This is a genomic window from Staphylococcus equorum (genome assembly GCF_029531845.1).
Taxonomy (GTDB): Bacteria; Bacillota; Bacilli; order Staphylococcales; family Staphylococcaceae; genus Staphylococcus; species Staphylococcus equorum_C.
This window is the reverse complement of record NZ_JAMBPV010000008.1, coordinates 57,672-115,342: the sequence shown is the minus strand read 5'-3', so window position 1 is coordinate 115,342 and position 57,671 is coordinate 57,672. Positions and strand designations below refer to the sequence as shown.

Sequence of the window (57,671 nt, the reverse complement as noted above, 5' to 3'; positions counted from 1 at the left end):
TAAAAAAATCTCAACCAATATTGGCTGAGATTTTTTAATGCTTTATTCATATTGTAATTTGTTTTTCTTGAAGTTGTTTCAACAGTTCAGCATAATTATTAATTGCTGTTTGATGTTTTAATCTTTCATTATTTTTTACATTGTTAAGTGGTTTATCTACAATTTTCATCATACCATTTGCAAATTCTGGAATATTATTAGGTTCAATAAGATATCCATTTTTACCATGTTCAATAATTTCTCTCGGACCATATTGAACATCATATGAAATGGCAGGGCATCCAACTGCAATGCTTTCCATAATTGTTAAACCAAATCCTTCAAAGCTACTCGTTAATAATGATGCTCTCGAAGCTTTAAATTCAGCTAATGGATTAGATGTATAGTCACTAATCTCAACATACTCATTTAAATTATATTCCTCTATTTGGTTTTTAAGCATTTTTAATTGTCCCGCTTCATCCTTACCATATAATACGAGTTTGCTCGTGTAACCTGCTTCACGAAATAACTTATATGCTTTAATAAGATGGTCCAATTGTTTTCCTACACCAAACCTGCCAATATAGATAAATTGATCTTTAAAGTTTGATGGTTCACGGGAAGGCTCTGCAACTTCAATAAAGTGGGGTATTACAGCAAAACGGTCATCTTCAATAGAGTATAAATTTTGTATATCTGTTTTTTGATGAGCCGTTAACACTAAATATTTAGTAACACGTTCAGAATGTGTAAGCGCGTATTTATATGCTTTTTTCACATTATTTCCATCTATATGTGAGCTATGAAATACCAATACATTTTTAGTGTGATTTGTTTGTTTTAATAATGGTATATCTAAAAGTCTTGCATCATTAAAGACAATATCTCCATCTTTAAAACGATTTTGGAAATAATATTGAAATAGCTGTTTTTCATTTTCAAATGCTTTAAAATGTTTACCCTCTTTATATAATTGAACTAATAATAGTGTTGTGTTCTCATCATCAGCAAAAAACTTTTCACAGTATTTATTACCTTCTCTATCGTAGAATTTTTCGGCAATTTTCCCATAATTTTTAGTAGAAAAATAAATTTTCTTATGTAAATGACCAAAATTATTATACTGATGCCTCTCAACCCTTTTTTTACAATAAGGAGTCATAAAATCTTCGAATTCTAAAATATTACTTCCTGGTCTAAACTTTCTATATAAAAAATATGTATCACCATCATAATAACGGACAACATCCCTATTGTTTTTTCTGATTTCACTTCTTAATCCTTCAATATCTCGTTCAACTTCCTGATATTCTATTGTGACACTATTAGAGTGTGGATTATATAATAACTTAAAATCAGATAGCCAATCATAAATATTTTCCACTCTGATTTGAGCATTTAATTTATTATTTTCCACAAATGATTTAATAACGTCATAATAGTTAGGATTATAATTTGTCGTTAATATTGTGTTTGTTTCATTTAAATCATTATGCATTAATTGAATTCTATTTAATAACGCTTTCGTTCTTCCACCGTGAACTGGTGGCAATGTTGACGTAACTGTATAAAGCACTTATAACTCTCCCCCGATATAATAAGTTGTAATAATAATAGTGTACCATATAAAATACACTTTTTTATATGAATATAAATATTTATTTTACAAACCAAAATTTCGTACAATTGTGTAGCCCATTGGTGAATCTACCATTAAATCACTAAAGGTTAAATTAAAAAATTACGGGAAGATAATGATTAAGAAGGTGAAATGATGTTAGATAGAGAAGAAGTTTTTAATTATGTAAATCGTAAGTATGATGTAAAACCAGATTATCCTTGGAAAACTTATTCGAATTTTGCAGCCTTAAGACATAAAACTAACAAAAAATGGTTTGCTTTAGTGATGAATATTTCTCAAGACAAATTAGGATTAAATGGCTCTGATGAAATAGATGTATTAAATTTGAAAATCAGACAAGAATTTATTGGTCCTTTAAGAAAAAAAGAAGGGTTTTACAAAGCCTATCACATGGATAAGTCCAATTGGATAAGTGTCAATTTAAATGAGATTAACTCTATAAACCACATTAAAGATTTAATAGCAGAAAGTTATGAGTTAACAAATTAATTTTGTTCAGTTTCACTGGTCATTTTTAACAAAACTTCATACTAAAGTGAGGTTAAAAAACAGGTGCGCATCATTTATTAAAAGATGCGCACCTGTTTTTTAAAATCATTTAATATTACTGTTCTTCTGCTTCTTTTTGATTCGTACGTTTTTGTAATAATATTGCTGCCGCTGCTAAGATTAAGACTAAAACGGCAATACCGATAAGTCCAAGATATTTAGCGATATTACCAAAGACGATACCTACGACTAAGAAATCTGTATCTGAGAATGTCGTTGCTGCGCCACCAAGTTCTCCTAGGAATGGTAAGAACAGTAGTGGTAAAAATGTAATTAACAAACCATTTAACGCTGAACCTGCTACTGCACCTCTAATACCACCACGTGCGTTACCGAAAACACCAGCCGTTGCCCCAAGGAAGAAGTGGGCTACTACGCCTGGAAGTATAACTACACCACCAAATAAGAATAAGACGAACATGCCTAAGACCCCGACAATAAAGCTGACAAAGAAGCCAATTAATACAGCGTTTTGTGCATAAGGGAAGACTATAGGACAGTCTAATGCTGGTTTGGTATTCGGCACTAATTTTTCAGAAATACCTTTAAATGCTGGCACGATTTCAGCTAATATTAAGCGTACACCCGTTAATATGATAAATACACCAGCTGCAAAAGTAACCCCTTGAATTAGTGAGAATACAATAAAATTTTGACCGTCACTAATTTCTGTATGTACGAAGTTTGGCCCCGCAAATAATGCCGCCACAAAATATAATAATGTCATTGTTAGTGAAATACTGATTGTACTCTCTCTTAAAAAACTTAAGCCTTTAGGGAAATTTATTTCTTCAGTTGATTTAGATTTCCCTTTAAATAACTTTCCAACCTCTCCAGCTGCCCAATAACTGATAGTACCAAAGTGTCCTAAAGCGACTTGATTAGTCCCAGTTATTTTCTTCATCGTCGGTTGTGCTAACGCTGGCAATATAGCCATAATTAGACCTAAAATAATAGATCCCGTGATTACTGTCAATGTCCCAGTGATATTACCTACTGACAATAATATGGCTAAAAATGCTGCCATATAAAATGTATGATGACCTGTTAAAAAGATGTATTTCAAATTCGTAATACGTGCGATAATAATATTAACAATCATCCCAAGCACCATAATTAACGCTGCTGTTGTCCCATATTGCTCTAAAGCAATTGAAATAATTGCTTCATTATTAGGTACGACACCTTGCACGCCAAAAGCGTGTTGGAATATTTTCCCAAACGGTTCTAATGATTGCGTTACAACATTCGCCCCTGCGCTTAACACTAGAAATCCAAGTATCGTTTTAATCGTACCGGATGTGATGTCAGTGGCTGATTTTTTCTGCATAATTAGTCCTATTAATGCGATTAAAGCAACTAATATAGCAGGTTGACTCAAAATATCAACGATAAAATCTAGTATAGGTTTCATAACATTGCCCCCCTTACTTATAATTTATAAAATGTTCAAATCACTCAATTTTTCGTTCAATTTATTTTGTAATTCTTCCTTATCTAGAATGTTATCTAAAACAATAACGTCTCCTAAGTGCTTCGTATTTTCTTCTAAATCTCTACCGCAAATAAATAAATCTGCCATATCAGGACTCGCAGACATTACATCACTGTGTTCAACTTTAACGTCTGATGGTGCATTCAAATTTTTCAAAGCTTCCTGTGCGTTCATTTCCACCATAAAACTACTTCCTAAACCATGACCACATACAACTAAAATTTTCATTTTCATCATTCTCCTTTAAATACATTTATTATTTCATCAATTTCTGTTGCTACTAATAATTTATTAACTGTGTTTGTATCCCCTAAGATTGTTGCTAAATTTCTTAAAATTTCTAAATGGCCCTCGTTATCAACAGCGCTTAATACAAACACGAGAGACGCATGATGTCCGTTTTCAGAAAAGTTAATATGATGATTTAATTTCAATAAACTTAATCCTATTTTTTTGACATCATCACTCGGTCTAGCATGCGCTATTGCGATTTCAGGCGCTATTACAATATAGGGGCCTAATTCTTCTACGCTATAAATCATCTTTTCAATGTATTGTTGTTTAAAGTACCCTTGCTCTAGCAGAGGTTTAGAGGCAATGCTGATTGCATGTTTCCAATCATCTACTCGATCTTGTATCTGTACTTTATCCGATGATAAAATTTCCGAACTCATGTATATCCCCCTTTTTAATGTTGACTTACATCACGAATACATGACATGATATCTGCTAAGTTACCAGAAAATAGTGTCGCTCTCATTTCTTCCTCCATGATGAGCTCGCTAAACTGTCGCAAAGCATTTAAATGTATCTGTGGCTGCTCTGTAGCTAACGTAATAATGATATGCACTGGATCATATTGCTGATGATTAAAGGTCACCCCCGTTTGAAAATGAGCTAAACTGAAGCCTACAGGTTGTTTAACATGTTTATGATTTGCATGAATCAATGCAATATGAGGACTAATCACCATATAAGGACCAAATGCATCTAATTGTTCAATAATGTCATCAGCATAGGCTTCATCTACAATTTGGTCATTTACAAGCGGTGATACACATTGTCTAATTGCGTCATTTCTTAAAAGTGGTGGTTGCTGTGTTAAAATGCGAGACTGTGGTAATACTTCTTGCAAAGTTGGTCCCAATCCTTTGACATCATTTATATATCGTTCTCTTGAACGGTTAATAATTTCATTCAATTGCTTTCGATCGTCTTTATTTAAAAATGGTGAAACCCTAATTATTGGTACACTTGCTTGTTCAAAAGGCACGGTAGAAATGATGTAATCAATACCTTCATGTTTTAACATTACTTCATCTATTTCATATATAGAATAAGCATCTACAATTTCTAATTCTGGGTAAATATGATCCATCCTACTTTTTAATAATTGAGAGGTTCCGATACCTGATCCACAAAGTAACACGACTTTAATGGCATTCGTTGTCACCGCTGAAATCCGTTCAATCACAGAAGCAAAGTGAAGCGTGATATACGATAATTCATCATCAGTAAAGTTGATTTGATAATTTTCTTCAATGCCCCATACATGTCTTTTGATGCCCTCTATAATATGATGATACTGTGCATGAATCTCCTGGTTTAAAGGATTCGCATGCGTCATATCAAACTTCAATCGATGAATTGCTGGTCTCAAATGTACGATCAAACCATTTGTTAATTTGTTATCAGACATTAAATCTAATCCTAACTCGCCACTCATACGTTCAATCAATTGTTCTGTTAATATCTCTAAGTCGTCTATTTCTTGATTGAGTTCATTTACCTCTGACGTTTTAGCACCTAATAAATGTAAAGTGATAAAAGCTGACTCACTTTTTGGAAATTCAATCTGAAAAACATCTTCTAATTTTTCTTTAATTTTAAGTGCAATATGAAATTGCTCTGTCTCAGAAAGTTTTTCATATTCTTTATCAGGTATGTCAAAGGCGAAATGTTCATTTGTACGATGAAGGGCAATCAAAATGTGATAAATCAATCCATCAATTGCGCTTTGAACTAACTGATACTTCGTATCTAATAATATAGAAGTTACTGTTAAACGAATTTGTTCTAACTCTTTATTCGAAAAAAGTTGATGTCCCATGTGATGGGTATGCGTTTGAAAATATTCATGTACACGTATGGCATAAGCTTTACGATACGCATTTTCCTCCCCCTGAATCACAAACCCTTTGTTTTTCTTGTACTCAAGATGCAAATCGTTTTCTTCTAACCAAGATTGAACACTTTTTAAATCTTCCACAATCGTACGACGTGTTACTGAAACCAAAGTTGCTAATACTTGGGATGATGTAGGTTCAATCGATTCAAACAACTTCAAAGTGATATACAATATGCGTTCTTTCTTTGAATAATGCATCGACGTCCCTGTATATTTAGGCTCTAATATTGCCAACTGAGGAGCTGTTGTTGTAATCTTTATCCCATCATATTTATTCCGATGAATCGTTAAATCTAACTTGCCTTCCATAGTTTCAATGTATTCAAGATCATATTGAATTGTTCTTTCAGATACATTGAACTGCGTTGCTAAATTATGAATTTGAACAAAGACTTCACGTTCAAGTAAGTATGTTAATATATGATGTTGTCTCTTACTTAACACATCAGCAACCTCCTTACATTTATATTGTAACCGCTTTCCCATAAGTATAGATGTGTAATCTAATTCGTCTTACAATACGAAAAGTTGCACACCTAAATAAAAAATACTATTCCTAAATTATAAAATGCTTTAATCAAATTTGATAGCTTTTTGTTTATATTTTCAAAGTAAAAAAGATGTAAAAGTAATTAAACTTTTACATCTTTTGTTAATGTTTATCCAAAACCATACCAATTCATACAATTATTCATTATTTTTCACTACTTTATATAAATCTATCATTTCCTGGGCAATATCCTTAAAAGTGATAGCTGTCATTAAATGATCTTGACTATGCACTGTTAAAAGCGTCAGATTTATATTTTCACCTTGTGCTTCCTTCGTTAACATATTCGTTTGTACATGATGCGCTTCAAGCAAAGCATCTTCAGCTTGTTTTAGTTTCGTTTCTGCTTCATCAAACGCGCTTTTTTTAGCTGCAAATATAGCTTCCATCGCGCTACTTTTAGCATCGCCACTATAAGCAATGAGCGACATTGCAAATTCTAAACTCTTCTCTTCTTCAGACATCGTCCCACCCCTATTCGCTCATTAAACGTTCAGCTGCGCTTAATACGTTTGCACCATTCATTGTCCCGTAATCCGTCATTTCAATGACTTCTACTGGTATATTTTTTTCTGCGCCTTTTTTAGTATATTCATCTTTTTTAAAACGCACTTGTGGACCTAATAACAAAACATCTACTTGAGCCTCTTCAATTTTCTGATCCGCTTCTGTCGTTGAAACTGCAAATATTTCACGGTCTAAATCTTGTTTTTTAGATTCTTTTTGCATTTTCTGAACTAACATACTTGTACTCATTCCAGCTGCACAGACAAGCATTATTGTTTTTTCTGCCATATTAATCCCTCCATTTTATATCTATCATACCCTATCTGTTAATTGATCTCGCTATCATTGATAATGTGTGGCGTTGTCCACGTATCGCTTTACTTAATTCAAAAATATTTTCTACAGGAGCTAAACCGCCATATCCTGCGTCACCGATATGTTGAATATCCACGCCACATATCTTATTTCGAATTGCAAAGTCTCTAATCGTGCTGGCATCAGAACTCTCTTGGCTTGTACCTATTGCTGACATGACTAAGCCACCATGATGATGGACTGCTTTCACTATGTCTTTTAATTGTGCTTCATCAAACCCTGGCACTGTACCAATAGATGGTACTAAAATAATATCAGCACCTGCATCAATAAATTTTTCAACATATGCTTTTGTAATCACAGGTTCATCTACACCTGCACTGTGCATTTTGCCAGCTATAATCAATCCTGAGAAATTTGCTCTTGTCTCAGCAATTGCACCGACAATTTTTTCATTAGATACGCCAGTACCTGGGTTCCCTGTCATGCAAATAAAATTTACACCTAATTTTTCTAAAGCTTTTACTGTTTTAGAACTTGCTTGGCGTCCTTTAGCAATATTTAGTTTTTCTTCTGCCATGCTCGCTTGGTCATCTACTGGTTCTAAATTGACGCCTATAGGTCTTGCAACAAGACGTCTTAATTCTTTGATGACGTGTTTTTTCTCATCTATATTCTCTACTTTAGGATTGAACGCATCTAATCCATTCAATAAAATCAAATCTGCCCCGAAGGCACGTGAAAGTTCTGCATTTGTTATGTCTGGTATGACTGGTGTGCGCGTAACAACATTCTCTGCTAAAACTACGCGACCGTCACTTGCTTTAATACTTTGTTTTAATTCTTCCGCCGTCATCTTCACTATTTCTGAAGCATTAGCACTTAATAATCTCTTAACCATATGATCCACTCCTCTATTTGGGTTCTTCCGTTTCTTTTATTTCATTCGCTTCTTGATCTTCTAAATACAAATTATATTTCTCCATCGTTCTATAAAATGGATAATAAAGTAAAATATCGACAATGATACATACAATTTGAACCAACGAGCCACTATAATGCCCCGTCGCTAAAAATCCACTGATGATGGGTGGTATCGTCCACGGCATTGCCGTACCATTTGTAAGGTGTACGAGACCACTCGACATTGCGAAATAAGTTATCGTCGCATTAATCATTGGAGCTAACACAAATGGAATAATTAATCTCACATTAAGTACAACAGGTAAGCCAAATAGCGTTGGTTCATTAATATTAAATATCCCTGGCATGAGTGTAAGTGGCGCCATCGTTTTTGTGATTTTACTGGAACGTTTTTTAAAAGCTAATATCGCAATCACGATGACTAACCCTATCGTTGAGCCACCGCCACCCATAAATACAAAGTTATCAATGAATGGTTGCGTTATGATGTGAGGTAAGTCTCCGTGAGGATTGGCTTGGTATGCAAGACGGTTTTCATCAATATTTTTCAACCAAATTGGTTGCATGACTGCGTTTACTACGTTTGCACCATGGATACCGACGAACCAAAATGCACTATTAAGGCCAACTAAGATAATCGTACCGATTAAGCTGCCTCCCATCAAACTCAGCGGTACGCCTAATGTATTAACAATCAATTCATGAATGTTTCCAAACGGTAAATTATCTAATGCTATATATACAGAAAGCCATAATATGATAATAGCTGCACCAGGTATCAATGCACTAAAGCTCTGTGCTACTGCTGGTGGCACTTGATCTGGCATTTTAATTCTAATATTTCTATTGATAAACCACTGAAAAATTAACCCTGAAATAATACCGATAATAAGTGCTACAAATAAACCCTGACTTCCCATATATATTTGAGGTATTGCTTCTTCAGGTACTTTATCTCCAGTCATTACATTCGGCGTGACAACTAAAAATGCAGACATCGAAATAATACCGGCTGAAACACCATCTGTGTTGTATTGCCGAGCAATACTATGGGCGACCCCAAAACTGGCGACTAGCCCCATTAATCCGAATGTACCATTTACTGCTTTCATCAAATATGGTTGAATCCCTTGTGCTTCTAACCATTCTATCCATCCCGGAATTGCAATACCACTGATTACTAAAAACAATGAACCAATGATTATCAAAGGCATTGCAACAATAATTCCATCCCTCATTGAAATCAAAATTTTATTGGATCCCAATTTAGAAGCAACTGGTAACAAATGTTTTTCTAATGTGTCATTAAATTTACTCACATCAACACCCCATCATAGACTTGATTTTGAAAACGCTTTCAATCTTTTAATTAATTATAATTTATAATCAATTATGTGTCAATATAGTTGCAACTTTTTATTTTTTTTATAATAATAAGAGTATTAAGAAACTATGGTGATAAAAATGAAAGCAAACATGACAAATAAACAACGGATTATACGTGGTCAAATTTTAAATGAAATATACGTACGCGGCCCTATTTCAAGAGTTGATATAGCACGAAACACAGGCATCACGCCAGCAACAACCACTGCAGTAACCGCAGAATTAATCCAAGATAATATCATTAAATCTACGGATACTGAAGTTGATAATTGCAGTATCAACACTAAAAAAACGTCAGGCCGTAAAAAAATATTACTTACAATTTATAATAAATACAATTACTATGTTGGTATTGAATTAGCCAGAGATTTTGTAACGTTATGTTTAACTGACAATCTTGGTAATATCGTTGACCAGAAACTAATCGATATTACTGCAACACAATTTCTAAAAAAAATTACGCCAAACTTTATATTGGAAGAACTTAATCATTTCTTAGAAGAATATGCAGCTTATGATATTCAAGCAATTGGCATTGCTTTACCAGGCCATTTTGATGAAACCTCTCAACAAATTGCCTCAAATAGTGATTGGTCCGGGTTTGATTTGAAACATTTACTTTCTCGTATTAGCCTGCCTGTATTTTTAGAAAATAATGTACACTGTATGAGTCTATATGAACATTTACTTACATCAGAAAATGATGGAGAAAATTTCATTTTCTTTCATGCTGTAAAAGGGATTTTTTCATCTAGTATGTATCGTGGTAATTTGTATGGCGTTTCTAACTTTTCTGTAGGGGAAGTCGGGCATACTATTATCCATCCAGACGGCGAACGCTGTGAATGTGGTCGTAGAGGATGTTTACAAAACTATTTAGGTGGCATGAATATTATAAATAAAGCTAAAGTCATTTATAGAAGTGCTCAAAGCACCTATCTCACAAGTTTAGTAGCAGATTCAAATGATATAACCTTAGATACTGTTATAGAAGCGTATCGTTTAGGCGATAGTGGCATCGTACAAATTATTAAAGATGCCATGCGTGCAGTTGCAATTACGCTCAACAATTTAACCATGTTAGTCGATACCAATAAAATTTATTTACATGGTCCATTATTTAACAATGACATTACGGATGTAATTTTAAAAGAATATTTGAGTTACCAAAACTTATACGGTGGGTTGGGCGAAATCGATTTTCAAATGAAGGTATATCATCCCATTAACGGTGCTAAAGGTGCCTGTGCCCTTGCTATTCACCAACATTTAATTTGGTCAGAGTTATAAAAATTTTAAAGTTCATAGTATATATAAACAGGGAAATTCGTTTTAAATAACGTATTTCCCTTTTATTACGCTTTTTTACTCACTCAAAAGTTTCGTATTGATCATTAATATTCTTATTATTACAACTTCTGAAATTAATTTTCATTATTGTTAAATTACACAATAATTACATATTTTACATTACCATTAGACACCTTACTCTAAACCTTTTCTAACTATTCTACCTAAAATTAATCTTTCTATTCAATTGTCACAACTTTTGCAACTTTTATTTGTAAGCGTTTACAAATGTAATATTACATGCTAAGATTTTACCAAATTAAACAAATGTTTTATTTTAAACTTAAGTTTAATTTGCAGAAAAAGGAGGTTACTTTTATGAATAACAATGAACGGGAAGTCCTTAAACGTATTCAAGAGAACCCTTTTATCTCTCAACAGGAATTAGCTCTGTCTATTGGATTGTCCAGACCAGCTGTAGCAAACATCATTTCGGGTTTAATTCGTAAAGAGTATGTATTAGGCAAAGCTTACGTGCTAAATGAAGACTATCCAATCGTTTGCATTGGTGCTGCCAATTTGGACAGGAAGTTTTACGTTCATACTGAATTGCAATTGGAAACTTCAAATCCTGTCACTTCTACAAGATCTATAGGTGGTGTTGCACGTAATATCGCTGAGAATTTAGGACGTATGGGTGAGACTGTCGCTTTCTTATCAACTAGTGGTAATGACAGTGAGTGGGATATGATTCATAAATTATCTAGCCCATTTATGAATTTAGATCATGTACAACAAGTTGAAAATGCAAATACAGGCTCATATACTGCCTTAATTGATAACGAAGGCAATATGACATATGGCTTAGCAGATATGGAAGTTTATGATTACATCACCCCCGAATTTTTGATAAAAAGAACCCACTTATTAATTAAAGCAAAATGTATCATTGTAGATTTAAACCTCAGTAAAAACGCTATTGATTTTCTATGTGCATACTCAGAAAAACATAATATTAAATTAGTTATTATACCTGTGTCATCACCAAAGATGAAAAACATGCCCGATTCTTTACACGCTATCGACTGGCTCATTATTAATCGTGACGAAACAGAAAACTACTTAAAAATGAAAATCAACAACACAAACGATTTAAAAACCGCAGCCAAAAGATGGAATGATTCAGGTGTTTCAAATGTCATTGTTACTAATGGGGTTAATGAACTCATATATAGAAATTCCAATCAAGAAATTATCAAACCGATTATGCCCTCAGACAAAGTTTTAGATGTAACTGGTGCAGGAGATTCTTTCTCTAGTGCAGTCGTATTTAGTTGGCTCAATGATTTAGACATAGACAGCATACTTGCAGCTGGCATGATTAACGCCCGCAAAACAATCGAAACGAACTATACTGTTCGCCAAAATTTAGATAAAAAACAATTATTTAGAGACTTGGAGGAATATAAAAATGGAAAAATACATTGAATTTTCAAAAGAAGTACAACAAGGTAAAGCAAATAACAAACCTATAGTAGCACTGGAATCAACGATTATTTCACACGGCATGCCCTATCCACAAAACGTAGAAACGGCTAAAAAAGTAGAACAAATTATAAGAGATAATGGCGCTATCCCTGCAACCATTGCCTTAATGAACGGCAAAATTAAAATTGGATTAGAAGCAGAAGAACTTAACTTACTCGCCAACAGTGACAATGTCGCTAAAGTATCTCGTCGTGATTTAGCAGAAATAACTGCAACTAAACGAATGGGCGCAACTACTGTAGCGTCCACAATGATATGTGCTGAATTAGCTGACATCCAGTTCTTCGTTACTGGAGGTATTGGAGGAGTCCATAGAGGTGTTGAACATACCATGGATATTTCAGCAGATCTAGAAGAACTCGGCCAAACAAATGTCACAGTGATTTGTGCTGGCGCAAAATCTATATTAGATTTACCAAAAACAATGGAATATCTCGAAACTAAAGGGGTTCCTGTAATTGGATATCAAACAGAAGAATTACCTGCATTCTTCACACGAGAAAGTGGCATTAAATTAAATAGTTCTGCGGACACACCCGAAGCAATTGCACATATTTGCAAGAAAAAATGTGACTTAGGCTTGTCTGGTGGTATTGTAATTGCCAATCCTGTACCTAAGCAATACGAATTAGCAAAATCTTATATCGATGAAATAATTGAAAACGCCGTAACAGAAGCAGAAGTACAAGGTATAAGTGGAAAAGATTCCACACCTTTTCTCTTAGGTAAAATCGTTGAAAAGTCTGACGGTAAGAGTTTAGAAACAAATATAAAACTTGTTGAAAACAATGCTGTTGTAGGAGCAAAAATTGCAGTTGCTTTCACTCAAATGTAGGTGATATATATGTCAATTTTATTTACCTTTACTGGTGTTTTATTTGCTTTATTCATTGCTTTTCTATTTAGTTTCAACAGAAAAGCAATAGATTTTAAAAAACCTGCTATTATGTTAAGCATTCAAATCGTTATTGTATTATTCATGATGAACACAACTATAGGCTTGACCATATTAACAACTTTAGGTTCTTTCTTCGAAGGCCTTATCAATATTAGTAATTCAGGAATAAACTTTGTGTTTGGTGATTTACAAAATAAAAATGGTTCCACATTCTTCTTAAACGTCTTGCTACCATTAGTATTTATATCTGTACTAATTGGTATATTAAATTACTTCAAGATTCTTCCTTTTATCATTAAATATGTTGGGATAGTTATTAATAAAATAACGCACATGGGACGCCTTGAAAGTTACTTTGCAATTTCGACATCCATGCTCGGTCAGCCAGAAGTATTTTTAACAATTAAAGATATGATACCCAAACTATCCCGCGCAAAATTATATACGATTGCGACCTCTGCTATGAGTGCTGTCAGTATGGCGATGCTTGGTTCATATATGCAAATGATCGAACCAAAATATGTTGTAACTGCAGTAATGCTTAATATATTTAGTGCCTTAGTCGTAGCAAGTATTATCAATCCATATGAATCTAACAGCCAAGACGTAGAATTAACAAATTCACTTAATAAGGATGGCTCAAGTCATACTAGTAAACAATCATCCTCTCAACAAGCTAAAGTTCCTTTTTTTCAAATGATTGGTGATAGTGCAATAGATGGTTTTAAGATTGCGATTACTGTTGCGATTATGCTATTAGCTTTCATTTCTTTAATGGAAGCTATTACTATACTATTTGATCTTGTAGGTCTCAATTTCAAACAACTTATTGGTTATGTATTTGCTCCAATTGCTTTTATTATTGGTGTACCATGGCATGAAGCTGTCCAAGCTGGTTCTATCATGGCTACAAAATTAATAACTAATGAATTTGTTGCAATGCTCGATTTCCAAAAATTAGCAGGAGATTTGACGACACGCACTCAAGGTATTATTTCAGTTTATTTAATCAGTTTTGCTAACTTTGGTACTGTAGGGATTATCGTTGGCGCAATCAAAGGAATTAGCGGTGATCAAGGAAATAAAGTCGCATCATTCGCACTTCGCTTATTACTTGGTGCTACACTTGCGTCTATCATTTCTGCATCTATCATTGGGTTGGTTTTATAAACATTTTGATAATATTTAACTATGAGCATTTCACATATCACTACTCTATATTAAAGTAATATTTAATATTTTTTCATTTATCAAACATTGCATGTGGCAAGCAATGTTCGGTAAGTATACACATTGTATTTTTACAAACAAAATATTACCTATTTATACTAATTCTAGTCATGTTGCAAATTTAAAATTTTAAATCAACAAAGCCACAATCGCCTTGGTTGTGGCTTTTTTTATGATTATATTAACTTTTAAACAATTTTACTAACTCATCCTTATATATTTCAAAAATAAAACATCTTTTAAATATAACTTCTTTATAATTTTGCATAATTTAATAAATATTGAATATTAACCAGACTTAATATAATATGATATCAAGGATCTAGTGTCAAGGGGTGTAATTAATGAATTTTAAAAAAATAATTGCATGTACATTATTATCAACACTAATATTTACCGGTGTAACTAACTTCAATATAGGTACTTATAAATTTAGTCAACATCAAGTTCAAGCTGCTGCAATAGATAAATATCCCAGACCAATAAAAAGACAACAAGCAAATTATCACTGGAAAAATAATTGTACTTGGTATGTACATAAATAGAAGAAACCAAACAAAAAGGTATCTTCCTTCCAGCTTTACCCATGCAAAAAATTGGTTGTGGGAAGCTAGAAGAGCCGGTTTTGCTACTGGAAAGAAACCTCTAACTGGAGCAATATTGCAGACTTCTAAAGGGGGTGGCGGTTACGGACACGTAGCTTTTGTTGAACAAGTTTATAGAAACGGGAGTATTAAGATATCAGAGTATAATTACAATGTACGATTAGGCTATGGTACTAGAGTTTTAACTAAAGCTCAGGCTGCACAGTACAATTATATTTATTAATTTCTAAAAAATCCACTGGATCCTGGAGACCTGGACTGCTTATCCAGGTTTCTTATTATTTAAGAAATAGGTGAAAAAATGAACTTCGTAGAATTAACAGCAAAAGAATTCACTGATTTTATTAATCAAAATTTTGTACATTATACCCAGTCTTATTCTCATTTTCATTATAGAAATAAGAATAAGAACGATGTACATTTAGTAGGCGTTAAAGAAGATGATAAAGTGATAGCAGCTTGCCTATTAACAAAAGCTAGAGCATTTAGGTTTTTTAAATATTTTTATTCTCACAGAGGTCCAGTTTTAGATTATAGTAATCAAGTATTAACTAAATTCTTTTTCGAAAAATTAAAAGTATATTTAAAAAGCAAAAATGCATTATTCGCATTAATAGATCCGTATATTTTAGAAAACATTAGAGACTCCGATGGAAAAATAATTGAGCACTATGATAATGAAACTCTTAAAAAGACATTATCAAAATTAGGTTATGCTCATCAAGGTTATAGTGTTGGTTACTCTACTTCTAGCCAAATTAGATGGTTATCTGTTTTGAATTTAAAAGATAAAGGCGAAAATACCATATTAAAAGAAATGGGTTATCAGACACGTCGTAACATTAAGAAAACTTTTGAAATGGGCGTAGAAGTTAAAACATTGGATATTTCAGAGACCGATGTATTCTTTGAGCTCTTTCAAATGGCAGAAGAAAAACATAATTTTAAATTTAGAGATAAAGCGTATTTTGAGGAAATGCAAAAAATCTATGCTAATCATTCCATGTTAAAACTCGCGTATATCAATTTAGAAACTTATAAGCAACAATTACATGAGAAAAACACCAACCTTCTTTTAGAAATTAAGAATTTAGAAAATAAATTAAAAGAAAACGCTAATTCTAAAAAAACTAAAACAAAATTAAACCAGTTAACACAACAACAAAAAAGTTATGAAAGAAAAATTAATGAGACTATTGAATTAATTTCAACAGAAGGACACATATTAAATTTAGCTGCTGCGTTTTATATATACACGAAAGATGAAGTTTATTACCTATCTAGTGGATCTAACCCTAAATACAACCAATTTATGGGGTCTTATCGTTTACAGTGGGATATGATTAAATTCGCCATAGATAATGCTATTCCAAGATATAATTTTTATGGAATTACAGGAGACTTTAGTGAAACTTCTGAAGACTATGGTGTACAGCAATTTAAAAAAGGATTTAATGCGCATGTAGAAGAATATATTGGAGATTTTATAATTCCAATCAGAAAATTTTTATATAAACTATATTTATTGAATAAGAATAGATAGGTTAAGTAAGTTAGATTCAGATATATTCAAAACCGAATGCTGTAAAGGTATGTGGTTTTGAATATATTTTTGTTTAAAGTGATTTTTGTTCATTCATTTCATCATTTAATACATCTTGAAAATGGTAGTGATTTGGGCCAACTCTTGCGGAAAAGCACGTGTCAAAAACTACAGATTGAGGCTGTGACCTCGGAAAATCTGCACAAAAAATGCTAACAAAGTAGAAATCTTTGTCAGCATTCTGAACCAATACAAAAGTGTGTCGGGTTTTGTTTATTTAATTTAACACTGCGTCATCGACGATAATTTCTACATTCGGATGTTGGTGTAATATTGAAGCAGGAAGTGATTCTGACACTTTACCATCCATTAATTGTTGGATTGCTTTTTGTTTATTACTTCCAAACGCTATCAGAATGATGCGCTTTGCACTCATGATAGATGCTAAGCCCATTGAAATAGCTTGTTTAGGTACATCTTCAATATTATCAAAGTGTTGACTGTTAGCTTTGATTGTTGAATCCGTTAAATCTACTACGCGTGTTTCACTTTCAAATGATGAAAATGGCTCATTAAATCCAATATGTCCGTTTTCACCGATACCTAAAATTTGGACATCTGCTGGCCCTGCATCTTGTATACATTGCTCATAAGCTATACATTCTTTTTCTACATCTTCTGCATCACCTTTAGGTAAATAGATATTGTCTTCGTTCCAAGTGCTATTATGATTGAATAAATTCTCTTTCATGTAAGCATGGTAACTTTGTTCGTGATCTGCCGCTAACCCAATATACTCATCTAAATTAAATGTCACCACATCGCTTAATTTTGTGTGATTAACATTAATTAATTCCGCTAAGTATTTATAGATATCAATCATTGTACTTCCCGTAGCAAGACCTAACACAGCATTAGGTTGCGACTTTATTTGTTTTAAAAGCTCTATAGCAACATATTGACTCGCCGTTGTGCGATCTTTCAAATTTATAACGTTCATATTTCTACCCCATTCTTTCTAATATCACTATATATTTTCATAATTAACATTTAATAACCTATATTACATAATTATCTATTTTTTATCAAATTAATATAAAATGAATCATACATACAATACCATTATACGCTTATTTATGACTGTTCACTATCTAATAGTTCTTCTACTTCATTTTTAATCGTAGTGACATGGGGGCCATAAACAATTTGAACACCGTTGCCCTTCTGAATCACACCTCTTGCTTCAGTCGACTCTAATACTTTTCTATCAACATCTTTATCAGTCTTTAAGGTAACTCTTAATCTTGTTGCACAACAATCAACCACATCAATATTCTCTCTACCACCAAGACCTTGAATAATCGTTTTAGCACGCTCAGTTGCTTCTACTGTTTCAGCCGCTTCTCCTTCTTCACGTCCAGGTGTTTTGAAATTAAATTTCGTTATGCAAAATCTGAATATAATATAATAGAGTATAAACCAAACGATACCTATTGGAATTACCCATAAGAAATTCGTCTTAGCGTTGCCTTGCAATATACCAAATAATAGATAATCAATGAAGCCACCACTAAACGTTTGGCCAATCGTAATATTAAATATATCTGCGAGCATAAATGCTAAACCATCTAAAAAGGCATGTATTACATAAAGTACCGGCGCCACAAATAAGAAACTGAATTCTAATGGTTCTGTAATCCCTGTTAAAAATGATGTTAATGCGGCAGATAACATTAATCCGCCAACGATTTTTTTACGTTCTGGTTTTGCAGTATGGTAAATTGCCAATGCAGCACCACATAAGCCAAACATCATTGTAATAAACCTACCTGACATATATCTCGATACACCTGAATAATATTTAGTGACATCAGGATCGCCTAATTGAGCAAAAAAGATATTTTGTGTACCTTGTACAATATGCCCTTTCACTTCTAAAGTGCCACCTAAGGCTGTTTGCCAGAATGGTAAGTAAAAAATATGATGTAAACCAAATGGTCCCAAAAGTCTTAAAATAAAACCAAAGAAAAATGTACCAATAACTCCTGTCTTATCTACGAGTCCTCCAACACCAAATATCCATCCTTGAACAGTTGGCCAAATAAAGAACATTACGACTCCTAATATAATAGCGCCTAATGCAGTGATAATAGGCACAAAACGCGAACCTCCAAAGAAACCTAAATAAGTTGGCAAGGATATTTTGTGGAACTTATTATGTAAAAGCGCTGTCATTACACCTGTTATAATACCGCCAAATACCCCAGTTTCGACCGTTTGTATTCCAAGGACTGTACTTTGACCTTCTTTTGCTAAATTGCCGTCTGCTAATGTATCTGTAATAATTAACAAACCGTTCATTGAAGCATTCATAATGAGGAACCCTAACATGGCAGCTAAACCTGCTGTCCCCTTATCACTTTTGGCTAAGCCAATCGCAACACCTACTGCAAAAATAACAGGTAAATTTTGAAAAACAATATTACCTGCAGATGACATCAATATAAATATATTTTGTAATAGTTCTATATCTAATAACGGATATGCTTTAATTGTATTGGGATTACTTAATGCGCCACCAATACCTAATAATAAACCGGCCGCTGGTAAAATCGCTATAGGTAACATAAAGGACTTTCCAAATTGTTGTGCTTTCTCAAACAGCTTACTCATAATTGATTAACCTCCTAATTACCATAAATATACAAGCAAAGAAAATAATAATCAATATAATTATTCATTATGAAAAATATTTTCATAATGATCTAACCTTTTTATGTAAGCCCTTTATTATAAATCACGTTTAATTCACTTAAATATGTAATTTCTTTATTCATTTAATAATTTGTTAGACCCTTTAGGTCTCTTTTACAAACATATAGGCATATTAAAAGTTTCACGACTGTGTTTTACATCGATTATTATGGTAATTAGCACTACCCCAATACTACAAGTCTGAGGGCTGTGTCCTAGTCAAGTCAGTATGAATTTGAAATGTATATTATAGCTTAGACTGTGAAGTCGGAAGCCGTGCACAAAAAAATGAGAGCAGGTCAGAAATCAAAATTTGAAATTTGATTTCGTATTCCTGCTCCCACGAGTCTTATCCTTTTAAAATATATCGCCTAGTGTCACTGCCATAATTGCTTTTATAGAATGTAATCTATTTTCAGCTTGATCAAATATCACAGCGTGCTCACCTTGGAATACGTCGTCTGTGATTTCCATTTCAGACAAACCATATTTTTCATAAATTTGTTGTCCTACTTCAGTGTTTAAATCATGAAATGCTGGCAAACAATGTAAGACGATTGCATCGGGATTCATTGTATTCAGTAACATCGATTCATTTACTTGATAAGGTAATAATTCATTAATACGTGTTTCTAAAACAGATTGATCTTCACCCATTGATAACCATACATCTGTATAGATCGCATCTGTTTGATAAATTGCTTGATTCACGTCGTCAGTAATTAAAATTTCACTCTGAGATTGTGCAGCATAATCCTTAGCTAACTTTTGAATTGCTTCATCAGGTTGCAAAGATTTGGGTGCAGCAATATGTACGTTAACGCCTAATATAGCTCCAGTAATAAGTAAATCATGGGCTACATTGTTTCTAGCATCGCCTACATAAGTTAATGTTTTGCCTTCTAAAGTTCCCCAATTTTCTTTTAACGTAAAGAAATCCGCAATCATTTGTGTTGGATGCCACTCATTCGTCAAGCCATTCCAAACAGGTACATTGGCATTTTTAGCTAAAGATTCTACATCTTTTTGATGATAGCCTCTAAACTCAATACCGTCATACATACTCCCTAATACTTTTGCAGTGTCCGCTGTAGATTCTTTCACACCTAAGTGAATATCTCCTTGGCCGAAATACTCTGGATAAGCGCCCAAATCATACGCGGCTACACTAAATGCCGAACGTGTTCTTGTAGAGGGTTTTTCAAAGAGTAACGCTAAATTCTTCCCTTTTAAATAAGGGTGAGGGATCCCACGTTTTTTCTTTTCTTTTAACTCTCCAGTAAAATCTATCAATGTATTCAATTCTTCTGCTGAAAAATCGCATGTTTTCAAAAAGTGCTCCCCTTTAAAAACTTGTAACTTGTTTAAAGCTGTTGTGTTCAACCCCATTTTCATCACTCCAATATTTTTATAAGATTTATATACATAATATACGCAATTTTCAGATAAAACAAGCATAAATATACTTAATTGTGTATATTGTTGAATTTTATTTTAAAATACCCTCTTATGTTTTTTGATGAACAGCCCTAATTCAAACTGATGAATTTAACATTTATACAATTTATAAAAGCATTTATGCAATCAGTATTTTTAATAAACAACACTTGTGAAATTTATTTTTTGAGTCATGTATTAATATACATTGCACTACTTTTTTTAACTACAATGACGCTGAAATGCTTAATTGACAGAGGTGAGTTGTTCTGTTTAGTGAAATTGTAGCTGTAATTAAACAAATCGTTGCTAAATTTTTTTCTGGCGGCTTCCAATAAAAATAGAGTATTATTTCCAACCCACCTCAAAACGATTGCATAATCATCTTTTTAAAATAAGAGAGTCCCATTCTAATTTCCAAACTAGAATGGGACTCCTTTAACGATTAATATTTATTTTTTAAATACATGCTTTTTTACGATTATGTTGCTTCTTTCTTACTAAGTTTTGCACGTTCTTCAGGTGTTTTTAAGAAACGTGTCATAATTGCACTTGCTACATATAATCCAAAGATTAAGTACATCATTCCTTTTACACCAATACTATCGTAGAATAACGCTACTAATCCAGGTCCAGCAAATACACATAATCCTGCACCTAAGTTTAATATAGCCATCGCTGGTCCTTTATCGCCATCACCTACAAGAGAAGGTACAAGCGCAGAAATTGGAACGAATCCTGCTAGACACATGCCCCATAAAAATCCTACAGTACCTATGACAAATACATTACCTGTAAACAATTCTGGTACAAAATATAATCCTAACGTAAACACAGCACAACCAATGCCGCCGATGTATGAGATTGTATTTTTCCAACCAATCTTGTCACTCAATGCACCGAATATTAAATTAAATATAATATTCGCGATAAAAATTGTCCCCCAAATATTGAGCCAAGTCGTTGTTGCAATACCCTTAGATGCCAAATATATCGGCAAGAACAATGGGAATGCATATTGTGCTGCTTGATTAATAATTCTTACGATACATGCCACTGCGACACGTGGTTCTCTTTTTAATATCGTAATTCCAGCGCCCATTTCTTTTATATGCTCTTTAACGCCATGCCCTTTATCTTCTATTTCAAATTGATCTCTGTTTACGAACACAGCTAAAAACGTTCCAATTAGTACCCACACAATGGCTGTCCATAAAGTGAACACATGACCAAACCATTGAATTGCGAATGAAGAATAGAATGAACCAAGTACACTTAAACCACCTGTAAATACAAACCAGAACCAACCTACTGCAGCACCTAATCGTTTTTGAGGTGAGCGGTAAGCGACCCACACTAAAAATGAATAAGCAAACAACGGATAACCAAATCCTCGAATGGCATAAGAAGGAATCATGAGTTCATAATTCATTGTAGGTATTGCAAATCCTACGAATATAATATGACCAACAATATATAATCCTGTCCCTAACAACATAACTTTGCGCGGCCCGATAATTTCAACCAAGACGCCCGAGAACCATGATCCAATTGCAATCGTCACACCATAACAAGTCGTTAAAATTGCAGTTTGTTGAACGGTTAAACCATGATCATGAAGATAAGGACTAATCCAAGCAAGTTCTAATCCATCACCCATCATAAAGATCAATACGCCAATGTACCCCCATAATAATGTTGGTGGCATACCCATTTTCGATAATTTTTTATTCATATTTAATACACCCCTATGTCATTAAATTGATAACTTATGGCTACTTATACAATTGCAAAACATACTAAAAAGCTAAGTGATAAAATAAATTTTAATTGTTGTCTTTCATGGTCATTAAATCAGAAAACGCTTTCATATATTGTCTTTATATTATTGTATTTTTTCTAATAATGCAAATTTATTTTTGTTTTATTTCGTTTTCTTTCGATTGATGATTATTATAGTTACTTTTGGTATAATCAGACCTTCTATAGTACTCTATTAAATAAGCACAGCTATTTTTTTGATATGTTTAATAATTTATTTAAGTTATATATTATTTACAGAAGATTGATTTTTATTTTGAAAACGTTTACAATAATTATGATTTAATCATCATATGACTAGATGATATTAATTTTGTAAGTTAGGGGTTAAAATATATGCTGTTATTAATTGCTTTAAGTGCAGTAATTGTACCGTTTATCTTTTTAGTACTGCTTCGTATGTCAGCTTTAAAAGGTATGATAATCAGTGCAATTGTTGTTACATTATTGGGAATATTTGTTTGGGGTATGAAAGGTAATGTCGTAATTGCTTCATTGTTACAAGGTACACATAAAACGTTTACGATTCTATATATCTTATTCGGTGCACTTGTATTACTTAATACATTACGACAAACTGGGGCTGTAAATCGTATTAATGCAGGCTTCCAGAAAATATCTGGAGATATGCGTGTCCAAGTGATTATCGTCGCATTCTTATTTGGGTCACTAATTGAAGGTGCATCTGGTTTTGGTACACCTGCAATGGTTACAGCGCCATTAATGGTAGCTTTAGGTTTCAGACCAATGATTGCTGTAGTATCTGCTTTAATCGCAGATAGTGTTGCCGTATCATTCGGTGCGGTTGGTACGCCTGTTCTTGTAGGATTGAGTACATTGAAAGATGCTGACAGTGCATTCTTCCAATCTACTGCTGAACGCATCACTACATTAGACTTATTAAGTGGTGTTTTCATTCCAATTATTGTAATCATTACGTTAGTTGTTTTCTTTGGTAAGAAAAATAAATTAAAATCTATACTTGAAATGTTACCGTGGCTCGCTTTAATTGGTATTGTCTACGCTGGGTCAGCATTTGCTTATGCATTTTTATTTGGCGCAGAGTTCGTTGCAATTTTAGGCTCATTAACTGGTCTTATAGTAGCAGTTATAACTGCAAGTAAAGGTTGGTTATTGCCTAAGACTGAGTGGAAAGATGGATTAGATGATTCATACGAAGCTGATGAATCTGAACACTCAATGAGTTTACTTACTGCTTGGGCACCGTATTTAATGGTGGTTGTCTTATTACTACTAACACGAACAGTACCATTTATTAAAGATTTCACAACAAGTGTTTTAGATTTAACTTGGACTAATATAATGAATTTTGAAGAGATTTCATCAGATTGGGAAGTATTATATTCACCAGGAACTATCTTAATACTATCCGCAATATTCGCGATACTCATTCAGAAAAAACCATTTAAAGATCTGACTAAAGCTAGTGCAGAATCCTTAAGTACAATTAAAATAACTGGTATTACGCTTATTGCGACACTAGCAATGGTCCACGTATTCATTAACTCTGGTATCAATGCTAATGATTTAATTAGTATGCCTGAATACATAGCTAATGCTATGTCACAATACTTAGGTCCAGTTTGGTTATTTGTTGCTCCGTTCCTAGGCGCCTTAGGTTCCTTTATTACAGGAAGCGCAACAGTATCAACACTTACGTTCTCACCAATTCAAATGAACATTGCAAACGCAATTGGTGCTGATCCATTTACTGTATTAGCCGCACAAGTTATTGGTGGCGCTGCAGGTAATATGATTTGTGTTCATAACGTTGTTGCAGTGTGTGCCGTGGTAAATATGCCAGGTGAAGAAGGTGGCGTAATTAGAAAAACACTAGCGCCTGCCCTCCTATATTGTGCACTCGCTGGTATTAGTGCATATATCTTCACACTCTTTTTCTTCTAATTGAGTTGAAAGTTAATAAATAAATAAAACAGACTAAGCGCTTTGATTAGCATTTAGTCTGTTTTTATATGTTCTTTTTTAATACAGCAAATTCCATAAATTTATTCACTGATAAAACTTATAATTTTATCATCACTTTAGATGATAATCTTGAATTTCCAGCAATTTCAAACGCTTCTTTAAAGTCTTCAATACTATAAGTCTGTGTGACCACACTCCCTATTTTTTCATTTTCATCTAAAACTTTTAATGCGTCTTCTATCTCACTATTAAACCTATAGCAGCCTCGATATGTTACTTGTTTTACATTGATTGTTCCTAAATTAATAGAAGCTTTTTCATTTTCTATATTACCTACCTGAATGATTGTCCCTCCAATATTAACTGCTTTAAAACCTGTTGTTATAGCTGGCGCTGCACCTGAACATTCTAATACCACATCATAATAATCTTCTGGTACATCTTTATCTTTTATGTTCAGTGTATCAATCTCACCTAAGTCTTTAGCACGTTCCAGAGGTTCATTCAACATATCTGTAATCGTTACACTTTCTGCTCCTATAGTATAAGCTGCGCCTGCTGCAAGCAAACCAATGGGGCCTGCTCCAGAAACAAGTACTTTTTTTCCTTTAACACCACCGGCCAAGTTAATTGCATGCATCCCCACACTTAGTGGTTCAGCTAATGCACCACTCTTTAAAGATACATTTTGAGGTAATGCTAAGATTTGCGCTTTATCTACTAGCATTTTTTCAACCATGGCACCTTGTTTATGTGGTAAATATCTTGCTGACCTTAAGTATGAACCATTTGGCCAAACCTCTGGATTATGAGGCAAGCGATCTATTTTCTCACCGTAAGTTGCTGGATGCACAGTTATTTTAGTACCTTCAGGCAATATTTGTCCGTTGTGCTTCATATCTTCAAGTAAGATACCACTTAATTCATGACCAGGTATTAATGGTTCACGTATCACCGCTGCTCCACTTATACCTTCAGATAAATAATGTAAATCCGAACCACAGATACCTACATATTTCACTTCGATTAACACTTTATCTTGATTAGCACTTTCATTAATTGCATCAATATCACGTAAGACAATATCCTCTTTACCATTAATATATACAGCTTTCATTTATTACATACCCCTCTCCTGTTAAATAATCATATTTAAAATTAAAACAAACCCTAATCCACAGACAGATATAGCTGTTTCCAATAACGACCAAGTTAAAAATGTTTCCTTTATCGTTAAACCAAAGTACTCTTTAAAAATCCAAAAGCCAGTGTCATTAACATGTGAAAAAATAATACTACCTGCACCAATAGCTAAAGTTACTAAAGCTAAGTTAGCGTCTGTTGCTTGTAGTAGTGGTAAGACGATTCCTGTAGTTGAGATAGCAGCAACTGTTGCTGAACCTTGCGCAATACGTAGTAATGATGAAACAATCCATGCTAAGAGTATTGGAGACATACTTGAACCAACAAACATGCGCTCAATTGTCTTCCCAACACCGCCATCGATTAATATTTCTTTAAATGAACCACCTGCACCTAAGATAAGTAACATCATCCCTATAGGAATAATTCCAGATTTTGCACTTTCCATAATTTGATTCATATTTCTATTTCGACGTACACCCATTGAATATATTGCAAAGAGTAACGATATTAGCATTGCAATTGGTGCATTACCGATAAAATAAGTAATACTTTCAAACTGATTTGTCGCACTATCTTGGTGTCCTGTAACCATTTGGACAATAGTCGCAAACAACATCAAAATAACAGGTAATAATGCAGTAAATACACTAATGCCAAATCCTGGACGATACTTTTCTTCAATCGATACCTGTGAAATTATATTTGTCATATCCACTTTTTTAGTGAAGGCGCTTGGTGATAATTTAGGTAATATTTGTACAAGTAAACCACCAACAATAGCAACTGTAGGTATAGCTATAATCATGCCATAAAGTAACACTTGCCCTAAATTTGCATTTAATTCTTTTGCTATGACAACCGGCCCTGGATGCGGTGGTAAGAAGCCATGTGTCACTGATAATGCAATGGCCATTGGTATACCAATTTTCATATGAGATACGCCTAAACGCTTAGAAATTGTGAACGCTAATGGTATTAATAATACAAGACCTACCTCAAAAAATAATGCAATACCAATAATAAATGACGCTAAAATCATCGCCCATTTGATATATCTCTCTCCAAATTTATCTATAAGTGTATCCGCAATTCTATTTGCTCCGCCTCCGTCAGCAAGAAGCTTACCTAAAATTGCACCTAAACCGAATATAATTGCTACACTTCCTAAAGTGCTGCCCATACCCGTTTCAACTGTTTCAACTATTTCATTTAATGGCATACCTAAGATAATACCTGTGAAAATAGATGTCACAATTAAAGATATAAATGCATTAATCTTAAATTTAATAATTAAAATTAATAGTACAATGACGCCTAATACAACACTGATTAATGGCCAAAATTCCCCGAACACACCAACACGCCCCTTTTATTATTCAAAACATATTTACTTAAAAAATATAAATTTTTGAGTAAATATGTTTATTCCACATTATGAAATGGTATATCATATAAAGGAATTACTTGTTAGTATAAGGCTAGAATGAAAGCGTTGTCAATTAGAGGAGGAAGATTATGTCAAATGTCCAGTCTATCGATCGTGCATTAAATTTATTAGAATTAATATCTAAACGCAGCCCGGTTTCACTTAATGAACTAGTTGAACTAAGCGACTTATCAAAAACAACAGTACACCGATTAGTAAAATCTCTCGTTGATAACCATTATGTAAAACAAAATTCTTTAACACACCAATATGAATTAACTTACAAATTATTTCAATTAGGTTATTCAAGTATTCAAAAAATCGATTACTTAAACATTGCTAAAAGTTTAATTAGTAAATTATCTATAGAGGTATCCGAAACATGTCATTTAGTTCTCGAAGATAGCTATGAAATTTTATATATCGAAAAATTTATACCTAACAACACTGTCTATGCTATGTCCTCAAAAATAGGTCAACGAGCACCAATGTATTCTACTGCTGTGGGGAAAGCTATTTTATCTACTTATAGTGATGAAGCTATTCGAGCTGTGTGGGATAGTTCTACTATTGAAAGTTATACTGAACAAACCATTACAAATTTTGAAGTTCTTATGAAAGAAATAGAATCTATTCGTGATCAAGGCTATGCGGAAGATAATGAAGAAAATGAAAAAGGAATTTTTTGTGTTGGTACTTACTTTGTTAACTTTAAAAATGAAGTTCAAGGTGCAATAAGCTTATCTTTTTCAACGTCCCAACTAAATAAAAAAGCATTTTTTATTGATAAGTTAAAATCAACTGCTAATGATATTTCAAGGCATCTAGGATTTTCAATAGATTAAAGTGTATTTTTACTTTACAACTTCTTTATATTATCATACTCCTTAATATTTTGATAAAGTACAATTAACTTATTAATTAAATTTATTTGCTAAGCTAAACAATGGGATTGGATGGGGATCTACAAATGAAATTTAAAAATGTTACGTTATTAACCTCTGAGTTGGAAGAAACTTTACAGTTTTATGAAGAAACATTAGAGTGTCCTGTTCAAGTGATTGATCAAGATTCTTTTATTGTTCAAATTGGGGAAACTCAATTATATTTTCAAAAATCTAAAGAAATTGATCAACCGTTTTACCACTTCGCAATAGATATTCCTTACAATCATTTTTACGATATGAAACAACACTATCAAAACATTTTATTTTTATTGATGGAAGATGGACAACATACAACTTATTTTGAATCTTTCGTTGCACATTCGCTTTATTTTAATGATCCTTCAGGTAATATTGTCGAACTAATTGCACGGGTATCTAATATGGCAGATGAGCCTGAATTCTCAAGAATTAGTGAAGTTGGTTTTGTATGTAATGAGACAGATGAAGTATATCAAGCTTTAACCAACCATCATCTTACAACACATGAAGGGCGTTCATTTTCTTCAGACGGTTTAAATTTCATGTGTGATTCAGATGATGAGAATTATATTTTATTAACGCCTGAAAATAAAAAATGGATCTTTTCTGATAAAGAATCTACTGCATTCCCGATAGCTATTGAAACACAAGACTTCAAATTAGCTTATAGTGACAAACATCAATGGTCTTTAGTATCTTTATAAATTTATACATAAAAACAACGGTGCCGTTATCTCTTTAAAAACCAAAACTCAGCATCGTTATTTTTATGATTTATCTTTTATTCGGTTTTAACCATATAAAATTGCTAAGCGCAATTAATAAATCCACAGTTAAAATTACAGTCCATAATTTAATAACATTATAAAGTGCTGTAACGTCACCCGATTGACCTACTATTAAAATAATTATCCACAATAACACTGTACCTATAACATAAGCTAGAGCATGCATGAGCCAATCAAAAAAATATTTTTTCGCATAAGTAATTCCTGTTTTTTTAACTGGCAATTCACCTATTTTTAAAATATAATACTTAAATCTAACATCTGCCCATTGAATCATACGCTTACCAAATACAATAGAGGCTCCAATATAAACTGCAGCTATACCGTGTGGCAATGTCGCTTTTGCTCCATTCAATAAATCAATACTCATTGTAATAATTAAAGTTAAATCTATTAACGGAGTTAATGCAAAGAAAAACAATCCAAGTTTATTCAGACGTAAAATGTATCGAGATATAAGTCCAAGCGCAATTACTAACCAAAACAGTATTTCTGCTGCTATCAATATATATACAACCCAATTCATCTCATCCCCCCTTTAACCAAGATTTCACTTCATTTTCTATTAATTTAATAATGTCTTCATCAGGTATTTGTTTTGGATTTAATAATTTATGTAGTGCTAATCCATCTAATAAAGCATGTGTTTTTACTATCGTTAAATATTTATTTAATGATTCATCAAATAATCCCCGTTGTTCCAAATATTCCACAGAAACTTTTACTAATGTCCTAATTTCATCGTCCATAGAATCTTTCCCTGTTTCATGTAATTCGTATTGAAAAGCCATCCATACTTCCATATCCGCATAACGTTCTTTGTCTAATGGCATTACTTTTAATAAACCTTGTATTACTTTTTCTACTGTAGATAAATCTTCATTGTCGTATACACCTTCTATCCTTAGTGTTACCTTTCTATAAACTTTTGATGCGACTGCTTCTAGCAAATTACGATGATTTGGAAAATAATAACGAATTTGCCCTGGTGTCATTTTTGCTAACTTAGCAATATTTCTGACAGTAGCTCCCTTAGCACCATCATTTACAATAGATTGCCAAGCATATTGAACAATTTGACTTTTCTTTTTTTCATGATTCACGATTTTAGGAATGACAAATAACCACCTTTTTAATACGATTGTATTAAAAAATTTTTAAAGAATAAGAGGTATTTACCTCATTATTGATATCTTACCATATTTTAACACATGTGTATTAAAATGATATATTTTTAAGGCGTATCTTATTAAACATAGATACGCCTTAGTTTTCTAGTCTTTATTTGTGTTGCTACATTAACATTATTCTCTTACTTGTGATTTGTCACTGACAAACTTTTTTAAAGTTTTATCTAATCCATCTTTTGCTTCTTGATCATAATCATATGTCCCGTCTTCATTAGAGGTGATATGTTTATCTAAAATAAATCTACCTTTATGAATTGTGTCTGCACCTAATTCTTTAATCACTGGATCTAAACTATATTGAATCGCTAATACATGCGCAAAAGTCCCACCTAATGCTAATGGCAATACTGTCTTACCTGTAAAAGCACCTCTTGGCAATAAATCTAAATACGTTTTAACAATGCCTGAATAGGCTGCTTTAAATACAGGAGATACGATAATAATACCATCTGCATTTTCTATTTTTTGGTGCGTTTCATTAATAGACGCATTAGAAAAATCCGCTGTGATCAACGCTTCTGCATCTAATTGATGGACGTGTACAACATCTGTATCAATACCTTCATCTTCCAGGTATTTTTCAGCATACTCTACAATACCTGTTAAACGAGATTGTAATTTATTTCCACCTGCAATGATTGCTACGCTTGCCATCGTTAACATCCTCCTTTATTTATTCAAACTGCTATACATGCTCAGACACGTGACAGGAGCTCATTTTCCAAAAATAAAACATGTTATTTTTGGGGACTTTGTCTCTATCAAATTTAAATTTCTGCTGTACTTTAACTATGTTGTTTATTTAATTGCGGTTTGTATTGTGAACCTGGATGTGTAGCACTTAAATACTTTTCACCTTTACCGAATAAATTTTCTCTGAGAGTTGTATTTTCTTCATCATATTCTTTACGATAAACGCCACGTTCTTGTAATATTGGAACGACTTTTTCTATGAAATCTTCATATGAATTTGGTATCGTTCCATACGCAATATTAAATCCATCTACATCAGCAACTTCAACCCAATGCTCTATTTCATCAGCAATTTGTGTAGGTGTACCGACAAAGCGAACTGAACCAATACCTAAGCCATGATGTTTGATAGCCTCTTTTAGTGTCCATTTACGTGTTGGATCTTTCGCATAAATATCTAGTAAGCTTTGAATCGCATCTGTTTCAATATCTTCTATATATTGATCTGGATCAAATTGAGAAAAGTCTATACCTGTGTGTCCGCTTAATAAAGCAGCAGTTCCTTCATAAGTAATATGTTGGATTAATTCTTGATGTAATTGTTCTGCTTCTTCTACCGTATCACCAATAACGGGAACAATCATAGTAAATACCTTTAAATCTTCTTTATTTCTGCCTTGTTGTGTTGCTCTATAACGAATGTCATTTACATCATTAGCCAAACCTTGAAGTGAGTGGTTCACGACAAAGATTGCTTCTGCATGCTTACCTGCAAAGTTACGTCCTTTTTCGGAAGCACCTGCTTGAAATAACACAGGTGTACGTTGTGGAGATGGCTCTACAATATGTGGCCCAGGGACATTAAAGAAACGCCCTCTGTGATTAATTAAATGTACTTTATCAGGATCTGCATACGTGTTGGTAGCTTTATCTTTTACAACTGCGTCATCTTCCCAACTGCTTTCCCATAATTTATACGTTACATCTAAAAATTCATCTGCACGATCGTACCTTGTTTCTTTAGGCATACGTTCTGTTAACCCTAAATTTTCCGCTTCACTTCCTAGATAAGATGTCACAACGTTCCAGCCTATACGGCCATGCGTTAAATGATCTAATGTAGAAAATTTTCTCGCAATATCATACGGTTGAAAATAAGTCGTAGATACAGTTGGTGCAAATCCTACGTGTTCTGTCGCTTGCGCCATAGCAGATATCACTAATAAAGGATCATGATCTGGTACTTGAACGGCATGTTGTACAGCTGTTTTATAATCATTGCCATATTCACTATATGTTCCTAATACATCAGCGATAAATAATGAATCAAACTTCCCTTTTTCAAAAAGCTTCGCAAGTTTCACCCAGTAATCTATGGTGCCATGTTGCGCACCTTCATGTTTGTCGTGTTTCCAAAGACCAATCGCATGTGGTGCTGGTGAATTCTGAATAAAGCCATTGAAATGTATTTGTTTTTTTCCCATTCATATTACCTCCTATGAGTTTAAATAACGATTATTCTTATAATTTATGGTTGTGGAATTATTTTTCGTTTATATTGTGAATTTTATATAAATTAGATATATTTAATCGGGTATTTGTTAAAAATTATTTTTCAATCGTACTCAAATCTCCAGCTGGTAAATCTAATTCCCACGCTTTTAAGACACGTCGCATAATTTTGCCAAAACTTGTTTTCGGTAATTTATCCATAAAGTCAATTTCTCTTGGTGCAGCATGTGCCGCTAATCCAGTCTTAACAAATTGTCTGATTTCAACTTTGAGTTCATCCGTTTTTTCTATGCCTTCACGCAATGTGACATACGCTTTGATAATTTCTCCTCTTACTTCATCAGGGATGCCAATAACACCTGCCTCAGCAATCGCTGGATGTTCTACAAGTTTAGACTCAACTTCAAACGGACCTACTCTTTCGCCTGATGTCATAATCACATCATCTACTCTACTTTTGAAGAAAAAGTAATTGTCTTCATCACGATATGCTGAATCTCCAGAAATATACCAACCATTCACAAAATATGAATTGAATTTTTCTTCATTTTTCCATATTTTCCTCATCATGGAAGGCCATCCTGCTTTTAACGCTAAATTACCTAATGTATTAGGAGGTAGTTCATTGCCTTCGTCATCGACAATACTTGCAGTAATACCTGGTAATGGTTTACCCATAGAACCTAATTTAATTGTCTGACTTGGATAATTCACAATCATTAATCCACCGGTTTCTGTCATCCACCAAGTATCTAGTATACGTCTGCCATATACTTCATTGCCCCAACGGATCACTTCTGGATTTAATGGTTCACCGACTGACAAAATACTTCTCAACGTTGATAAATCATATTGTTTAGTGAATGCTTCGCCTTTACTCATCAACATGCGTAAGGCTGTAGGTGCGGTATACCATAATGTTACCTTATATTTTTCTATCATTTCATACCATAACTCTGGAGAGAACCTTCCACCTATGACACAATTCGTCACGCCGTGAAGCCAAGGACTGAATATGCCATAAGAGGAGCCTGTTACCCATGCTGGATCTCCTGTACACCAATAAATATCATCTTCTTGTAAATCTAGTACATATTTTCCTGTAATATAATGCACAATCATCGCATCCTGTGCATGTAATACACCTTTAGGTTGGCCTGTCGAACCAGATGTATAATGTAGTACAAGTGGATCTTCACGATCTAGCCATTCAATGTCGAAACTATCACTCGCATGCTTGAACGCTGAATGAAAATCGATATGTTCTGCCGATACATTTTCACCCACAACTATAATTGTTTCTAAGTCTGGTAATTTTGAGTAAGGTACACGGGGTAATAAATCTTCTGTTGTAACTAAGACTTTAGCGTCTGCATTGCTTAAACGTTCTTCTACTGCTTGATCCATAAATGCTTCGAATAACGGGCCACATATTGCTCCAGTTTTTAAAATACCTAAAAATGAAAAATAAAGTTCTGGCATTCTAGGCATATACACAAACACTCTATCGCCTTTTTCTACGTTAGCTTCTGTCTTTAATAGATTCGCTACTTTATTTGAAGCTAGCTTTAAATCTTCGAAAGTAAAAGATGCTTCTTGTGCGCTATCTTTATAATTCAAGGCAATCTTTTGCCCTTTACCGTTATCTACGTGACGATCTATACATTCATATGCCATATTTACTTTTCCTGTTTCATACCAAGAAAAAGCTTTTTCCGCTTCTTTCCAATCAAAGTTATTATATGTATATTCATAATCTTGTAGATTAAAGTTTCCTTTTTCACCTTTTAAAATTTCAGTTGTCATGTGTATGCCTCCTATAAAGATTTAAAAATCATTATAGATGTAAATTTCTGAATATTCAACCTATTATTTAATAATTCCGATATAATTAGTATGATTTAAATCTTTGAAACCTAGAGCCACATATCTTAGCAGTTTTACAAATAATTTTAAATATTTTTTAATTGTCCTACAATTTCATTTTAAATCATTATAACTCAAAGGATATTTATTATTTATTTGATTATGATTGCTTTTCATGAAAATTGATAAGGAAAATAGTGATTACGTTAGCTTAAATTCTATAATTGGCGAAGAGAAATATGCAATTAACATTTCAAGACATATGGAGGTAATTTGAGTCTGATAGATGTATTTGGTTTATTAAGGCAAAACGAGGATAATAGGCGGTTATATAGCATTGTAATGAATAATTGAACTTGTATTTTTAAAAATAGCAGTGATTTGGGGCGACTCCCATGATGAAACAGGCTAATTATTTATTAACAATAAATAGTTAGCCTGTTTTAAATATATGATTGGTCATACTATTGTTGGATGGTTGTACCAACGTTTTGACCGCTTTGTAATTTTTTAATAACATGTGATTCATTACCTGCCGCAATGACTACTTTTTCACAGCCTGATTCAATCGCTTGAATCGCATCTTGAACTTTAGGAATCATACCGCCATATATTGATGCTTGATCGATATATTGATTGATACGTTCAGCATTCAGTGTAGCTTGCACTTTTTCATCAATGATGACACCAGGTATATCACTTAATAAGTAAATCGGTGCCTGTAAATATTGTGCGATTTTATATGCTAGTGTATCTGCATTAATATTATACAGTTGTCCTGTGCTTCTATGTTGTCCTATAGATGCAATGACTGGTACAAATTGTTCTGTTAATGAAGCAAGTACAGAAGTATCTACATCTGTAGGTTCACCGACATAACCATATTTATTATCTAATGGAATGACATCAAATAATTTTGCATCTATGCCATTTATACCAATACTTTGAATATCTGATTTATTAATTTTACTAACGAGCGTTGGATTGACTGATCCAATTAATGTCTGACTTGTTACTGAAAGTACTTCACGCGTTGTCACTCTCAAGCCATCTTTAAATTGTGTAGGCACACCTTGTTGCTTCAAAGCTTCATTAATAAACGGTCCGCCGCCATGCACAATGATGGGTTTATAGCCGTGTTGTCTTAAATGTGCAATGTCTTCTATTGTTGAATCATGTAGATTTGTCAGAGTGCTTCCACCTATTTTAATTACAATATAGCTCATTTGTCACACTCCTTAGGTTCTATATGAAGCATTGATACGTACATATTCATATGATAAGTCACAACCATATGCTGACGCTGCGCCTTCACCATTACCAACTGATGCTTCAATATAAATGTTATCCGCTTCTAATTGTTTTTTTAAATGTAACTCATCAAATTCAACTGACATACCATCTTCAACGACAGGGACATTACATAAAGAAACATTCGTCTGACTTGGTTCTATGTCTTCAGAGGCATAGCCCATTGCTGTAACGATTCTCCCAAAGTTGGCATCTTCTCCATGAATTGCTGTTTTCACAAGGCTTGATGATACAATACTTTTAGCAATTTTTCTTGCTTCTGCAACGTCATTTGCGCCTTTAACTTTAGCCGTAACTAATTTCGTCGCTCCTTCACCATCTTTAGCTATTGATTTAGCAAGATACTGACTCACGAAATTTAAGGCATATTCAAATTTATCCCAATCTGGATGTAAAGTATCTAATTTATTATGGTTCGCTTGGCCATTCGCTAAGCCAATAACCATATCATTTGTACTAGAATCTCCATCAACTGTGATCATATTAAAAGAGTTATCAATCGTTTGTTTTAAACAATTGTCTAGCGTGTCCGCATCAATTTTGGCATCTGTAGTAATAAACGACAGCATCGTTGCCATATTTGGGTGAATCATGCCCGAACCTTTAGCTGTTCCTCCAATTGTTACAGTTATATCATCAATTTCAACTTGCACAGATAAATGCTTGGTAAATGTGTCCGTTGTTAAAATAGCTTGATTGAAAAACTCACTTTGATTATATTGTTCTTTTAAAACGTTTTGTGTGCCATGTTGTATCTTATCCATAGGTAAAAACGATCCTATAACACCTGTAGATGCTACCCCCACGCTTTCTTTGGATAAATTTAAATGCTCTGCTACCCATGCTTGTGTGTCTTTGGCATCTTGTATACCTTTTTCACCAGTACATGAATTAGCGTTTGCTGAGTTCACTACAATGGCTTGTAATGATTGATTATTTCTAATCGTTTCTTCAGTGACTTTTAACGGTGCTGCTTTAAAACGGTTCAGTGTATAAGTCCCCGCTGCTGCAGCTGCTGTTGTAGAGTATATCCATCCAAAGTCTTTTTTCTTTCTTCTTAATCCAACATGCATGCCTCCAGCTATAAAACCTAATGGAGAACTTACATCCCCTTGTAAATCTATTTTCAATTGGTTGAGTGTGTCTAACGTTTCAATATCTTTCATCCCATCTCACCTTTCTTTTTATATTACGGATATACAGGTAGTTGTGTTAACCCTGTTGCTTCGTTCAATCCATACATTAAATTTAAATTTTGTATCGCTTGGCCACTTGCACCTTTGACTAAGTTATCAATGACAGAAACAATTACTGCTGTTTGGCTTTCTTCGTCAACATATATACCGATATCACAATAATTACTCCCGTAGACTTCTTTAGTTTTCGGATAATTACCTACATCCCTAATACGTACGAAGGGTTTATCGTTATAATATCGTTTGAATGTTGCATGTAAATCTTCACTAGTACTTTGTTCGTTTAACTTCACATAGATTGTAGAGAGTATGCCACGTGTCATTGGTACTAAATGTGGGGTAAATACTACTTTGATATCTTCATGTGCTAAGCGTGAAATATACTGTTCTATTTCAGGCTTGTGTTTATGCTTGCCAATCGCATAAGCGCTTAAGTTTTCATTCATTTCAGCGTAATGAACGTGTTGTGCCAGCGATCTTCCAGCCCCTGAAACACCTGTTTTTGCATCTATAATAACTGAGTCTGGTTGAATTAGTTTTTGATCTATTAACGGATGTAATGCTAATAATGTAGCCGTAGGAAAACAACCTGGATTAGCTATGAGTTGCGTATTGTTTTGATTTACTTTAGACCATTCAGCAATACTATAATTTGCATCATCTAATTGTTGTTGTGTCGCCGCTGTTTCACCATAAAATTGTTGGTAGACATCTCTGTTAGTTAATCTGAAATCACCTGATAAATCGATAACTTTTATATTTTTTTCTACCAAATCAGGAGCGATATGTTTACTTACATTTGAAGGTGTAGCAAAGAACATCACATCACAATCAACTGTTTTAGTGTCTAAAGCCTCGTAGTGATGCGTTAAATGCGTTAAGTGAGGAAATGTTTCTTTTATTGGTTCATCCACTTTAGACTGTGAAAAAATGTATTTAATTTTTACATTTGGATGGTGCTGTAATAATCGAATTAATTCGACTGCACCATAACCACTTCCTCCTACTATTCCAACTTCTATCATGACGTTCATTCCTTTCTGAATATTCAAACTTTTCTAAGTGTCATGCATTACTTTTTCTCTAAAACTTCTGTTATTACTTTTATAACTTTATCAATTTCCTCTTCTTCAATAACAAGTGGTGGTGCAAGTCTAATAATATTTCCTTGCGTTTCTTTACATAGCACACCTTGTTCTATCATCTCTTGACAATAAGGTTGTGCTGCTTCAGTTAATTCAATACCGATAAACAATCCTCTGCCTCTCACATCTTTTATGATGTTACTGTCTATTAGTTGTAAATGATTAAGTAATTTTTGACCTTGTTCAGCAGAACGTTCGATTAAATTTTCATCAATTAACACATCTAATGCTGCCATTGATACTGCACATGCAAGTGGATTACCTCCAAATGTCGAACCATGTGTACCCGGTGTAAGTACTTTCATCACATCATCGTTAGCTAACACTGCTGAAATCGGATAAAGACCTCCACCAAGAGACTTACCTAATAAGTAAATATCTGGTTCTACACCTTCCCATTCCATTGCAAACATCTTACCTGTTCTACCAAGACCAACTTGTATTTCATCTGCAATAAATAGTACGTTATGTTCGTCGCATAAGTTTCGAACCTCTTGGATGAAATAATCTGGCGGTATATTGACGCCACCTTCACCTTGTATTGGCTCAAGTACAATTGCTGTTGTATTTTCGTTAATGAGTGATTTCAAGCGAGTGATATCTCCGAAATCTATATATTGCATATTATCTAGCAAAGGTCCAAAACCTTTTTTATAACTTTCTTGCGAAGATAACGATAAAGCACCTAGTGTACGACCATGGAAATTACCATTCATCGCAATAATTTCGCCTTGATTTTCCGCTATCCCTTTAACATCAGAACCCCATTTTCGTGCAATCTTAATTGCCGTTTCAATGGCTTCGGTACCTGTATTCATAGGCAATACTTTTTCCTTATTGGCAAGCGAACATATTTTCTCTTCCCATTTGCCTAAATTGTCACTATATAATGCACGGGACACCATAGTTATTTTTTCACTTTGCTCTTGAAATGCTTTTATAATTTTCGGATGACAATGCCCTTGATTGACGACTGAAAAACCTGAAATACAATCAATGTAGCTATTATCTTCAACATCCCAAACTTTGGCACCTAGACCTTTCGTTAAAGCCAGTTTAAGCGGACTATAATTGTTCGAACTGTATTGATCTGTTAGTGCAAATAAATCATTCATCGAAACCCTCATCCCTTTTCTATAAATATTCTTAATTTTGAATTAATATCCATAAATCATACACGTAATTTTACAATTAGTCAAAGACTAATTAAAATAATAATTAAACAAACAATTGCCTTAAAGCCTTTTTAACAAATTATATATATGCTTAACATTTCTTGAAATACTGTGATGACAATCCACAGAATGTATATAAATTGTATGATTTGGTGTATGACGACTTTTCAAAAGCTGTTATGTAATTATTTTATGGCAGTAACCGCTCTGTTATTTTCATAAAAAAGGCAAACTAAGTTTGGTTTCCACTTAGTTTGCTTAATATAAATTATCACTATCTAAGATTTTTATTTTGTTTTAGAATTTTTTTGTGCTTAAATTTGAACTGTTATCTTTGTTGATTTGCTCAATACATTTAAAAATATATGATTCGTAGTAATATGATGCATCAAATTTATAATAATTAGATATGAAATCATGCGGGGAATGAATCTCGTTCATACAATGTTTCACGATACTTTTTAGCAATAAGAAAGCAACGCTTGCAATGTATAAACTAATTCATAAACTGTTGCCATTTTATTAGCGTGTTTTCTAATTCATCCTACGTTCAAAACAAGTTGAATGCATTTTTTATACAAACTCTTGTATATAAAGTTATTATACGCATATAAAAACTCAAGTCAAACCAAGTTTTTAATCGGCTATAATTGTATATAAAGGTATTTTTATTCATATTAGACGCGCTTAATGTATAAATATATGGCACAATTCATTCGCCTTCAGTCCTATAGATAAAGTCCATAGCGTGTCATTTTACGATGTTACTCATTTATTCATTAAAAGTATATTCATGGTAAATATCACATTTACGCTCAATCTCCTTCAAACCTCTTAGTATCAAGGCTTACAGTCATTTCATAGACCTCAAAATCACAAATTTACCTTTATTTTACTTTTTTATTGTATTAATACACAAAGAAACAGTATCTACAAGGAATTGTGTTTAATCCATTTAGATACTGCTTTTTATGATGTTACTCAAATATATAATTATGCTTTTAGTAAGGTTATTACATAAACAAATCTAGAATCAGAACAACAATTAATCCAGTAATTGATGTCGTTAGTAATAAAACGCCCCATGTTTTAAAGGTGTCCTTTATTGAAATATTAAAGTATTCTTTAAATAGCCAGAATGAAGCATCATTTACGTGTGTAATAGTATTACTACCTACTGCAGTTGCAAGAACCATAAGTACAGGGCTTACGTTGAACGTAGGTATCAGTGGTCCCACAATACCTGCTGCAGTAATCGCTGAAACCACACCTTGTCCAGTAGCAATACGAATTAAAGCTGTAATAAGCCACGCCATGATAAGCGGTGAAATATTTGTATCTTTCATAATATCCGCTATATAGTTCCCCACATTAGCTTCTAGTATAACTTCTTTGAACGCGCCACCTGCACCGACTATGAATATAATCGTTGCAACGCCTTTTAAGCCACTTTCAAATGTCTTCATCATATCATCCATGTTTTTACCTTTTTTAAGACCGAAGATGACAATAGCAGTTAAAATAGCAATAATAAGACTGATTTCTGCACTTCCTAAAAATGTCACTGCTTCATGTATTAATGTATCTTCAGTAATAAATAAACTTAGAATTGTTGAAATCGAAATTAAAATAGCAGGAATAAGTGGTATAAATAAACTCATTCCAAAACTTGGCATTTCACTTTCTGAAAAAACCTTGTTCTTTTTTAATAACGGAGGTACTGGATAATCCATTTTCTTCATAAACTTAGGTAGTACAACTCCTGCCATGATAACACTAGGTATAAAGACAATAATTCCTAATATATAAACCATACCCATATCTGCGTTGTAAGCATCTACAAGTGCAGTTGGTCCTGCTTGAGGTGGAAATATACTATGAGATAGTGTTGTGGCAGCAACCATAGTAATAGCTAACTTCATAAATGGTGTTTTTGCTTCCACAGCAATACTAATCACTAATGGTGCTAAAATCATAAACGCCACTTCATAAAATACAGAAATCCCAAATACAGCACCTACAATAATTAATGCCCAATGCACATGTTTAGCACCAAATTTATTTATAAGTGTCGATGCAATACGTTGCGCTGCACCTGAATCCACCATTAATTTACCAAGTACTGCACCAAATCCAATAATAAGTGCAAGACTTCCTAACGTTGATCCTAATCCTTCTTTAATTGTTTCTAATATTGCAACAGGTTGCATCCCGTTTATAAAACCAACCACTATTGCTGAAAAAATGAGTGCTAGAATACTATTGATTTTGAGCTTAATATTTAAGAATAATAGTAAGGCAACCCCTATTACGAGTGAAATAAGTGGTAGATGTTCGCTTAAAAATGACAATTTCATGTCCTCCCATCCCTTAATAACTTATGAAAGCGAATTCACAATTCCTAATTATAATAGATTCAATTAAAAATAACAACGTTGTTATTTAAAAATTGCATTTCATTTAATTTCTCAAAAGATATTAAACATATTAATATAAAAATTAAAAAGCATACCCGTCACTGTATATAAGTCGTTTTATAACAATAACGGATATGCTTTTTAATTTTGGTTCGTATACGTATCAAAGTACCATTGCTTATCTTTCAAGATATCTCTATAGAATGGGTCTGTTCCGATTACTTTAATGCGGTCTGCTAGTGCCTCTACTTCGTCTAAATGATGTGTGGTTAATATGATCAAACAATGTGCTTTCATTTTATTGAGCAAGCTGTGAATATCATATCTTGATTTTAAGTCTATACCTACAGTTGGTTCATCTAATATTAATATTTGCGGATTACTTAAGAGTCCTATTAATACATTTACTTTTCTTTTGGTGCCTCCCGACAATTTGGACACAGCAACTGTCCTATCTGTTAAATGAAGTTGCGTTGCATACTGGTCTATCATGTCTTCTGTTATAGCGTTTTTACATAAGGCCTTAAAGCAATTGATATTCTCATTTACTGTCATATGTTCAAATAATGCAATATCTTGAGGCACGTAACCAATTATATCTTGAAGGTGCTTTTTTGAGACTTGGTTACCAAAGTAAGTGATGTTTCCTGAATCTGGTTCTTCTAATCCTGAAATCATTCTTAGTAAAGTGGATTTTCCAGCCCCGTTTTCGCCTAGCAAAATAGTTAACTGTTTATCTTCAAATGTCATATCTAGCGATTCAAAGATGCTTTTACTACGGTATTGTTTTTTAATATTTTGTAATTTTATCATCTCATCACTCCTATAATTGTATGAAGATATAAATCAAACTCATCACTAGTGCATAAATAAGTGTCATAAACAGTCTATGACTCAATGTATTTACTTTAAATAATAACCAAGCTACACCCAATTCATAAATCAAAAAAACCAATAATGATTTCAAGTAAAACATCACGGATAAATTTTGTTGAAATACGACTGCTGTCACACTTAATAAAATCATTAATATAATGGTATGTGCAATAGCATAGGCACTAAACAGTTTAAGTCGACTATAGCGGAACATGTATAACCTGGCCAACGCACTATTTTGTTTCAATCTTTGATGCAATACAATTTGAACACTGCTGACGCTTAATAAAATTGCAAAGACAATACTTAATGATATAGAAGTATTAGCACTGTGATTAATAACATAATGCACTACCTTTGATTCTGGTGTTTCTTGATTTAATTTTCTATTAACTGCTTTCAATGACGTATTTTGATTGCTATCTTCTAAATGCGACTTCACTATATTAGGTATTTGTTGTTCATACAAAGAACGACTAATCATTTCTAACGTTATATCGCCTATAAAGTCATCTTTGCCATATAGGGTTAGTGCGTCTTTCAAATTATTACTATGCAGCTTGTGACTATAATTTTCTGGTATTTGTAAGCTCACTACCGCTTCTTTTCTAGTAACGCGTTCCTCAATATATGCTTCATCAAGCGGCACATGTTCTATTTTCACAAATTCATTATCATCTATATGTTCAATCAGCGCTTTAGAGGATGACGAGCGTTCTTGATCTTGGACTGCCACTGGTATTTGAAACGATTGATTGAGTGTCTTGTACACACCCCAGACTGCCACTAACGTACATAATAATAATAATGCTAGTAACATGTATTGTTTCCACTGTTTTACGACTACGATAAAAAGGTAGGGGTGAATCATCTACGATACCTCCCAACAATGACAACTATTAATACAACTAATGATAATACCAAGCTAATATAAAACATGAGCGGCGCTTCTAAAATATAATTATTTAGTATGATTTCTAACATTTGATTTGTTACAAAACTAAATGGTTGTATTGTAAAAATACCATTGAATAAATGCTTGAAATATATGGTAGGTATAATCAGCCCTGATAGTAGCAAAATTATAATACTGAATATACTTTTCAAAATATAATTCATCCATTTGGATGATATTAAATCAATAATCGTCAGCCAGATTATCAGCAACAAGATATAGTATGTGAGTTGAATCACTACAGTAGACCAATTGTAGCTTTCAAAATCATTCGGCAATACTTTGAGCATCCAGAACAAACCCACTACGGCCCAAATACTTGTATAAAACAGTGTAAATAAGCTTCGAATAAGCGTCAGTTTCTCAAATGAAAAATGGTACATACTCAACCTAGATTTCAATGCTGTTACTTGATTCATTTTTAAAATTGAAAATAACGATAAAGCAAAGATAAAAATAGACGCTAAGTAGCCGGTTATCACATAATAACTCGCAGTATCGTAAATTTGTACAGGTTGATAATCAAATCCACCTGTACGGTTTAAACCTGTAAACAATAAGTCTGTTAATAAAATCATGGTGTCTTCTTTGTTAGCATCCTCTGCAAGCGATGTATACGTAAGTCCTCCGCCCATAGACAACATGAGACGATTGTACACTGAATCTGTTAATTGATTAATGACTAAACTCTTAGTCGATTGTTTATCATATGTATAAACCGAAATAGGCAAATCACCATTTTTATAAAATGACTGAGTCATCCCTTTTTCAAAAACATAGTATCCTTCTAGATTTTGAGCTTTTAACAATTGGTGTGCTTCTTGCTTATTATAACGTTTGATAATAATGTCTTTGCCTAAGTTTGTGCCATCGCCCATTGATTTAAGTATTAATGCAGTTTCGGCCGATTGATCGCGGTCTACAACGCCTATTCTAAATTTGGAATCATCTTGGTTAAATTGTTGTATGACAAGTAAGGTTGAAAACAAACCAATGATAATTATCACCAAATATAAAAATAAATGCCATTTTTTCAATAAAAAAGAGTGGTAAATGCGAAACAATTGTAATGTTCTCATTTAACCACCCCTTTCATTAATATTTTAGTTTAAATTTTTGTAATACTTATTTATCTTCAAGATCTTTCACAACATCTTTCAAGATATCTTCAGCGTTATCAGAAATTTCTTTCTGTAATTTACTGAAGTCATTGTTAGACATTGTATTTAAGTCTTTTGCACCAGCTTTATCAAACTTAATATCTTCTTTAAGTTTAGTTTCGCCTTTTATATTAATTGTAACAGGTTCATATTGAACTTCTGTAGTAATGTCGAGATCTTGTTTCTGTGAATTATTCTTCACATCAGTCTCTAATTTGTTTACATATTCAATTGTAGTTTCATCATAGTTTGCACTGATTTCAATATCACCTTTATCAGTACGTTTGTTACCATCAACTGTTTCTTTATTTGTAACCTTGATATCTGATTCTTTAATGCCATCATCAAAACCTAAAGTATATTTATCGTCATACTTATCATCTTCTTTAGTTGAATCACCGTTAAGTGAAATCTTAGACTCATCAGCAAACACATTATAATCCATAACTAACTTGTCATCATCGATTAGACTAGTACCTTCTAATTTAATGTCAGCACCGCTGTTATCTTTTAACGTTAAATCACGTTTAAGAATTTGATTGTCATCTTCCCAAATTACAGATTTAATACTTGGGAATTCATCTTTATCAGCATCTTTCACTTCTTCTAAAGCTTCATCAATTGAATCATCATATGCTTCAGCATTAAATTGATCTTCTGCAATGCCTTTAATATCTTTATCTTCTTTAGCTTTTTCTAAAACTGCTGTCAAAATTGATTTCGTTTCAGCTTTGCTAATATTCATTGTGACTTTATTCGTATCTTTCTCTTCACCATCAACATCGATCTTATCGTCTTCTTTTTCAAAATTATCATCATCAAGTTTATCGATAATTAATTCACTATAACGTTCACTAATTTTCTCAACTTTTTCTTGTGATACTTGCGTACCAGATAATAGAGAATTTAAATTCAATGTGTCATTCGTAATTGCTGAATTATTCCCACTCATACTTGATGCACTACTTGATGAACTGCTTACTGTTTCACCCGTTAATTTTTCATAAACATCTACAAGTTCATCATTTTTAGCTTTGTAAACATCATCTAAAATTGGTGCCGAGTAGTATTGATTGTCCTTATCTGCTGCCCATTGAAATTCCCCAATTTCATTGTCGGCTACAGTAGGATTTAATGCTAGTACTGACTTTTCGTTCTCTGGATCATGTCCCATTTTAAATCCTAATCCAGAAGCATCTACTGCAGATTTTGGTATATCAGATGATTTAAGTAATTTCTCTGGTACATCTGCACTCGCATCTAAGCTTATTAAATATGACTCATCTTTCATTTTGTCTTGAAATTTAAATTCATTTTCAAAACGGTCCTTAGCGTACTCTTGCATTTGCTTAGCGGTTTCTTGCTCACTTAATAAATATGTGTTCTTAGGTGAATTTTTCATAAAATAATAAGTCACCGCACCGCCTATCCCAACAATAAGTAATAACCCAATAACGACTGCTATGACAATCTTCACTGTCTTTGACATATCGTCCAACCTCCCATAAGCTTTTATTTATTTTATAATATCACAAAACTTATAATTTTTCACATATTTTTAAATTATATATATTTATACTTTTTATACCGTTAATATTATTTAATTAAGTACAATATATTGTGCTTAATTAACGATTGCACAAATTATTCCAAAACACTTTTCAAGGTTCCTGACATAAACAAGACGCAATACCTATTAATAAGTATTGCGTCTTTACAAATTATTTAATTCTTATAATAAACTTTATTAATCTTTTTTAACTTCATCTTCCCACCAAAGTGCATCTTTAGGATTTTGAATTACGTCTTCATAATCTTCTTGATTTTCAACGTTTGGATAATTTCCTCTCAATGATTTGTTTGATGTTGACTTAAACATTGTTAAGAAAATGATAAGACCGATAACGTTAATAAACATCAAATAATATGAAGGTGAAATTTCTTGGCCTGTCGTTTGTACTAACATTGATAGAATAAATGGTGTCAAACCACCAAATATTGCAGCACCAATATTATAAACAAGTGACAAGGTACGTAATCTCACTTTTGTATGGAACATACTTGGTAACACTGACGGCATTACACCTTCAAATGTAGACATGAATAGTGCGATGATAAATAAGCCTAAGATAACGACTGGTATCACTGGAATACTCATGAGCCAGAAGGCAAGCACAGAGAATAAACTGAAACCAATTAAACCAAATAGAATCGTCTTCTTATTACCTACTTTATCACTGTACCAACCAAAGAAAAATACAGCTGGTATCATCACTAACATCGTGACCGTACTCAGTATAGAACTCATGGTGCCCCCTAAGTTAATGGTTGAGTTTAAGTATGATGGCATAAAGGATAACACCATGTAATTAGCCACATTTAAGAATGCTACACCAGCGAAACAAACGATGATATCTTTCCAATAATATTTAAATATATCTAAATAAGAATATTCTAATTCTTCTTGTTCTTCTAATGTCGATTCATAAGCAGGACTTTCGTCTAATCCTGTACGCAAGAAGATACCTACGATACCTAATGGCGCAGCAAGAATAAATGGAATTCTCCAACCCCAATCTGCCATTTGTTGATCACTTAACAATGCATACATCAGACCAGCTAAGACTGCCGCCATAATACTACCTGCAAGTGTACCAATTTCTAGTCCACTACCTAACTTACCACGTGCTTTATCTGGCGATGATTCTGCTATGTAAGTCATAGCACCAGCGTACTCTCCACCAGTTGAAAATGACTGAATCATACGTACTACGAGTAATAGAATTGGCGCCCATATACCGATTTGATCTTGCGTTGGTAATAACCCAAGCATCAATGTTGAAGCCGCCATAAGTAAGATTGTTGATGATAATACAACTTTCCGTCCATATTTATCCCCTATATGACTGAAGAAGATACCACCAATCGGTCGTACTATAAATGCAAAAGCAAATACAGCAAATGTAGATACAATTTGCATCTCTTGCGGTAAATTACCAAAGAAATTGGCACTTATAACTACAGCTAATTGCGCATATAGTCCGAAGTCAAACCACTCAATTGCGTTACCAATACCTGTGGCAACCACGCTTTTTTTTGCTTGGTCTGAATCTACCCTATTAACTTTTTCTTTTTTAAACTTCACAAAAAAAACACCCCTTAATTTTTGTCTATCAATATAACATAACATAACCTGTGTACAAATTTTCAAACAATTTTAATTTAATGTTCCATGTATTTTGCGTTTAAAATGCATAAATACTTATATATCAAAACAACGCAACGCTCTACTTTAATCTCTATATTCATTATCATTCCTATAGCATTGGACTTTATGGATTAAAAAACTGAGATCAATTAAATAAAATCAATTTATTTTAAATCACATTATGTTATATAAATACTTTTTACAGCTCAAAAAGTATTCTTAAATTAATTATTCAGAACGATACATATTGTTTTCTTTGGTATAATAGCCTCATAAAAACGAACATTTGGAGGCACTCAAGTTATGAAACAAATTTATTTTAACCATGATGGTGGTGTAGATGATCTCATCTCATTATTTCTATTAATACAAATGGATGATGTAGAGCTTATTGGTGTAAGCGCAATTGGTGCAGATAGTTATATCGAACCAGCAGTAAGTGCAGCTCAAAAAATAATTAACCGCTTCTCTGAGCAACCAATACATATCGCTGCTTCAAAAGAACGGGGTAAACATCCTTTTCCAAAAGATTGGCGTATGCACGCATTTTTTATGGATGCGTTACCTATTTTAAATGAATCGTTAAATCAACAATCTTTATTATTAAAACAGCCTGCTTATCAAGATATTATCGATAAATTACAAGCACATTCCCAAAAAATTACTTTACTTTTTACAGGACCATTAACAGATTTAGCCAAAGCTATCACAGTTGAGCCTACTATTGTTCAAAATATCGACCGTCTCGTATGGATGGGCGGCACATTTTTAGATAAAGGCAATGTTGAAGAACCCGAACATGATGGTACAGCTGAATGGAATGCTTTTTGGGATCCCGAAGCCGTTCAAATTGTGCTTGATACGGATATCAAAATAGAGATGGTTGCTTTAGAAAGCACAAATCAAGTACCTATGACATGGGAGGTTAGACAGGCATGGGCAGATGAACGCCATTATCCTGGTGTGGACTTCTTAGGTGTAAGCTATGCTGCTGTTCCGCCATTAACACACTTTCAAACGAATTCTACTTACTTCTTATGGGATGTATTAACGACCGCTTACATTGGCATGCCTGAACTTGTTCAACAACATAGCGTAAATGTGTCTGTATATACTGAAGGCCCTAGCCAAGGGCAGACGTATATTGACAACGTTAATGGTAGGCCTATTTCAGTGGTTTATTACGTTCAACATGACGCTTTCTTCAAATACATCACTGATTTAGCTAAAAAAGTTACGCGTTAAAAAATAAATATTAACTATACTAAATTTCAGCATAATTATACTCATATAAAACGAGGGATCTCCATTTTTCGGAAGATCCCTTTAATCATTAGATATTACTTTTTAACAGACACATCAATAACTATCTGGAGTTAAATATCGTTTATCGATGACGTCTTTAGTAATCGTTTCTAAACGCTGTTTCGTAACGTCATTTTCGTCATCATAGCTTAGTGCGTGTCGTTTTGCTAAATTATCATTATATTTTTTGAGTGGATACATTTTAAAACGATGTCGTGTGTTGTCATCTAGTGGATTGGCTATTTCATAATGCGTAACTAAAGATTGCCATTCAACGTTTTTAATCGTTACACCCTTTGGCAATTTCTCAATATTAAAACGAATATTACCTCCTAATACATTACTTTCATTACCTGTAGTTTGCCCATTTAAAAAATTTCCCAGGGAATAAGCTACTAACGTCTTATGATTCCTTTTCCCTTTTACCCACTCTATAGGTTGAATGACATGAGGATGTGTCCCGATTACTACATCTACCCCTGCATTTGCAAATACTTCAGCGTATTTTTCCTGTTTACGATTTGGTTCATGTTCGCCTTCACTTCCCCAATGCGCAGATACAATCACCGCATCACTTTGTGCTTTAGCTTTTGCTACATCTTTTTTAATTTGGGCTTCATTAAAATAGTTAATATGATATGGTTTTTTAGGAGAAATATCATTTGTACCATATGTATAACTTAATAGTGCAACTTTGATTCCATTCCTCTCAAAAACTGGTATATTATCTCTCATTTTTTGTGAATTAAACGTGCCAGTATATAAGATATCGTCAAATTGTCCCCATAAATCTATCTCATTCAACAAACCATCCGTCCCTTGATCAAGTGCATGATTATTCGAACCATTTACAATATCAAAGCCCATCTCAGCGATATCATCCGCCATATCCCTCGGCGTATTAAATTGTTTGTATCCCGAAAATCCTTTTTCATCTCCACCAATGGGTGATTCTTGATTTATATACGAAATATCCGCTGATTTTATGTCTTTTTCTAAGTCATCATACATAGGTTTAAAGTCGAAACTACCATCGTCTTGTAATGCATCTTGATAAACTACTGGATGAATTAAATTATCTCCAACGGCATAAAATGAAACTTTATCCTCTAATTGATTTTGGTCATGCAAGCATAGCCCACTAAAAAATATAAAAACAGTAAATAATAACGTCATCATTATTTTATATTTCCACATAACTTCCCCCCTTGACCATTACAAATAAGTTATCACATTACACATATTAGTTCTATTATAATTAAACATCTCAATTTATTATACAGTGTTTACAATATACTCAAACTTCTTTAACAATAGTAAAATCAGGAGTGTGACAGAAATATAATTTTCTACTTAACTTTGTCAATATAACAATTGAGGTTGAGACATGTATTTATGTCCCAACCTCAATTGAATTCAACTTATAATATTATACGTGCTTAGTTATTGTTTCTGCTGGTAAGCGATATGAACCATGAGCAGGATTTTTTGCTTTTCCTATCGCTATAATCATGACAGGTTCATAACGTTCTGAATCTATATCAAATGCTGTTGCTATTTGATCAGTTTCGAATCCACCTATTGGATTCGTGTCATAACCATAAGCTCTGGCAACTAGCATGAATTGCATAGCAGCTAGACTACTATCAATTTTTATAATATCGTTCATTTCACTTTTTTCTAAACTTCTATAAAAAGGTAAAACCTTTCCAAGTAATTCATCTTTAACATCTTCAGGCATTAACCCTTGTTTGACAGCATTACTATAAATTTCTTCACCGTATTCATGGCTTTGCATATCCCCAAAGATAACTACCATTGCAGACGAAGAATCATTTTGACGTGTATTAAAACGTACAAGGGGACGTAGTTTATCTTTACCTTCATCACTTTCTACAACTAAAAAGCGCCATGGTTGCATATTCACTGACGATGGTGCTTTTGTCGCTTTTTGAATCATTTCATCCATTTCTGATATTGGTATTTTAACTTGCTCATCAAAAAGTTTTACAGATTTTCTATTCATTACTATATCTTCAAAGTCGTTATTAATCATTATTCATTTCTCCTTAACTTTTTTTCACAAAATCAAATTATACTCAATTTATTTGAATTTACAAATCATCTGTTTGAAGATGAATTTAGTAGCGACGAGAACTTAAATAATCATTAACAATACTTCACCAGAAACTTGATAGCACGATACATTTTTTAAAATTTTCTATTAAGTTCATTTTAATTAAACACAATTTATTAACTTAAAATTCATGCATGCAACATCGTAAATTGCCCTAGTCTGTTATTTCCATAGACATCGTTATATTTCTATCACAGAAACCCATTTTTTCATATAATTTTTTGGCGAAATTATTCGCAAAGACATTCAGCCTTACTTCTTTAATATTTTTCGCTTTAAAATACTCACCGACAAATTGTATTAATTCTTCAGCGACGCCATGTCTTCTATATTCATCAAATACATACAGCTCATATATAAATCCATACTCTTCCTGAATAAAATAATCTATTTTGTCATCAATAAGCACAAAACCTTTCATCTGTGTTTCTTCTATTAATACATAATATTCAGCACCTTCGCTTCTTAATTGTTTTGACATCGATCTCATCGCATGATCTGATAAGTCAAAGTCTGCTGTTATCGCTTCTTTAAATACAGTCGGTATCGTTTTATTAATTAGTTTCAACTCTTCTTGGTTTGCTTTTCTAATTGTCATTGTTATGCACCCTTTCTTCAACACGCTTTCTTTGTAGATACTTACAATCATAGTTATATCACTTTACATTTCAAATAATTTTTAATACTTTGACAATACCCTAAATCAAAAGAAATTAATTTCAAGACTTTTTAAAATAAAAATTTTAACGTCTAGCATCTTTAATATCAATAGAAATCTTCTTAACTACTGGATATATTAAGTTTTTATAGTAAAATAGGATAGTGACTTTCCCTATATACAATTAATTATAGGCCACTCCACTATATTATTAAGAGGGTTTTTGTAATATACAAATAACTACTTTTTAATTGTGAATACTGTACATGATACAATGGATGCTTTACAATCAACAGATCATCTGATGATTAATTGCCATTGTTTTATAATAGAGCACTTCAATAACTTACAACGCTCTTATCAATAGCTGAAAATATTAAAAAAAGTTCGATATATTCTACCTTATATCAAAATATAAAGAGAAAATTTTAAAAAAAGAGGGAATAAATAATGAAGTCCATATCTGTAATAGTGACTTATTACAACTCAGAAGACTATATAGAAAGATGTTTAACTAGTCTTAAAAAACAAAGATTTCAAGATTTTGAGTTAATTTTAGTCAATGATGGTTCAACTGATAATTCAAAAACGATTGCAACACAAAATATTGCAAATTGGAATATACCAATAAAAGAAATTGATTTACAACAAAATACAGGTCATGCGCATGCAAGAAATATTGCTATGCAAGAAGTAGATACACCTTATTTTATATTCATTGATTCAGATGATTATTTAGCTTCTTATGCGCTTGCATTTTACATGAAAAAAATAAATCAATTTGATGCACTTATTTCACCAATACATTCATTTACTCTCGACATACCACAATATATAGACCAAGACTTAGTGCGTGTGGAATATTTAGATACCAAAACTAAGTCAAATCAATTCTTACGTAAAAATTCATCGTGTAATATTGTCTTTAAAACGGCGATCGCACGTGGACATAATTTACAATTCAATGAAGAATTAGATGTCTTTATTGACTGGTCATTCATTTTAGATTTTATAAAATATTCAAATGGTTTTGTACGTGTGAGTCGCTTCCCATTTTATATCAAAGGCGAAGTTTATGACCCATTCTTAAAACCAAGATTATCTAAACAAGACTTCGGTATCGTCTTCAATGATTATGTATATAGTTTTTCAGATTCTATTCAACGTGCACCTTTAAAGGAAAACAAGCGTTTCATAAAAAATAAAATGAAAAATTTATTTAAATATTCGTTTGAGCCTTCATTAAGAAAAACGCCTGAAAGATATGAACAAAATAGTGAATTATTACCAAGAGTTACGAGACAACTCTTTCCTACAATTTTCAAAAATGAGAAACCCTTATTTATCGCTGAAGCACTCATGCTTATGTTTAATAAGAGAAAATCAGCATTTAAAATTAATCAGTTTAGAAATAAAGCTCGATTAGCTAAAAATGTTGTTTTACGCAGAAAAAACAAACATCGTGCGCTTTACCAATTGACAGATTCTGAAGATAAAGTAAATCCAAAAACGATCGTATTTGAAGCTTTTGGTGGTAAAAATTATAGTGATAGTCCTAAATATGTTTATGAATATATGATGAAACATCATCCGAATTATGAATTTATATGGGTATTAAAAAAACCTGACAGCGTACAAATACCAGGTCCTGCCCAAAAGGTTAGAAAAAATTCTAAAGCATACTATGATGCTTATTCTAGAGCAAAATACTGGGTATCAAATGCTAGGCTACCACTATTTCTAAATAAAAAACCGAACCAAGTCTATATCCAAACTTGGCACGGTACACCATTAAAACGCTTGGCAAACGATATGAAAGTCATTCGTATGCCCGGAACAACAACAGACAGTTATAAACGCAACTTCAGGGAAGAAACAAATCGTTGGGATTATCTCGTTTCACCAAATGCTTATTCATCAAAAATATTTGAAACGGCGTTCTGGATGAATCCAGAACAAATTCTTGAAATTGGTTATCCTAGAAATGACGTTTTAGTTAATCGTTCACAAGACGAAGCATATATTCAAGAAATCAAAGAAAAATTAAATTTACCTGAAGATAAAAAAGTGATTATGTATGCTCCTACATGGAGAGATGATGAATTTGTTAAAAAAGGTAAGTACTTGTTTGATTTGAAAATTGACTTAGATAATTTACAAGAAAAATTAGGTGATGATTATGTGATCTTGTTAAGAATGCATTACTTAATTTCTAATGCACTCGATTTAAGAGGTTATGAAGAGTTTGCAATTGATGTTTCAAATTACAATGACATCTCTGAATTATACTTGATTTCAGATTGTTTAATCACGGATTATTCGTCAGTCATGTTTGATTACGGCGTACTAAAAAGACCACAATTCTTTTTCGCTTATGATTTAGATAAATACGGTCAAGATTTACGTGGTTTCTATCTTGATTATCATAATGATTTACCAGGTCCAATTTATCAAGATGCTTATAAATTAGCTGATGATTTGAAAAAATTAGACCAAGTAGAAGTAGATTACAAAGATAAAATCGACACTTTCTATAATGACTTTTGTTCATTAGAAGATGGTAAATCGTCTAAAGCAATTTCTGATTTAATTACTGGTCAACAAGACAAGTAGTTCTAATGCAAGAGTTTCCGCTCTTGCATTCCTTTTTTGAGCAGTCTTGTGGGGGTGGGAAGAAGAAATCAAATTTCTAATTTTGGTTTCTTCTTCCCACCCCTATTTTCATTCAATTTTTGAGCTAATAACTGCCAAGCTTTATGATAATTATCATCTAATTGTACAGGTTTAAAACCAAACTCAAGATACATATTGATTGCTTTATAACTAACCGTTTGTGATGTTAAATAAGCTTGATCATGATGTACTGCTAAAATGTTCATTGCTGCACTAAGTAATGGTTTGGACAACTTTTTCCCTTGATATGCTGGTATGATACCCACCCAATGAATTCTCCCCATTTTTTGTGTGTCTTCACCTAAGCAGCCATACCATGCAGTTGTCGTACCAACAACTTCGTGCTTTTCATTTTCAATGAAGATACAACGCTGTTCCATCTCTGCTATATGATTTCCAAACTCTTTATTAAACCTTTCTAATGCCTTATATTCAGTTGGGAACTCTCCTGCTAGCGTTTCTATATAAGCCCATAATTTTTCATCGCCTTTACGAAATTTCCTAATAGCAAAACCTTTAGGCACATCATATTGTGGTATATTATCTAATTGCGTTCTCACCATTTGTACTTTAATATTTTCCATTACGCATCACCTCACGTATTTAAATTTGTTATATCAACTTATGTTTATAATAGTCTTATATTTATTATAAAAACACATATTACAATTCCAAGCAAAAATCTTTATATGCTACACTTCATAAATTAATAAAAAAAGCCGACAAAAAAGTTATACTTTTGTCGACAGTGAAAATATCTATTCTTATCTTGGATGATGTTCAAATCTATACTTCCTTATTTTGAAACACCTACCGTGTTCAACAATACAATACCTATGAGTATAAACACGATTGCTATGATACCTGTGAGATTTAGATTTTCATTAAATAAAACAACTGCGAGTACTGTACTCAGTACTAACCCCAAACCAGCCCAAGTGGCGTAACTTAAGCCTAATGGCAAATATTTCATAGCTAAACTAAAAAAATAAAAACAAATAATAAATGAGATGGTTGCTGCTAAACTTGGGTATAATTTACTAAAACCTTCAGAGGCCTTGAGTGAAACCGTGCCTGTTACTTCAGTAATAATAGCAATCACTAAATATAAATAAGCCATAATACTCCTTCCCTAAATCGAAGCACTTGGAAAGCTAATCATCGTTTATACTAACGCTTTTACCAATCACGCTACTTCTATTCAATCAATATCAAAGTCCTATTTAACTATTGCAACAATAGCTCTCTTTGTAATTTTTCAATTCTAAAACGCCAACTCTTTAACACCTACAAATAATAAGAAACTGGTGAAAATCATTAAGTTTATGACTTCACCAGTTTCATTTTTAAATTATATAGATTTGTTAATTGCTTTTATTTTACTGCTCCTGCATCTTTGTCATGTACACCATGACGGTAGAAATCAATGTATTCTGGTTCCATAAGTTTTTTACCACGAATAATATCTGATGCTTTTTCTGCCATCATTAATATAGGTGAATGGATATTACCGTTTGTAGTACGAGGCATTACTGACGCATCTACAACACGTAAGTTTTCCATACCATGTACTTTGAATGTTTCAGGATCAACAACTGACATTTCGTCTGATGCCGGCCCCATTCTACAACTACATGATGGATGTAATGCAGTTTCGCCATCACGTTTAACCCATTCAATGATTTCTTCGTCTGTTTGCACTTCAGGACCTGGAGAAATTTCTCCACCATTAAATGGATCTAAAGATTTTTGAGATAAAATGTTTCTAGCTACTTTGATTGCTTCAACCCATTCGCGTTTATCTTCTTCTGTAGATAAGTAGTTAAATGCGAAATCAGGCTTTTCAAATGGGTCTTTAGATTTAATCTTCAAGTAACCACGAGAGTTAGAATACATCGGACCTACGTGAACTTGGTAACCATGAGCATGTGGTGCTTTCGTACCATCGTATCTTACTGCGATTGGCAAGAAGTGGAACATTAAGTTTGGATAATCTACTTCGTCATTTGAACGTACAAATCCGCCACCTTCGAAGTGGTTAGATGCTGCTGCGCCTTTACGACCTAAAATCCATTGCAAGCCAATGAATGGCATTTTTAATTTGTTAAGGCTAGGCTGCATTGAAACTGGTTGTTTACATGCATGTTGCACGTATACTTCTAAATGGTCTTCAAAGTTTTCTCCTACACCTGGTAAATGTAGACGAGTTTCAATCCCTACTGAACGTAAGTGTTCTGAATCGCCAATGCCAGATAATTGTAATAATTGTGGAGAGTTAATTGCGCCACCTGATAAAATAATTTCTTTCGCATTCACTGTATGTTCTTTACCATTCTTCTTGAATGTTACACCAGTTACTTTATTACCTTCAAAATTTAATTTAGTTACAAACGCACGTGTTTCCACGTCTAAGTTTTTACGTTTCATAGCTGGATGTAAGTAAGCTCTTGATGCTGAAACACGTCTACCATTATGCACTTGGCTATCAAAAGGTCCGAAGCCTTCTTGACGGAAACCATTGACGTCTGGTGTTTTATTATAACCTGCGTCAACACCAGCATTAAAAAATGCTTGGAATAAAGGATTTTTAGCAGGTCCACGTCTTAATTTAATTGGACCGTGGTGACCACGATACTGATCATCTTTAGTAGAACCAAACGTTGTCTCCAAACGTTTAAAGTATGGTAAACAATGGGCATAATCCCATGATTCCATGCCTTCTGGTTGCGCCCATTTTTCATAATCCATTGGGTTACCACGTTGATAAATCATACCGTTAATTGAACTTGAACCACCTAATACTTTACCACGAGCATGTCCAACTTTACGTCCATCCATATGTGGTTCTGCATTTGTTTCATAAATCCAGTCATATAGTTTATTTCCTGCTGGATACATTAATGCTGCTGGCATTTGAATTAATAAATCCCAAGAATAGTCACTACGTCCAGCTTCTAATACAAGTACATCATTAGATGCATCTTCACTTAAACGGCCACCAAGTACCGAACCGGCACTCCCACCACCAATAATGATATAATCATATGATTTTTTCATTTTTGATAAAACCTCCTAAATTTTTAATTATTAATATTTTATATTTGTGTGTAAATTAACTATTGTTTACCAAACCAATTTACTGGCTCTGGATTCGTATTACGTAGAATATGTTTCTCAACTTGATATTCTGTTAAGCCTTCTTTACCAAGTTCTCTACCAATACCTGATTGTTTGTAACCACCCCATGGTGCTTGTGCAAAGTATGGGTGGAAGTCATTAATCCAAACTGTACCCATC

50 protein-coding genes (1 of these 50 only partly in view) are annotated in these 57,671 nt (G+C 33.1%); 13 read left to right on the top strand and 37 right to left on the bottom strand.

Going from position 1 to position 57,671, the window contains the following annotated elements; translation table 11 throughout:
* Positions 1 to 46: 46 nt before the first annotated feature.
* The gene (locus M4L39_RS10565) at positions 47 to 1,558 is read right to left on the bottom strand and encodes a glycosyltransferase (RefSeq protein WP_277581995.1); all 1,512 of its coding nucleotides are present in this window, start codon (positions 1,556 to 1,558) and stop codon (positions 47 to 49) included.
* A gap of 198 nt (positions 1,559 to 1,756) precedes the next feature.
* Between M4L39_RS10565 and M4L39_RS10560 the strand changes: the two genes are divergently transcribed.
* A complete protein-coding gene (locus tag M4L39_RS10560) occupies positions 1,757 to 2,113 on the top strand; it encodes an MmcQ/YjbR family DNA-binding protein (RefSeq protein ID WP_277581994.1) in 357 nt (118 codons plus the stop codon).
* A 115-nt stretch (positions 2,114 to 2,228) separates the two neighbouring features.
* Here the strand turns inward: M4L39_RS10560 and M4L39_RS10555 are convergent, their stop codons facing one another.
* The 8 genes from M4L39_RS10555 to M4L39_RS10520 form a co-directional block, all read right to left on the bottom strand.
* On the bottom strand, positions 2,229 to 3,587 hold the full coding sequence (locus M4L39_RS10555) for a PTS ascorbate transporter subunit IIC (protein ID WP_277581993.1): 1,359 nt from the start codon (positions 3,585 to 3,587) through the stop codon (positions 2,229 to 2,231).
* 24 nt (positions 3,588 to 3,611) lie between these two features.
* Positions 3,612 to 3,896, bottom strand: a complete 285-nt coding sequence (locus M4L39_RS10550; RefSeq protein WP_069817825.1) for a PTS sugar transporter subunit IIB — start codon at positions 3,894 to 3,896, stop codon at positions 3,612 to 3,614.
* Positions 3,897 to 3,901: 5 nt separating this feature from the next.
* Positions 3,902 to 4,342 carry a PTS sugar transporter subunit IIA gene (locus M4L39_RS10545; protein WP_277581992.1) on the bottom strand — a complete coding sequence of 147 codons (441 nt, stop codon included), beginning with the start codon at positions 4,340 to 4,342 and terminating at the stop codon, positions 3,902 to 3,904.
* Between the two features lie 14 nt (positions 4,343 to 4,356).
* Complete coding sequence (locus M4L39_RS10540) at positions 4,357 to 6,300, bottom strand: BglG family transcription antiterminator (RefSeq protein ID WP_277581991.1); 1,944 nt, start codon at positions 6,298 to 6,300, stop codon at positions 4,357 to 4,359.
* A 243-nt stretch (positions 6,301 to 6,543) separates the two neighbouring features.
* Complete coding sequence (locus M4L39_RS10535) at positions 6,544 to 6,870, bottom strand: PTS lactose/cellobiose transporter subunit IIA (RefSeq protein WP_277581990.1); 327 nt, start codon at positions 6,868 to 6,870, stop codon at positions 6,544 to 6,546.
* Positions 6,871 to 6,880: 10 nt separating this feature from the next.
* Positions 6,881 to 7,201 carry a PTS sugar transporter subunit IIB gene (locus M4L39_RS10530; RefSeq protein ID WP_277581989.1) on the bottom strand — a complete coding sequence of 107 codons (321 nt, stop codon included), beginning with the start codon at positions 7,199 to 7,201 and terminating at the stop codon, positions 6,881 to 6,883.
* A 31-nt stretch (positions 7,202 to 7,232) separates the two neighbouring features.
* Positions 7,233 to 8,129: a haloacid dehalogenase-like hydrolase gene (locus M4L39_RS10525; RefSeq protein ID WP_277581988.1), complete on the bottom strand. Its 897-nt coding sequence runs from the start codon at positions 8,127 to 8,129 to the stop codon at positions 7,233 to 7,235.
* 13 nt (positions 8,130 to 8,142) lie between these two features.
* The gene (locus tag M4L39_RS10520) at positions 8,143 to 9,471 is read right to left on the bottom strand and encodes a PTS sugar transporter subunit IIC (protein WP_277581987.1); all 1,329 of its coding nucleotides are present in this window, start codon (positions 9,469 to 9,471) and stop codon (positions 8,143 to 8,145) included.
* A 157-nt stretch (positions 9,472 to 9,628) separates the two neighbouring features.
* Between M4L39_RS10520 and M4L39_RS10515 the strand changes: the two genes are divergently transcribed.
* From M4L39_RS10515 to M4L39_RS10485, 7 genes are all read left to right on the top strand, one after another.
* The gene (locus M4L39_RS10515; RefSeq protein WP_277581986.1) at positions 9,629 to 10,828 is read left to right on the top strand and encodes an ROK family protein; all 1,200 of its coding nucleotides are present in this window, start codon (positions 9,629 to 9,631) and stop codon (positions 10,826 to 10,828) included.
* A 378-nt stretch (positions 10,829 to 11,206) separates the two neighbouring features.
* A complete protein-coding gene (locus M4L39_RS10510) occupies positions 11,207 to 12,316 on the top strand; it encodes a carbohydrate kinase (RefSeq protein WP_277581985.1) in 1,110 nt (369 codons plus the stop codon).
* Positions 12,300 to 13,211 (top strand): pseudouridine-5'-phosphate glycosidase, encoded by a 912-nt coding sequence (locus M4L39_RS10505; RefSeq protein ID WP_277581984.1) that lies wholly within the window; start codon positions 12,300 to 12,302, stop codon positions 13,209 to 13,211. The genes M4L39_RS10510 and M4L39_RS10505 overlap by 17 nt, the downstream gene beginning before the upstream one ends.
* A gap of 9 nt (positions 13,212 to 13,220) precedes the next feature.
* On the top strand, positions 13,221 to 14,444 hold the full coding sequence (locus tag M4L39_RS10500; RefSeq protein ID WP_277581983.1) for a NupC/NupG family nucleoside CNT transporter: 1,224 nt from the start codon (positions 13,221 to 13,223) through the stop codon (positions 14,442 to 14,444).
* Between the two features lie 404 nt (positions 14,445 to 14,848).
* Positions 14,849 to 15,049 carry a hypothetical protein gene (locus tag M4L39_RS10495; RefSeq protein WP_277581982.1) on the top strand — a complete coding sequence of 67 codons (201 nt, stop codon included), beginning with the start codon at positions 14,849 to 14,851 and terminating at the stop codon, positions 15,047 to 15,049.
* A 55-nt stretch (positions 15,050 to 15,104) separates the two neighbouring features.
* Complete coding sequence (locus M4L39_RS10490; RefSeq protein WP_277581981.1) at positions 15,105 to 15,332, top strand: CHAP domain-containing protein; 228 nt, start codon at positions 15,105 to 15,107, stop codon at positions 15,330 to 15,332.
* A 78-nt stretch (positions 15,333 to 15,410) separates the two neighbouring features.
* Positions 15,411 to 16,652 (top strand): aminoacyltransferase, encoded by a 1,242-nt coding sequence (locus M4L39_RS10485; RefSeq protein ID WP_277581980.1) that lies wholly within the window; start codon positions 15,411 to 15,413, stop codon positions 16,650 to 16,652.
* Between the two features lie 277 nt (positions 16,653 to 16,929).
* Here M4L39_RS10485 and nagB read toward each other — a convergent pair whose 3' ends face one another.
* The 4 genes from nagB to M4L39_RS10465 all read right to left on the bottom strand — a co-directional run bounded on the left by nagB (position 16,930) and on the right by M4L39_RS10465 (position 22,578).
* Positions 16,930 to 17,652, bottom strand: coding sequence for a glucosamine-6-phosphate deaminase (gene nagB, locus M4L39_RS10480; protein ID WP_277581979.1), 723 nt, complete (start codon positions 17,650 to 17,652; stop codon positions 16,930 to 16,932).
* A 134-nt stretch (positions 17,653 to 17,786) separates the two neighbouring features.
* Complete coding sequence (gene ptsG, locus M4L39_RS10475; protein WP_277581978.1) at positions 17,787 to 19,325, bottom strand: glucose-specific PTS transporter subunit IIBC; 1,539 nt, start codon at positions 19,323 to 19,325, stop codon at positions 17,787 to 17,789.
* Positions 19,326 to 19,763: 438 nt separating this feature from the next.
* Positions 19,764 to 20,795, bottom strand: coding sequence for an ornithine carbamoyltransferase (argF, locus tag M4L39_RS10470; protein WP_277581977.1), 1,032 nt, complete (start codon positions 20,793 to 20,795; stop codon positions 19,764 to 19,766).
* 529 nt (positions 20,796 to 21,324) lie between these two features.
* On the bottom strand, positions 21,325 to 22,578 hold the full coding sequence (locus M4L39_RS10465) for an MFS transporter (RefSeq protein WP_277581976.1): 1,254 nt from the start codon (positions 22,576 to 22,578) through the stop codon (positions 21,325 to 21,327).
* Between the two features lie 422 nt (positions 22,579 to 23,000).
* Here M4L39_RS10465 and M4L39_RS10460 point away from each other — a divergent pair, with 422 nt between their 5' ends.
* Positions 23,001 to 24,590, top strand: coding sequence for an L-lactate permease (locus M4L39_RS10460; RefSeq protein ID WP_277581975.1), 1,590 nt, complete (start codon positions 23,001 to 23,003; stop codon positions 24,588 to 24,590).
* Positions 24,591 to 24,708: 118 nt separating this feature from the next.
* Here the strand turns inward: M4L39_RS10460 and M4L39_RS10455 are convergent, their stop codons facing one another.
* Together M4L39_RS10455 and M4L39_RS10450 are read right to left on the bottom strand one after the other, a co-directional pair.
* Positions 24,709 to 25,728, bottom strand: a complete 1,020-nt coding sequence (locus M4L39_RS10455) for a zinc-binding dehydrogenase (RefSeq protein ID WP_277581974.1) — start codon at positions 25,726 to 25,728, stop codon at positions 24,709 to 24,711.
* A 21-nt stretch (positions 25,729 to 25,749) separates the two neighbouring features.
* Positions 25,750 to 27,111, bottom strand: a complete 1,362-nt coding sequence (locus M4L39_RS10450; protein ID WP_277581973.1) for a gluconate:H+ symporter — start codon at positions 27,109 to 27,111, stop codon at positions 25,750 to 25,752.
* Positions 27,112 to 27,272: 161 nt separating this feature from the next.
* Here M4L39_RS10450 and M4L39_RS10445 point away from each other — a divergent pair, with 161 nt between their 5' ends.
* Together M4L39_RS10445 and M4L39_RS10440 are read left to right on the top strand one after the other, a co-directional pair.
* Positions 27,273 to 28,028, top strand: a complete 756-nt coding sequence (locus M4L39_RS10445) for an IclR family transcriptional regulator (RefSeq protein WP_277581972.1) — start codon at positions 27,273 to 27,275, stop codon at positions 28,026 to 28,028.
* Between the two features lie 125 nt (positions 28,029 to 28,153).
* Complete coding sequence (locus M4L39_RS10440; protein ID WP_277581971.1) at positions 28,154 to 28,813, top strand: hypothetical protein; 660 nt, start codon at positions 28,154 to 28,156, stop codon at positions 28,811 to 28,813.
* 70 nt (positions 28,814 to 28,883) lie between these two features.
* Here the strand turns inward: M4L39_RS10440 and M4L39_RS10435 are convergent, their stop codons facing one another.
* From M4L39_RS10435 to M4L39_RS10365, 15 genes are all read right to left on the bottom strand, one after another.
* The gene (locus M4L39_RS10435; protein WP_277581970.1) at positions 28,884 to 29,423 is read right to left on the bottom strand and encodes a hypothetical protein; all 540 of its coding nucleotides are present in this window, start codon (positions 29,421 to 29,423) and stop codon (positions 28,884 to 28,886) included.
* 1 nt (position 29,424) lies between these two features.
* Positions 29,425 to 30,000 (bottom strand): TetR/AcrR family transcriptional regulator, encoded by a 576-nt coding sequence (locus M4L39_RS10430; protein WP_277581969.1) that lies wholly within the window; start codon positions 29,998 to 30,000, stop codon positions 29,425 to 29,427.
* Positions 30,001 to 30,201: 201 nt separating this feature from the next.
* Positions 30,202 to 30,741, bottom strand: a complete 540-nt coding sequence (ssuE, locus tag M4L39_RS10425; RefSeq protein ID WP_277581968.1) for an NADPH-dependent FMN reductase — start codon at positions 30,739 to 30,741, stop codon at positions 30,202 to 30,204.
* Between the two features lie 131 nt (positions 30,742 to 30,872).
* A complete protein-coding gene (locus tag M4L39_RS10420; RefSeq protein WP_277581967.1) occupies positions 30,873 to 32,264 on the bottom strand; it encodes an LLM class flavin-dependent oxidoreductase in 1,392 nt (463 codons plus the stop codon).
* A 124-nt stretch (positions 32,265 to 32,388) separates the two neighbouring features.
* Entirely contained in the window at positions 32,389 to 34,098 is a 1,710-nt protein-coding gene (gene acsA, locus M4L39_RS10415) for an acetate--CoA ligase (protein ID WP_277581966.1), read from the bottom strand.
* Positions 34,099 to 34,622: 524 nt separating this feature from the next.
* On the bottom strand, positions 34,623 to 35,384 hold the full coding sequence (gene argB, locus M4L39_RS10410; protein WP_277581965.1) for an acetylglutamate kinase: 762 nt from the start codon (positions 35,382 to 35,384) through the stop codon (positions 34,623 to 34,625).
* Positions 35,385 to 35,396: 12 nt separating this feature from the next.
* A complete protein-coding gene (gene argJ / locus M4L39_RS10405) occupies positions 35,397 to 36,635 on the bottom strand; it encodes a bifunctional glutamate N-acetyltransferase/amino-acid acetyltransferase ArgJ (protein WP_277581964.1) in 1,239 nt (412 codons plus the stop codon).
* 23 nt (positions 36,636 to 36,658) lie between these two features.
* A complete protein-coding gene (gene argC / locus M4L39_RS10400) occupies positions 36,659 to 37,690 on the bottom strand; it encodes an N-acetyl-gamma-glutamyl-phosphate reductase (protein ID WP_277581963.1) in 1,032 nt (343 codons plus the stop codon).
* A 47-nt stretch (positions 37,691 to 37,737) separates the two neighbouring features.
* Positions 37,738 to 38,925, bottom strand: a complete 1,188-nt coding sequence (gene rocD, locus M4L39_RS10395; protein ID WP_277581962.1) for an ornithine--oxo-acid transaminase — start codon at positions 38,923 to 38,925, stop codon at positions 37,738 to 37,740.
* Positions 38,926 to 39,998: 1,073 nt separating this feature from the next.
* Positions 39,999 to 41,336 carry a gluconate:H+ symporter gene (locus tag M4L39_RS10390; protein WP_277582015.1) on the bottom strand — a complete coding sequence of 446 codons (1,338 nt, stop codon included), beginning with the start codon at positions 41,334 to 41,336 and terminating at the stop codon, positions 39,999 to 40,001.
* A 207-nt stretch (positions 41,337 to 41,543) separates the two neighbouring features.
* Entirely contained in the window at positions 41,544 to 42,215 is a 672-nt protein-coding gene (locus M4L39_RS10385; RefSeq protein ID WP_277581961.1) for an ABC transporter ATP-binding protein, read from the bottom strand.
* A gap of 10 nt (positions 42,216 to 42,225) precedes the next feature.
* Positions 42,226 to 43,149 (bottom strand): ABC transporter permease, encoded by a 924-nt coding sequence (locus tag M4L39_RS10380; protein WP_277581960.1) that lies wholly within the window; start codon positions 43,147 to 43,149, stop codon positions 42,226 to 42,228.
* Positions 43,146 to 44,312 (bottom strand): ABC transporter permease, encoded by a 1,167-nt coding sequence (locus M4L39_RS10375; protein ID WP_277581959.1) that lies wholly within the window; start codon positions 44,310 to 44,312, stop codon positions 43,146 to 43,148. The genes M4L39_RS10380 and M4L39_RS10375 overlap by 4 nt, the downstream gene beginning before the upstream one ends.
* A 46-nt stretch (positions 44,313 to 44,358) precedes the next feature.
* A complete protein-coding gene (locus tag M4L39_RS10370) occupies positions 44,359 to 45,882 on the bottom strand; it encodes a DUF6583 family protein (RefSeq protein ID WP_277581958.1) in 1,524 nt (507 codons plus the stop codon).
* Positions 45,883 to 46,140: 258 nt separating this feature from the next.
* On the bottom strand, positions 46,141 to 47,538 hold the full coding sequence (locus tag M4L39_RS10365; protein ID WP_277581957.1) for an MFS transporter: 1,398 nt from the start codon (positions 47,536 to 47,538) through the stop codon (positions 46,141 to 46,143).
* 366 nt (positions 47,539 to 47,904) lie between these two features.
* On the opposite strand from M4L39_RS10365, the gene M4L39_RS10360 reads away from it, so the two are divergent.
* Positions 47,905 to 48,846, top strand: coding sequence for a nucleoside hydrolase (locus M4L39_RS10360; RefSeq protein ID WP_277581956.1), 942 nt, complete (start codon positions 47,905 to 47,907; stop codon positions 48,844 to 48,846).
* 114 nt (positions 48,847 to 48,960) lie between these two features.
* Here M4L39_RS10360 and M4L39_RS10355 read toward each other — a convergent pair whose 3' ends face one another.
* The 3 genes from M4L39_RS10355 to M4L39_RS10345 all read right to left on the bottom strand — a co-directional run bounded on the left by M4L39_RS10355 (position 48,961) and on the right by M4L39_RS10345 (position 51,641).
* Positions 48,961 to 50,103, bottom strand: a complete 1,143-nt coding sequence (locus M4L39_RS10355; RefSeq protein ID WP_277581955.1) for a CapA family protein — start codon at positions 50,101 to 50,103, stop codon at positions 48,961 to 48,963.
* A gap of 232 nt (positions 50,104 to 50,335) precedes the next feature.
* Positions 50,336 to 50,962 carry a nitroreductase family protein gene (locus M4L39_RS10350; protein ID WP_277581954.1) on the bottom strand — a complete coding sequence of 209 codons (627 nt, stop codon included), beginning with the start codon at positions 50,960 to 50,962 and terminating at the stop codon, positions 50,336 to 50,338.
* A 235-nt stretch (positions 50,963 to 51,197) separates the two neighbouring features.
* Positions 51,198 to 51,641, bottom strand: a complete 444-nt coding sequence (locus M4L39_RS10345; RefSeq protein ID WP_277581953.1) for a GNAT family N-acetyltransferase — start codon at positions 51,639 to 51,641, stop codon at positions 51,198 to 51,200.
* Positions 51,642 to 52,151: 510 nt separating this feature from the next.
* On the opposite strand from M4L39_RS10345, the gene M4L39_RS10340 reads away from it, so the two are divergent.
* A complete protein-coding gene (locus M4L39_RS10340; RefSeq protein ID WP_277581952.1) occupies positions 52,152 to 54,314 on the top strand; it encodes a bifunctional glycosyltransferase/CDP-glycerol:glycerophosphate glycerophosphotransferase in 2,163 nt (720 codons plus the stop codon).
* Between the two features lie 68 nt (positions 54,315 to 54,382).
* On the opposite strand, the gene M4L39_RS10335 is transcribed toward M4L39_RS10340, so the two are convergent.
* The 4 genes from M4L39_RS10335 to betB all read right to left on the bottom strand — a co-directional run.
* Positions 54,383 to 54,958 carry a GNAT family N-acetyltransferase gene (locus M4L39_RS10335; protein WP_277581951.1) on the bottom strand — a complete coding sequence of 192 codons (576 nt, stop codon included), beginning with the start codon at positions 54,956 to 54,958 and terminating at the stop codon, positions 54,383 to 54,385.
* Between the two features lie 212 nt (positions 54,959 to 55,170).
* A complete protein-coding gene (locus M4L39_RS10330) occupies positions 55,171 to 55,494 on the bottom strand; it encodes a DMT family transporter (protein WP_277581950.1) in 324 nt (107 codons plus the stop codon).
* Between the two features lie 254 nt (positions 55,495 to 55,748).
* Positions 55,749 to 57,431, bottom strand: coding sequence for a choline dehydrogenase (betA, locus tag M4L39_RS10325; protein ID WP_277581949.1), 1,683 nt, complete (start codon positions 57,429 to 57,431; stop codon positions 55,749 to 55,751).
* A gap of 59 nt (positions 57,432 to 57,490) precedes the next feature.
* Positions 57,491 to 57,671 carry the final stretch of a betaine-aldehyde dehydrogenase gene (betB, locus tag M4L39_RS10320; protein ID WP_277581948.1) on the bottom strand. The gene runs 1,313 nt beyond the window's last position, so the window shows 181 of its 1,494 coding nt (coding positions 1,314–1,494); its start codon lies off the right edge, out of view; it ends in the stop codon at positions 57,491 to 57,493.

What these genes read in the sequence shown, in the direction of transcription:
- M4L39_RS10340 (WP_277581952.1), top strand. Translation starts at nt 52,152, where the DNA reads ATGAAGTCCATATCTGTAATAGTGACTTATTACAACTCAGAAGACTAT.
- M4L39_RS10440 (WP_277581971.1), top strand. Translation starts at nt 28,154, where the DNA reads ATGAAATTTAAAAATGTTACGTTATTAACCTCTGAGTTGGAAGAAACT.
- betA (WP_277581949.1), bottom strand. Translation starts at nt 57,431, where the DNA reads ATGAAAAAATCATATGATTATATCATTATTGGTGGTGGGAGTGCCGGT.
- M4L39_RS10530 (WP_277581989.1), bottom strand. Translation starts at nt 7,201, where the DNA reads ATGGCAGAAAAAACAATAATGCTTGTCTGTGCAGCTGGAATGAGTACA.
- argF (WP_277581977.1), bottom strand. Translation starts at nt 20,795, where the DNA reads ATGGGGTTGAACACAACAGCTTTAAACAAGTTACAAGTTTTTAAAGGG.
- M4L39_RS10505 (WP_277581984.1), top strand. Translation starts at nt 12,300, where the DNA reads ATGGAAAAATACATTGAATTTTCAAAAGAAGTACAACAAGGTAAAGCA.
- M4L39_RS10555 (WP_277581993.1), bottom strand. Translation starts at nt 3,587, where the DNA reads ATGAAACCTATACTAGATTTTATCGTTGATATTTTGAGTCAACCTGCT.
- M4L39_RS10375 (WP_277581959.1), bottom strand. Translation starts at nt 44,312, where the DNA reads ATGAGAACATTACAATTGTTTCGCATTTACCACTCTTTTTTATTGAAA.
- argJ (WP_277581964.1), bottom strand. Translation starts at nt 36,635, where the DNA reads ATGAAAGATATTGAAACGTTAGACACACTCAACCAATTGAAAATAGAT.
- M4L39_RS10465 (WP_277581976.1), bottom strand. Translation starts at nt 22,578, where the DNA reads ATGAATAAAAAATTATCGAAAATGGGTATGCCACCAACATTATTATGG.
- M4L39_RS10510 (WP_277581985.1), top strand. Translation starts at nt 11,207, where the DNA reads ATGAATAACAATGAACGGGAAGTCCTTAAACGTATTCAAGAGAACCCT.
- M4L39_RS10460 (WP_277581975.1), top strand. Translation starts at nt 23,001, where the DNA reads ATGCTGTTATTAATTGCTTTAAGTGCAGTAATTGTACCGTTTATCTTT.
- acsA (WP_277581966.1), bottom strand. Translation starts at nt 34,098, where the DNA reads ATGACAACTGAAATTTTAAAAGGTGAAAAAGGAAACTTTAATCTACAA.
- M4L39_RS10385 (WP_277581961.1), bottom strand. Translation starts at nt 42,215, where the DNA reads ATGATAAAATTACAAAATATTAAAAAACAATACCGTAGTAAAAGCATC.
- M4L39_RS10560 (WP_277581994.1), top strand. Translation starts at nt 1,757, where the DNA reads ATGTTAGATAGAGAAGAAGTTTTTAATTATGTAAATCGTAAGTATGAT.
- argB (WP_277581965.1), bottom strand. Translation starts at nt 35,384, where the DNA reads ATGAGCTATATTGTAATTAAAATAGGTGGAAGCACTCTGACAAATCTA.
- ssuE (WP_277581968.1), bottom strand. Translation starts at nt 30,741, where the DNA reads ATGGCAAGCGTAGCAATCATTGCAGGTGGAAATAAATTACAATCTCGT.
- ptsG (WP_277581978.1), bottom strand. Translation starts at nt 19,325, where the DNA reads ATGAGTAAGCTGTTTGAGAAAGCACAACAATTTGGAAAGTCCTTTATG.
- M4L39_RS10360 (WP_277581956.1), top strand. Translation starts at nt 47,905, where the DNA reads ATGAAACAAATTTATTTTAACCATGATGGTGGTGTAGATGATCTCATC.
- M4L39_RS10445 (WP_277581972.1), top strand. Translation starts at nt 27,273, where the DNA reads ATGTCAAATGTCCAGTCTATCGATCGTGCATTAAATTTATTAGAATTA.
- M4L39_RS10500 (WP_277581983.1), top strand. Translation starts at nt 13,221, where the DNA reads ATGTCAATTTTATTTACCTTTACTGGTGTTTTATTTGCTTTATTCATT.
- M4L39_RS10355 (WP_277581955.1), bottom strand. Translation starts at nt 50,103, where the DNA reads ATGTGGAAATATAAAATAATGATGACGTTATTATTTACTGTTTTTATA.
- M4L39_RS10420 (WP_277581967.1), bottom strand. Translation starts at nt 32,264, where the DNA reads ATGGGAAAAAAACAAATACATTTCAATGGCTTTATTCAGAATTCACCA.
- M4L39_RS10535 (WP_277581990.1), bottom strand. Translation starts at nt 6,870, where the DNA reads ATGTCTGAAGAAGAGAAGAGTTTAGAATTTGCAATGTCGCTCATTGCT.
- M4L39_RS10330 (WP_277581950.1), bottom strand. Translation starts at nt 55,494, where the DNA reads ATGGCTTATTTATATTTAGTGATTGCTATTATTACTGAAGTAACAGGC.
- M4L39_RS10335 (WP_277581951.1), bottom strand. Translation starts at nt 54,958, where the DNA reads ATGGAAAATATTAAAGTACAAATGGTGAGAACGCAATTAGATAATATA.
- M4L39_RS10485 (WP_277581980.1), top strand. Translation starts at nt 15,411, where the DNA reads ATGAACTTCGTAGAATTAACAGCAAAAGAATTCACTGATTTTATTAAT.
- M4L39_RS10545 (WP_277581992.1), bottom strand. Translation starts at nt 4,342, where the DNA reads ATGAGTTCGGAAATTTTATCATCGGATAAAGTACAGATACAAGATCGA.
- rocD (WP_277581962.1), bottom strand. Translation starts at nt 38,925, where the DNA reads ATGAATGATTTATTTGCACTAACAGATCAATACAGTTCGAACAATTAT.
- M4L39_RS10550 (WP_069817825.1), bottom strand. Translation starts at nt 3,896, where the DNA reads ATGAAAATTTTAGTTGTATGTGGTCATGGTTTAGGAAGTAGTTTTATG.
- M4L39_RS10380 (WP_277581960.1), bottom strand. Translation starts at nt 43,149, where the DNA reads ATGATTCACCCCTACCTTTTTATCGTAGTCGTAAAACAGTGGAAACAA.
- argC (WP_277581963.1), bottom strand. Translation starts at nt 37,690, where the DNA reads ATGATAGAAGTTGGAATAGTAGGAGGAAGTGGTTATGGTGCAGTCGAA.
- M4L39_RS10455 (WP_277581974.1), bottom strand. Translation starts at nt 25,728, where the DNA reads ATGAAAGCTGTATATATTAATGGTAAAGAGGATATTGTCTTACGTGAT.
- M4L39_RS10350 (WP_277581954.1), bottom strand. Translation starts at nt 50,962, where the DNA reads ATGATTAATAACGACTTTGAAGATATAGTAATGAATAGAAAATCTGTA.
- M4L39_RS10345 (WP_277581953.1), bottom strand. Translation starts at nt 51,641, where the DNA reads ATGACAATTAGAAAAGCAAACCAAGAAGAGTTGAAACTAATTAATAAA.
- nagB (WP_277581979.1), bottom strand. Translation starts at nt 17,652, where the DNA reads ATGAACGTTATAAATTTGAAAGATCGCACAACGGCGAGTCAATATGTT.
- M4L39_RS10370 (WP_277581958.1), bottom strand. Translation starts at nt 45,882, where the DNA reads ATGTCAAAGACAGTGAAGATTGTCATAGCAGTCGTTATTGGGTTATTA.
- M4L39_RS10495 (WP_277581982.1), top strand. Translation starts at nt 14,849, where the DNA reads ATGAATTTTAAAAAAATAATTGCATGTACATTATTATCAACACTAATA.
- M4L39_RS10525 (WP_277581988.1), bottom strand. Translation starts at nt 8,129, where the DNA reads ATGGTTAAGAGATTATTAAGTGCTAATGCTTCAGAAATAGTGAAGATG.
- M4L39_RS10515 (WP_277581986.1), top strand. Translation starts at nt 9,629, where the DNA reads ATGACAAATAAACAACGGATTATACGTGGTCAAATTTTAAATGAAATA.
- M4L39_RS10435 (WP_277581970.1), bottom strand. Translation starts at nt 29,423, where the DNA reads ATGAATTGGGTTGTATATATATTGATAGCAGCAGAAATACTGTTTTGG.